Genomic DNA, 56,598 nt, shown 5'->3' on the forward strand with positions numbered 1-56,598 from the left:
GGAGGGACGAACCCCGGAGGGACAAGCCCCGGATGCCCGGACGGACAGGCCCCCGGTCCTCGGACGGACAGGCCCCCGGTCCTCGGCCGGACAGGCCCACCGCCGGTTCCGCCATTGGTCGAGTCCCATGTTGGTCGGACGCGGCATGGCCGGGGTGCTGGCAGGATCCGCCCGGCTGCGTTCATAGTTGGCGCACACCCGCTCCATCCGGCGGACGTACACCATCCGGCCGGCCGTGCTTTGGTCCTGTCCCGACTCCGACACCTGGGGGTCTTCCACCCATGAGCAGAGCCGAACTGCCGTCCCGCAGATCCCTCCTGGCCGCCGCGGTCGTCGCCGCCGTCGCCGGGAGCGCGGGCCCGGCGTCCGCCGGCACCCTGACGGCCGGCACCCCGACCGGACGCGCCGCCGACACCGTCGGCCGGACCGCCGCCCGCCCCGTCGACAACCGGGCCTGGACCTCGTACACCGACTGGCGCGGTGGCACCGCCGACGGGACCCGCGCCGTCGCCGGTGCCCGCCCCGGCCTCGTGATCGCGAGGCCCGCCGGCACCACGGACTACACCGACCCGCACACCGGCCGTACGGCCGCCTGGGAGTACGCGACCTGGACCTCGCCCGTGCACCGTCCCAGGGTTCCGGCGACGGAGGCGATCGCCTCCTGGAACGCGCACACCCCCGAGGGCACCTGGCTCCGGATCGAGCTGAAGGGCACGTACTCCGACGGCACGGACACCCCCTGGTACGTCATGGGCCGCTGGGCCGCCGGCGACCAGGACATCCGGCGCACCTCGGTGGACGAGCAGAGCGACGGGAAGAGCACCGTCTGGACGGACACGCTCTCCGTGGACGACGCGGCCTCGGGCCTGCGCGTCGTCTCGTACCGGCTGCGACTGACCCTTTACCGCCGCCCCGGCACCCGGCTCACCCCGACCGTGTGGCGGCTCGGCGCGATGGGCTCCGACGTCCCCGACCGGTTCACCGTCCCAGCCTCGGAGCCCGGCCCGGCCAAGGAGCTGATCGTCCCGCGCTACTCGCAGGAGATCCACAAGGGCCAGTACCCGGAGTACGACAACGGCGGCGAGGCCTGGTGCAGCCCCACCTCCTCACAGATGATCATCGAGTACTGGGGCGGGCGGCTCACCCGGGAGCAGCTGTCCTGGGTCGACCCGTCCTACGCCGACCCGCAGATCTGCCACGCGGCCCGGTACACGTTCGACCACCAGTACGCCGGCTGCGGCAACTGGCCCTTCAACGCCGCCTACGCGGCCACCTTCGAGGGCCTCCAGGGCGTGGTCACCCGCCTCGGTTCCCTCACCGACCTGGAGACGCTGGTCGCCGCGGGCATCCCGGCCATCACGTCGCAGTCGTTCCTGAAGGAGGAGCTGACCGGGGCGGGGTACGGCACCTCCGGGCACCTGATGACGGTGATCGGCTTCACCGCCGACGGCGACGTGATCGCCAACGACCCCGCCTCGGACGACAACGACGCCGTGCGCCGTGTCTACCGGCGGCGCGAGTGGGAGAACATCTGGCTGCGGACCAAGCGGTACAACGCCTCCGGGAAGGTGGCGTCCGGCACCGGAGGGGTCTGCTACCTCTACTTCCCGGCCCGGCCGACCCCGCGGCAGCGCAAGGCGCTCGCGGCGGTGGGCGTGCGCTGAGCCGGCCCGGCCGGCGGGTCCCGGGCCACCGGGGCCCGCCGGCGCGTGTGACCGACCTCTCGGCCGCAGAAGCCGCTCACGGTGGCAAGGTGGATGTCGTCGCAGGGGGAGTCCACCGCACCGCAGAGACCAGCGAGAAGCCATGACCACGAACGCAGCCACCGTCACCCGCGCCCGCACCGGCGGCCCCCGGGAGGACGGCCCGAAGATCTTCGAACACGCCATGGGATGGACCCTCGTCGTGGTCCTCGCGATGTTCGTGACCCAGCTGGGACTGCTGTAACCCGAGGTCACGGAGCTACCGGCCCGGGCCCTCCGGACGACCTGACATACTGCGGGCGGGATGTCCCACCGCCCGCAGGAAGACCTGGGTCGAAATTGAGCATCAGCCGGCAGTCCGCCGTACGCCCCGCGGCGCGAGGTACCGAGCGTTCGTCCGCGCGTCGCGCCGAACTCATCGCCATCGGGCGGAGGTTGTTCGCGGACACGTCCTACGACGCGCTCTCGATGGACGACATCGCACGCCAGGCGCAGGTCGCCAAGGGGCTGATCTACTACTACTTCCACTCCAAGCGCGGTTACTACCTGGCGATCATCGAGGACTCGGTGGCCGGCCTGGTCACCTTCGCCGCGGACGGGGCCGGGCTGCCGTCCGTGGAGCGGGTGCACCGCACCATCGACAGCTATCTGCGGTACGCCGAGCACAACCAGGCCGCCTACCGCGCGATCGTCAGCGGCGGCGTCGGCTTCGACACCGAGGTGCACGCGATCCGGGACGGGGTGCGCGAGGCCATCGTCGCGACCATCGCCGAGGGCGCCTACGGCCGTACGGACATCGCACCGGTGGCGCGGATGGGGCTGCTGGCCTGGGTGTGCAGCGTGGAGGGCGCCGCGCTCGCGTGGATCGACCGCGGTGAACTCTCCCGCGAGACCATGAGCGAGCTGCTGGTGAAGACGCTCGGCGGGGCCATGCGCGCCATCGAGGAGCTGGATCCCGCCCATCCGGCCCCGGCGCCCGCCCGCCGCGACGCCTGAGACGGGTCCGACGGCGGCAGGGGGCGGGAGTCCCCCCGTGGCACCCCCGCCCCCGCGGGCCTACCGGATCGCCTTGATCAGCTCTCCGTTCGCGGTGTCACCGCTCAGTTCCCAGAAGAACGTGCCGCCCAGACCCTGCTGGTCCTTGTAGGTCGTCTTGGTCGCGACGGTGGCCGGGGTGTCATAGCTCCACCACTCGTTGCCGCACTTGGCGTAGGCGGTGCCGCCGACCGTGCCGGTCGCCGGGCACTTGGTCCTCAGTACCCTGTAGTCGTCGGTGCCCGGCCCGTAGGTGCCTGCCGCCGGTCCCGTCGCGGTGCCGCCGGGTGCCGACTGCGCGACGCCGGTCCAGCCGCGGCCGTAGAAGCCGATGCCGAGCAGCAGCTTGGACGCGGGGATGCCGAGACCCTTGAGTTTCGCGATGGTCGCCGAGCTGTGGAAGTCCGCCTTCGGGATGCCGTCGTACGAGGCGAGCGCCGAGTGCGGAGCGGTGGGCCCGGCCGCGTCCCGCTTGGCATGAACGCGGTGACTCGGTGTGGGGCGAAACACTAGGAGGACTAGACCAGTTGGCCAATGGTGCGGACCAATCCCGGCAAGGGAAGGTTTCCTGGAGTAAGCGGTCGTTAACAAGTGACTTGCTGCAGCCGATCGGGCATACTCGCAGCGCACAGCCGCTGGTCAGCAGCTTCCGAGACCCGGGAGTGCGAGCATCGGCCAGGCACCGATACGACCCCGGCGGAGCCGCCCCCACCCAAGGCGCACGCCGATGTGCCCGAACAGGGAGGAGAGCGTCGCCATGCCCGACCGCGCCCCGCAGCCGGTGGACCGGCAATTGCCCACGGACGAGGCCCGGGACCTGATCTCGCTCGTCCGCGACATCGCGCAGCGCGAGGTCGTCCCGCAGGCGGCCGAGGAGGAGGACACGGGACGCTTCCCCCGCGAACTGTTCACCCTGCTCTCCGAGTCCGGCCTGCTCGGCCTGCCCTACGACTCCGAGCACGGCGGCGGCGACCAGCCGTACGAGGTCTACCTCCAGGTCCTCGAAGAGCTCGCCGCGGCCCGCCTCACCGTCGGCCTCGGTGTCAGCGTGCACACCCTGGCCTCCTACGCGCTCGCCGCCTACGGCGCCAAGGAGCAGCAGGCCGAGCATCTGCCCGCGATGCTCGGCGGCGGCCTGCTCGGCGCCTATTGCCTCTCCGAGCCCGCCTCGGGCTCCGACGCGGCCTCCCTGCGCACCAAGGCGGTGCGCGACGGGGACGACTGGGTGATCAACGGCACCAAGGCATGGATCACCCACGGTGGCATCGCCGACTTCTACACCGTCATGGCGCGTACCGGCGAGGAGGGCCCGCGCGGCATCACCGCGTTCCTGGTGTCCGGTGACGCCGAGGGGCTGAGCGCCGCCGTGCCGGAGAAGAAGATGGGGATGAAGGGCTCGCCGACCGCCCAGGTCCATCTCGACGGCGTCCGGGTCCCCGACGCGCGACGGGTCGGCGAGGAGGGGCAGGGCTTCGCGATCGCCCTGTCGGCGCTGGACGGCGGCCGGCTCGGCATCGCCGCCTGCGCGATCGGCCTGGCCCAGGCGGCGCTGGACGAGGCGCTCGGCTACGCGACCGAGCGGCGACAGTTCGGCAAGCCGATCGCCGACTTCCAGGGACTGCGCTTCATGCTCGCCGACATGGCCACGCAGATCGAGGCGGGGCGCGCGCTGTATCTGGCGGCGGCCCGGCTGCGCGACGCGGGACGGCCGTTCGCCAAGCAGGCCGCCATGGCCAAGCTGCACTGCACCGACACGGCGATGCGGGTCACCACCGACGCCGTGCAGATCCTCGGCGGCTACGGCTACACCGCGGACTTCCCCGCCGAGCGCTACATGCGCGAGGCGAAGGTCCTGCAGATCGTCGAGGGCACCAATCAGATCCAGCGCATGGTCATCGCCCGCCACCTCGCGGGGCCGGAGACCCGCTGAACCGGTCGGGCTCCCGTCACCGCGCGGCGGACGGGAGTTCGACGACGGGAACCAGCCCCGCCAGGGCGCGGTGAGCCGGGTCCACTCCGGGTTCTGCCGCCCGGGCAGTGTGCGGCCCCGGTCGGCCCAGGTGCGCATCGGATCGCGGCGGATCCGGGAGCCGGGGCGGCGCGGGTGAGACCGCCTCGGCGGGCGGCGGCACGAAGGCGCGGCGTTGACGCCCGGTCGTCGAGTACGTGGGGGCCGTCATGCCCGGGTGACGCGGGAGCGGCCGGACGGGTCACCGAGCCCGGAACAGGACGTGCGTTCGCGGCCGTCCCGCGTGGACGGGGGCGGCGGACCGCGCCGCCCCCTTACCGGTGGGTGCTCAGGCGGCGTGGTCCCGCATCGCCGGGATCCGGATCGGACGCGAGCCCGGACCGCCGACGTGCGAGAAGGGCTGGGTGCGCCAGTCGAGTCCCTGGGGGAGCGTCAACAGCAGGGCGGTGTCCTGCTCCTGGGGAGTGACGGACTCGTCCGCCGGCCGTGCCTCGGCGGCCCGGCGGCCGGTGCCGGCGCAGACCGTGAGCCCGAACGGGTTCCACGGCGAGGCGCACAGCGCGTGCTCCGGCAGGACGTCCTCGTCCGCGAGCAGGGCGATGGGCTGCGCGCAGTCCGGGCAGACGACCCGGTACATCTCGAAGGTGTCGTAGGCGTCGAGTTCCTCGTCCGGGGCGTCGGGTTCGACGTACTCCGGATCGAGCTCGACGACCGGCTGCTGCCGCTTGGACGTGGTACGACCAAGGCGCTTAAGACTCTGCATTGGGTTCTCCCCCTCGGGCTGGGCCGTGAAGGCACTGCGGCCTCGACCACAGCAAGCACTTCCCGCCCCCCCTCCGGGGTAATCACGGGAACATCACGGAGACGGCTCGAAGGGTGTGGCGTTCGTCACATGCCACGTGCGGGTGCCCCGTGCGAGGGCTTTGTCCCCCCGGACCGCGCGCGTCGGCCCCCGGAACATCACGAACCGGGCATGAGCCGGGCGGCTCAGGTATCCGAGGAGATCAAGCGCACTGTAGGTTCTTGCGCCATGGAGGAGCTGGACCGACAGATCGTGCAGCTGCTCGTCAAGGACGGGCGGATGAGCTACACAGACCTGGGCAAGGCCACGGGCCTGTCCACGTCGGCCGTGCACCAGCGGGTGCGCCGGCTGGAACAGCGTGGCGTCATCCGCGGCTATGCCGCGGTGGTCGATCCGGAGGCCGTCGGCCTGCCCATGACCGCCTTCATCTCGGTCAAACCCTTCGACCCCAGCGCCCCCGACGACATCGCGGACCGTCTCGCCGGAGCCCCCGAGATCGAGGCCTGCCACAGCGTCGCCGGCGAGGAGAACTACATCCTCAAGGTACGCGTGTCCACACCGCACGAACTGGAGGAACTGCTCGCCCGCGTGCGCTCCCTGGCGGGTGTCTCCACCCGCACGACGGTGGTCCTCTCCACGCCGTACGAAGCCCGCCCGCCGCGTATCTGAACCCCGCGTACCGCGGGCCGCCGGATTCGGCCCGTCCGGCGTTCGAGGAGCGAGGGTCCGCGGGCAGCGCCCCGGGGAAGGGCGGTGGAACCCCGTGGGGTCAGCGGCCCCGCCGGGGGCGACGGCCGAGCCGCGACCCGGACGGGACGGCGCGCGGGCGGCAGGCGGACGCCGGCGTGGGCCCCGGAGACGGGGCGGCTCGGTCGCGGTGGGACGGACCTGCGTGCGGGGCGGACCGGGCGACGCGCGAAACTGTGGGGCATGAGTGAACGCACCGTCCCGTCCCGCACCGTCCTGCTTCGCCGTGGGGAGGTCCACAGCCCCGCCGACCCCTTCGCGACCGCGATGGTCGTCGAGCGCGGTCAGGTCGCCTGGGTCGGCTCCGAGGGTGCCGCCGACGCCTTCGAGGACGGGGTCGACGAGGTGATCGACCTCGACGGCGCGCTGGTCACCCCCGCGTTCACCGACGCGCACGTCCACACCACGGCCACCGGCCTCGCCCTCACCGGCCTCGACCTGTCCACCGCCCCGTCGCTCGAGGCCGCGCTGGCCCGCGTACGGGAGTTCGCCGCCGCCCGCCCGGACGACCGGGTCCTCCTCGGCCACGGCTGGGACGCCGCCCGCTGGCCCGGCGGCCGTCCCCCGGCCCGCGCCGAGCTCGACGAGGCCACCGGCGGCCGTCCCCTCTACCTGAGCCGGATCGACGTCCACTCCGCGGTCGTCACCACGGCGCTCCTCGGCCTCGTCCCGGACGCGGTCACCCGCGAGGATCGCCCGCTCACCGGGGACGCCCACCACGCGGTGCGCGCCGCCGCCCTGGCCGCCGTCACACCGGCCCAGCGCACCGAGGCCCAGCGCGCCGCCCTCGCCCACGCCGCCTCCCTCGGCATCGGCACGGTCCACGAGTGCGGAGGCCCGGAGATCTCCTCCGAGGACGACTTCACCGGACTGCTGCGGCTCGCCGCCGAGGAGAGCGGCCCGCGCGTCGTCGGCTACTGGGCCGAACAGGATGTCACCAAGGCGAAGGAGCTGGGCGCGATCGGCGCCGCGGGCGACCTGTTCGCCGACGGCGCCCTCGGCTCGCACACCGCGTGTCTGCACGAGCCGTACGCCGACGCCGGCCACACCGGCACCGAACACCTGGACGCGGCTGCCGTCGCGGCCCACGTCGTCGCCTGCACCGAGGCCGGTCTCCAGGCCGGCTTCCACGCCATCGGCGACGCCGCCGTGAGCACCGTCGTCGACGGCGTGCGGGCCGCCGCCGAGAAGATCGGTCTCGCCCGCGTCCGGTCCGCCCGGCACCGCGTCGAGCATGCCGAGATGCTCACCCCCGAGACCGTCGCCGCCTTCGCCGAACTCGGTCTGACCGCCTCCGTCCAGCCCGCCTTCGACGCCCTGTGGGGCGGCGAGGACGGCATGTACGCCCGGCGCCTGGGACCGGAGCGGGCCCGCTCCCTGAACCCCTTCGCGGCGCTGCTGCGCGCCGGTGTCCCGCTCGCCTTCGGCTCCGACAGCCCGGTCACCCCCCTCGACCCCTGGGGCACGGTCCGGGCCGCCGCCTTCCATCACACACCGGAACACCGCGTCTCCGTGCGCGCCGCGTTCACCGCGCACACGCGCGGCGGCTGGCGGGCGGTCGGACGCGACGACGCGGGCGTCCTGGTGCCCGGCGCACCCGCCGACTACGCCCTCTGGCGCACCGGTGAACTCGTCGTCCAGGCGCCCGACGACCGGGTGGCGCGCTGGTCCACCGACCCCCGCTCCGGCACTCCCGGCCTGCCCGATCTCACCCCCGGCCGTGACCTGCCGGTCTGCCTGCGGACCGTGGTCGGCGGGCGCACGGTGTTCGTACGGCCGGGCGAGTGATCTACGAGGGCGGCGCGGTGACGATCATGTGCCGCGCCCCCGTCTCGCGACCTGCGTATCCTCGCCGCTGACCTGGCATGTGAACCACATTACGCAGGTCGAACGACTGTTGACAGGCGGCCGCGGGGGGCCGGTAGGTTCGCTCGGGTCCACCACCGGACGCCCGACCGGAGAACGTCCGGCCACTCGTGTCAGCACCGCTGGGTCAGGGACGGTGTGCCGCACCGGGGCACCGTCACTGGGAGCCAGGCCCAGCGTCGGCACGGTGCCGAGGGACGTTCCGGCCGGCCGGGGAGGTGCGACCCCGGGTGGGGCCCGGGTGCTCAGTAGACAACGGCTCCAGGTCGATCCGCAGCCGGCGGGTCCCGGGCCGGCCCGAAGGGCGCCGGGCCCCATCCGTTTCCCTTCTTCGCACGCCCCAAAAGCGTGTTCCTACCCGATCTTCGGTAAACGACACCACCATATGAACGTCCGGTCACGTCGGCGCAGGCCGTGCCCACTATGGTGGGACCCTGCGCACAGGACATGAAGGGGCAGCAGTGAACGACGGCGACGGGACCCTCGCGGCAGGATCCCAGGGGAGGAACTTCGGCCCGCTCGGCACGGCTTTGGTGATCATCCCGACCTACAACGAGGCGGAGAACATCAAGGCGATCGTCGGCCGGGTGCGCGAGGCCGTTCCCGAGGCGCACGTTCTGGTGGCCGACGACAACAGCCCCGACGGCACGGGCAAGCTCGCCGACGAACTGGCCGCCGGGGACGACCACGTCCAGGTGCTGCACCGCAAGGGCAAGGAGGGCCTGGGCGCGGCCTACCTCGCGGGCTTCCACTGGGGCATGGAGCACGGCTACGGCGTACTGATCGAGATGGACGCCGACGGCTCCCACCAGCCCGAGGAACTGCCCCGTCTGCTGACCGCCCTCAAGGGCGCCGATCTGGTGCTCGGTTCGCGCTGGGTGCCCGGCGGCCGGGTGGTGAACTGGCCGAAGTCCCGTGAGTTCATCTCGCGCGGGGGCAGCCTCTACTCGCGCATGGCGCTCGATCTGCCGCTGCGCGACATCACCGGTGGCTTCCGCGCCTTCCGCCGCGAGACGCTGGAGGGCCTCGGCCTCGAGGAAGTGGCTTCCCAGGGGTACTGCTTCCAGGTCGACCTGGCCCGCCGCGCGGTGAGGGCCGGCTATCACGTCGTGGAGGTTCCCATCACCTTCGTCGAGCGTGAACTCGGCGACTCCAAGATGAGCCGTGACATCCTCGTCGAGGCGCTGTGGCGGGTCACGGCGTGGGGTGTGGGGGAGCGGGTCGGCAAGGTCCTCGGGCGCGGCGACGACAAGCGGCGGTCCGAGCCGGACGTCAAGCAGCCCGAGCCGGACGTCGAGCGGTCCCAGCCGTAGGCGTACGACCGCCTGTTCGTCCCGGCGATCCCGCTTATCCCGTGCTGAGCCGGGCCCAGGCACACTGGGAGCATGACGACTGGCGCTCAGACCCCGTATCCCGCCCGGCCCCGGCGCTCCCGGCTGCGCACCTTCCTGCCGCTGGGCGTCGCCGCATGGCTCGTGCTGGAGATCTGGCTGCTCACCATGGTCGCCGGGGCGTCGAACGGACTGGTGGTCTTCCTGATCCTGGTGGCCGGCCTCGTCCTCGGCTCGGTCGTCATCAAGCGGGCCGGCCGGCGGGCCTTCAAGGACCTGACCGAGACGCTGCAACAGCAGCAGAGCGGGGTGCCGGCCGAGGCCCGGCCGAACAGCGAGGGCAACGGCCTGACGATGCTGGGCGGCCTGCTGCTGATCATCCCCGGCGTGATCTCGGACGCGGTGGGGCTGCTCCTGCTGGTGCCGCCGGTGCAGAAGACCGTGAGCCGTTACGCCGAGCGCACCTTCGACCGCAAGCTCCGCGAGGCCACGGGGGGCTCCCTCGGGGACGCCTTCCAGCAGGCCCGTATGCGCCGGCCCGACGGCAAGGTCGTTCAGGGAGAGGTCGTCCGGGACGAACCCGGAAGCGCTCCGGAGGACACCCCACAGGGACCGCGCCCGCCCCTCACCCGCTGAGGGCGGCCGGGCCGCCACACGGACACAGGACCGCGGGCGCCGTACGTCATGTACGGCGCCCGCGGTCCTGTACCGCTGTGCGTTTGTGGCTTCGCCCGGGTCCCCGGCGGGATCAAGCCGACTTTCGGCTGTCCCTGGGGTGAACCGCGATGTTCATCGCACCGGAGCGCAGAACGGCGAGACGCTCCTCGAGGACCTCTTCGAGTTCCTCTCGGGTGCGCCGCTCCATCAGCATGTCCCAATGCGTACGCGCGGGCTTGGCCTTCTTCTCCTCGGGGCCGTTGCCGTCCACCAGGAGTGCCTGGGCACCGCAGACCTTGCACTCCCACTCCGGCGGGATCTCCGCCTCGACCGAGAAGGGCATCTCGAAGCGATGCCCCTTCTCGCATGCGTACTCCACGGCCTGGCGCGGGGCCAGGTCGATGCCGCGGTCCGTCTCGTAGCTGGTCACCACGAGGCGCGTGCCGCGAAGAGCTCGCTCACTCATGAATCGTGCCTCCCGGGCTTGTCGCCCACAGGACAGGTGTCGCTGTCGTCGTCATCCGGTCAACGTCCGGGCGGCGGTAAAGATTCCCGTCCGGAGTCCCGATCCGGGCCGTGCGTCGCCGTCGTAGCCGCAGCCTTGTCAACCAGTGCAGTACCCCCCGGCGTCCGGTTTGTCACATCCGCAAGGAGACATGACTCAGCGTTCGGCATCTTTGACGCGCAGTAACGGTACGCCTGGCAGGCCAAACGCGTACACTACAGCCCTTTCGTGCCCAGCGCTAAATCCGTTCGGGGACCGGATTGCCCGCTTCGGTGATCGCCCGCCGCACCGGCACCCGCGCGAGCAGCACGAATCCCAGGACGAAGAAGCCCACCAGGGAGATGATCGCGTCCCGGTAACTGCCCGTCAGCTGGTAGGTGAGACCGAACAGCAGCGGCCCGAGCCAGCTCATCCCGCGGTCGCTCACCTCGTACGCCGAGAAGTACTCGGCCTCCTTGCCGGGCGGGACGAGGTGGGAGAAGAGCGAGCGGGACAGCGCCTGGCTGCCGCCGAGGACCAGGCCGATTCCGGCCGCCAGCACGAAGAACCACATCGGCGCCCCGGCGGGCAGGAAGTAACCCGCGGCCAGGGTCAGGGTCCACGCGACCAGGGAGCCGAGGATCGCGCGCTTCGCGCCGTACCGCCGGGCCAGCCGGCCCAGCGCCAGCGCGCCCGCCACCGCCAGAACCTGGACCAGCAGCACGGCCACGATGAGCGTCGACTGTTCAAGGCCCAGTTCCTTCGATCCGTACACGGAGGCCTGGGAGATCACTGTCTGGATGCCGTCGTTGTAGACGAGGTAGGCCAGCAGGAACGCCAGCGTCAGCGGGTGCCGGCGCATGTCGCGGACGGTCGCCGCCAGTTGCCGGAAGCCCGGCAGGGCCGCCTCCCGCGCGGGAGCGCGGCGGTCGCGCAGCCGGCGCAGCGGCACCAGCGCGAAGGCGCCCCACCACAGACCGGCCGACGCCAGGCAGATGCGCACCGCCATGCCCTCGGAGAGACCGAAGCTGTCGTGGCCGGTGTAGAGGACGAGGTTCGCGACGAGGACCAGGGACCCGGCCGCGTATCCGAAGGCCCACCCGCGCGAGGAGACCGCGTCGCGCTCCTCGGGCGGGGCGATCTGCGGGAGGTAGGAGTTGTAGAGCATCATCGCGACGGACTGCGCCGCGTTCGCCACCACCAGCAGCGCGCCGCCGAGCAGATAGCGCTCACCGTCCAGGAAGAACATGCCCGCGGTGGCCGCGGCGCCGGTGTAGGCGGCGGCCGCGAGCAGCGGCTTCTTGCGGCCGGTGCGGTCGGCGGCGGCGCCCACCAGTGGCATCACCAGCACGGCCACGATCACCGACAGGGAGACCGCGTAGGCGAAGAAGGAGCCCGCGCGCACCGGTATGCCCAGCGGGTGGACGAACCCGTCCGGGTCCGCCGCCGACTCGGCGACCGACGTCAGATAGGGGCCGAGGAACACGGTGAGCACGCTCGTGGAGTACACGGAGCACGCCCAGTCGTAGAAGTACCAGCCGCGCTGCTCGCGCCGCCGGCCGGCGGCCTCGTCCGGCGCCGGTGACCGCACGGTGTCGGTGTCCACCCGTGCCCTCGCTTCCCCGTGAACGCGCGGAGGCGGTCGGGCACGGGTTCAGACCCAGATGCCGTGGTCCTCCATGACCTTGCGCAGCGTGTCGATGTGATCGGTCATGATGCCATCCACGCCGAGGTCCAGGAGCCGGTGCATCCGCTCGGCCTCGTTGACCGTCCACACGTGTACCTGCAGGCCGTGCGCGTGGGCGGCCCGCACGAATCGGTGGTCGACCACCTGGATGCCCGACTGCCGTTCGGGGACCTGGGCGGCGACGGCCGACCGGCGCACCGCGGCCGGCAGTCCCCAGGACCGCAGCCGCAGGTTCAGCACGCCCCGGGTGCCGTACGAGGTGGCCAGCTTCGGGCCGGCCAGCCGCTGGGCGCGCACCACCCGGGCCTCCGAGAACGACCCGAGGCAGATCCGGTCCCAGGAGTCGGTGCGCCCGATCAGGTCCAGGAACGGCAGGAGGGCCGGTTCGGCCTTCACGTCGACGTTCCAGCGCACCTCGGGGAAGGTCTCCAGGAGCTCCTCGAAGAGGGGAACCGGTTCCCCTCCCGCCACGCGCGCGTGCGCCACGTCCTGCCACGGCAGATCGGCGATCCGGCCCGCGCCGTCCGTCACCCGGTCGAGGGTCGCGTCGTGGAAGGCGACGAGCCGGCCGTCGCGCGTGGCGTGGACGTCGGTCTCGATGTACCGGTAGCCCGTCTCGACGGCGCACCGGAACTGCCGGACGGTGTTCTCCAGGCCGTCCGCCGCCCCGCCCCGGTGGGCGAAGGCGATCGGGGCGGGATGGTCGAGGTAGGGGTGGCGTATCCGCGGGGTCACGGACGCAGTATCGCGCGCCGTGGCTGACCGGCGGCAACGATCGTGCCGCCGTCGGATGCCGAGGGGACGGTGAAGACCCGCAGGAACAGCTGGGCGAGCGGACCGATCGTCACCGCGTACAACAAGGTGCCGACGCCCACCGTGCCGCCGAGGACGAAGCCGGTGACGACGACCGTGATCTCGATGGCCGTGCGGACCAGACGGACCGACACCCCGGTGCGCCGGTTCAGTCCCGTCATCAGTCCGTCGCGCGGGCCCGGCCCGAAGCGCGCCGCGATGTACAGGCCGGTCGCCGCGCCGTTGAGCACGATGCCCGCCGTCATCAGCGGCACGCGTACGGCCATGGCGTGCGCGTCGGGGATCACGGCCAGGGCCGCGTCCATCGCCGCGCCGATCACCAGCACGTTGGAGACGGTGCCCAGGCCCGGCCGCTGACGCAGCGGGATCCACAGCAGCAGCACCGCCGCGCCGACGAGGGTCAGCACCACGCCCATCGACAGCCCCGTCCGCTCGGACAGGCCCTGGTGCAGCACGTTCCACGGTTCGAGGCCGAGCCCCGACCGCACCAGCAGCGCCGAGCTCGCGCCGTACAGCGCCAGACCCGCGTACAGCTGGAACAGTCGCCGTGCGAGATGCTCGTGCTGTGACGAGTACCTGGCCAAAATGTGCCCCCTGTGGTGGAAGTGGACCGACACATGACACCATGTGGCTTGGTCGATGATGTCATCCATGGCCAATCCCGGGAAGGTGGACTGATTATCGTGGTGCAGTGGACCTCCGCAGTGGGTGCGGCGCAGCTCGCCCGGCTGCTCAACTCCCAGCAGGACCGCCCGGCGGGTCCCGGGACCCGCCGCCCGCCCGCCTACCGCGCGCTCGCCGACGGCATCCGCCTGCTGGTGCTGGAAGGGCGCGTGCCGGTGGCCGCGCGGCTGCCCGCCGAGCGGGAGCTGGCCCTCGCCCTCTCCGTCAGCCGTACCACCGTCGCCGCCGCCTACGAGGCGCTGCGCACCGAGGGGTTCCTGGAGTCACGGCGCGGCGCGGGCAGCTGGACCGCGGTCCCGGCCGGCAATCCGGTGCCCGCGCGGGGACTCGAACCGCTGCCGCCCGAGGCCCTCGGCTCGGTGATCGACCTCGGCTGTGCGGCGCTGCCCGCGCCCGAGCCGTGGCTCACCCGGGCGGTCCAGGGCGCGCTGGAGGAGCTTCCGCCGTACGCGCACACCCATGGCGACTATCCCGCCGGGCTGCCCGCGCTGCGCTCGATGATCGCGGACCGCTACACCGCGCGGGGCATCCCGACCATGCCCGAGCAGATCATGGTGACGACCGGCGCGATGGGTGCCATCGACGCCATCTGTCACCTCTTCGGGGGACGCGGCGAACGCATCGCCGTCGAGTCGCCGTCCTACGCCAACATCCTCCAGCTGATGCGGGAGGCCGGCGCCCGGCTCGTTCCCGTCGCGATGGCCGAGGGGCTGACCGGCTGGGACATGGACCGCTGGCGCCAGGTGCTGCGCGAGGCGGCGCCCCGGATCGCGTATGTCGTCGCCGACTTCCACAACCCGACCGGCGCACTCGCCGACGAGGACCAGCGGCGCCGCCTGGTGGACGCGGCACGTTCCGCGGGGACGGTGCTGGTCGCCGACGAGACGATGAGCGAGCTGTGGCTCGACCCGGATGTCGAGATGCCGCGCGCGGTGTGCGCCTTCGATCCGGCCGGGTCCACGGTGATCACGGTCGGCTCGGCGAGCAAGGCCTTCTGGGCCGGCATGCGCATCGGCTGGGTACGTGCGGCACCCGACGTCATCCGCAGTCTCGTCGCCGCACGCGCGTACGCCGATCTGGGTACGCCCGTGTTGGAACAGCTGGCCGTGAACTGGTTGTTCGGCACGGGTGGCTGGGAACAGGCGGTGGAGGTACGGCGTGCCCAGGCCCGGCAGAACCGGGACGAACTGGTGACCGCGGTGCGGCGGGAGCTGCCCGACTGGGAGTTCGAGGTGCCGCGCGGCGGCCTCACCCTGTGGGTGCGCACCGGCGGCCTCTCCGGCTCACGGCTCGCCGAGGCGGGCGAACGGGTCGGCGTACGGGTGCCGTCCGGGCCCCGCTTCGGCGTCGACGGAGCGTTCGAGGGCTACGTACGGCTGCCCTTCACGGTGGGCGGCGCGGTCGCCGAGGAAGCGGCGGCACGCCTCTCGGCGGCGGCCCGCATCGTCGAAACGGGCGGCACCACCGGCACGGAGACACCCCGCACATTCGTGGCGTGACCACGGGGTGCCGACTTGACTGCGCGCAGTCGTCCAGGTGGGCGCCGGCGCCTCTGCGACTGAGGGCGATCGTGCCGCTCCGGCGGCAGGGCGGGTGGGTGCCGACGGCCGGCTAGGAAGAAGGTTCCGTCACCGCCGTCTCGGCGGGAACCGCCTCCTCGGATGTGACAGCCGCCGCCGCGGACAGTTTCTCCACCGTCACCTTGTCCAGCCGCACGGACCCCACCGCGACCGCCCTCGCCTCCAGCCGCTCCGGCTCCTCGTCCGCGGGTGTCGTCCGAGGCGGCAACAGCTCGAGCACCGCCTGCCGCTCCGTGTCGCTGGTCGCGTCGTCGTACGGGTCCGGCGTCGCCGGGACCTGAAGACGGTGGACCGGCCCCGAGCCCAGCCGGGCGTAGCCGCGCCCCGGCGGCACCTGGTCGACGGGCGTGGTGTGCGGCGGCGCCCCCAGAACGGCCCCCAGCTGCTCCGCCGTCGCGGGCCCGAGGACGACACGCGCGCGCGTGTGCTGCCGTACCGGATCGCTGAGGCCCTCCAGGGTGTCGAGCTGCTCGGCGACCACCACGGTGACGTTCGCCGGGCGGCCGTGCCGCAGCGGGACCTGGAGCAGCGACTGGGGATCCTCGCGACCGTCCGCGGCGGCCAGGTGAGTGAACGCGCTCGGCCGGTCCAGCAGCAGCCACAGGGGACGCCTGGTGTCCTCGGGCGGTGGGTCTCCCGCCTGGTGTGCGCGATTGGCCGCGACCAGCCGGCGCTCCGTCTCGTGCGCGGCCCACTCCAGGCTCGTCAGCGCCCCCGTCAGCCCGCACTCCACGGCGAGCACGCCGTCCCGGCCGGTCAGGCAGGCGTACTCGCCGGTGCCGCCCCCGTCGACGATCACCACGTCGCCGTGGTGCAGGGCCTGCAGGGCGATGGAGCGCAGCAGCGTCGAGGTGCCGCTGCCCGGCTGGCCGGTCACGAGCAGATGGGGCTCGGTGGAGCGGATGCCGGTGCGCCAGACGACGGGCGGGACATCGCGCCGCTCCTCGCCGTGGGCACCGTGGGTGAGCGGCAGTGTCCGCTGCACCTTGGTGGGGTCGGTGAAGCCGAGGACCGTCTCGCCGGGGGCCGTGACGAAGGGCTGGGCGGCGATGTCGGTGGGCAGGGGTGCGAGGACGCGGACCGTGAGCTGGTTGGCCTCCTCGTCCCACGCGAAGTGGTACTCCCGGCCGCGTCCCGATTTCGCGCCGAGCAGATGCTCGATCCGCGCCCGGGACTCCGGCTCGCCGTCGGTGAAGTAGGCGGGGTAACCGATCACCAGGTGCGCGATCCGGCCCGTGGAGTCGAACTCGTACTCGGAGAAGACCTTTCCCCAGTCGCCGCCGTGGGCGTAGAGCGGTTCGGGGTCCTCGGCGGCGGAGAAGTACGGCACCAGGGCCTCGTAGAGCGACTTCAGGCGCTGGGCCTGTGACGCGTCGGGACCGGCGGGCGCCGACGGGGCGCGGTCCCGGCCCTGCCAGGCCGCCGCCGCCATCAGGGTGATGACGGCGAGCAGCGGGCCGTACGGCGCGAGCGCCACGACCAGCAGGACCGACGCCGTCAGGAAGAGCAGCGCGCCGCGCCGGTCCTTGGGCGTGCCGGCCCACCTGCGCCGCCCGGCCGAGGCCAGCCGGCGCAGACCGCGCGTGATGGTGATCAGCGGGTGGAGGACGTCCGTGGCGCTGTCGGCCGCCGTCCTGGCCAGTTCCCGGCTCCGGGCGAGCTGTGCGCCGCCGTTGCTCAGAATGCGGGGGAGTGGGCGCCGGGCCACTGCTGTCTCCAGAGGGTGCGTACGGGCGGGCGGTGTCTGGTCGGGCGGATCAGAACTTGAATCCGCCCAGGAGGCCGGCCAGGCTTTCGCCGCCCGCCTTGATGCTGGGTGCGATGGCCGTACTGGCCAGATAGAAGCCGAAGAGCATCGCCACCAGGGCGTGCGACGCCTTCAGTCCGTCCTTGCGGAAGAAGATGAAGACGACGACGCCTAGCAGCACCACGCATGAGATCGAGATGATCATGTGAGTTCTCCTGGTTCGCGGGGACAGTCACCATGGGTACGTCCAGGCTCACAGAATGTATCTATACGATAAAAGGTGCAACTGGGTCGATTCTCGGCGTTTCCCCCGGATGGGTCTGCCGTGATCATTGCCTCGGGCGCGACAGGTCATGTGCCCGGTGAGCCAGTACCCTGGCGATTCACCCGTACGGCTCTGCACCGCTCGCAGACGTACGTCCTGTCCCCGATGCGTGAAGCACGTGCAGTGAGAGGCGGTCCGGCGATGACTGAAGCCCCCGACCCCGAGGTCGTGGAGCTGGCGACCAAGATCTTCGATCTGGCCCGGCGCGGCCGGACCGAGGAGCTCGTGGCCTACGTCGACGCGGGCGTGCCGGCGGACCTCACCAACGACCGGGGCGACTCCCTCGTGATGCTCTCCGCGTACCACGGTCACGCCGGGGCGGTGCGCGCGCTGCTGGAGCGCGGCGCCGACGCCGACCGCGTCAACGACCGGGGTCAGACGCCACTCGCAGGAGCGGTCTTCAAGGGTGAGTCCGAGGTGATCCAGGCCCTTCTGAGGGGTGGCGCGGACCCGTCCGCGGGCACCCCCTCGGCCGTCGACACGGCCCGGATGTTCGGCCGTACGGAACTGCTCGACCTTTTCGGCGAGCACTGAGCGACACGCTCTGACCAGCGACGACACAGAAAACGGGGGAGGCGGTACAGGGCCGCCGAAATTTCGGTCGCGGTAGATGTGACCGCCGGGTCATCATGACGACGTGATTCACGGACGCGATGGCTGGGCAGGTGTTGCCGCACCGCGCGGGCCGTGATGCGGTCCGCATGGGCCACCGACGAGAGGCAGAGAGAGATGGTCTACAGCAAGCAGGAAACGGCGGGCGCCCCGACGTGTCGTCACGCGGCCAGGTAATGCACGTCCCCGGTTGCGTCGACGCTTGATATGAGGCTGTTTCCCATGTTCGATCCGGTCATAGCGCCCAGCGGTACGCTGCTCGGCCTGCTCCAGCGGGGCCGTGGCGACGGCACGCTGCACGCGCTCACCGCCCCGCGATCCGAAGCGCTCGCGGCGCTGAACCACTGTGTGCTGCGCGACCCGCGCCACGACTGGCAGGTGGAGAACCGCTCCCTCTACTACGCCCGCCTCTACCTTGATCTGCACGGCGAACTGGACGCGGTCGAGGCCCACCTCTTCGACCCCGAGGACGTCCTCGACACCGACGAGTCCCGCACCGGACTGGCCCTCGCGGTCCTCGGGCACCTCGCCTCCTACGGCAGGCGGGACGCCCTCGGCCTGTTGCGCAGGTATGCCGCCCACGGCACCAACTGGGCCTGGGCCCTGGACGAGCTGGCCCTCCGGGACGACGACGCGGGCCTGCGCGCCCTGGCCGCCCCGGTCCTGGCGCGGTTCGCCGCCGACGCCGAGGGCGAGGCGGAGCTCGCCGCCACGGTCCGTGACGCCTTCGAACCACGGCCCTGGCGCCTGTGGGCCGACGACCCCCGCGAGTCCGTCGCCACGCGCGTGCGCGCCGCACAGGAGGCCGGGTCCTTCGACCGCTGGCAGCGGCAGATGCGCTCCACCGGGCCCCGTCCCGGCTGGAGTGTGCGCGCGGTGTTCGAGTGGGCACAGCAAGGCGTCGAGCGCGGCACCGCGCTCCATGTCCCGGCCGCCCGCTGCCTCACCGCCGTGGCGGGCCCCGAGGACCGGCCCGAGATCGTCCGGGCCGCCCAGGACGGCGCCGAGGGAGCCCGGTGCACCGCCCTGCGCTACCTCGCCGACAGCAACGACCCCGACGCCCTCGTCCTGATCGAGGGCGCCCTGGCCACCGGCTCGACGGCCGTCGTGGAGGCCGCCGTCGACGCCTTCGAACGCATGCGCAGCCTCGCCGCCGTCGACCGGGCGCGCGGCTGGGCCCGCCGGCCCGACCCGCTCGGCGCCGCCGCCGGCCGTGTCCTCGCCTGCCGGGGCGGAATCCAGGACCGTGACCTGGTCCTCGCGGCGCTGAGGGAGGCGGTACGGGGTGAGGGCCCCGACGCGCCCACCCTGTGGACCCTCGTCGACGGCGCCGGACGCCTCGGCATCGCCTGCGCCGCCCCCGTGCTCCGCCACATCTACCGCGAGACCGCCTCGTCCCACCTGCGGGGCCGCGCCGCCCGTGCCCTCGCCGCGACCGACCCCTCCTACGGCACCGGCTTCGCCGTCGAGTGCCTGTGGGACTGCGAGGAGTCCACCCGCGAGATCGCCGCCCGGCACGCCGAGACCGGGGACACCCGGGTCGTCGAACGCCTGCGCAGGCTCGCCGCGGACCCGGCCGAGGAGGCCGAGGTGCAGACCGCCGTACGCAGCCGGATCGGTCCGGAGGGGACCGCCGTGTGACCCGTCGGCGCACGCGCGGCGTGAACGCCGGGCGGCCCGCGGGTCAGGTGTGCGTGGATGTCGCCTGACCTGCGTGGATGAGGGAGACAACGCTCACGGCGCGTTCCCCGCCGGGAAAGATCCACGTTGACGTGACGACGTCCGGCGCGGCGACGGCACCGGTATGCGAGTCGTCATCGTGACCGAGTCCCCCCCCGATGTGAGCGGCGTGGCCCACCGCGCGTTCCGGACCGCCCGGCACTTCGTCGACCGCGGCCGCCTCCCCCTCGTCATCGCCTCCCGCCGTCGCGGGCGACGATCCCGACGACGCGCCCTGCTCCACGGTTATCCGGGCTTCCCAGGGTGTTAGCGCAGGTCAACGACCTGTAGCTGTGTGAGGGACGTTAGGCACGGTGCTCGCTGAGGATCGTGCCGCCGGGCCGCGTCGTGGCCCAGCGATCTCGGCAGCAAGAGCAGTAATCCTCCCACTTGGCCTTCGTGACAAGATCTGGGTGTGACGACGTTGTTCCTGACGGTTGGTCTGCCCGGGGCCGGAAAGATCACGAGAGCTCGGCAGCCGGCCAAGGAGCACAGCGCTCTGCGGCTGACGCCGGATGAGTGGATGCTCCCGCTGTTCGGGGATCCGCAGCCGGAGGGGAAGCGCGATGTGCTGGAAGGACGGCTGCTCTGGCTTGGTCTGGAGGCGCTCAGGTTGGAAACCGACGTGGTCCTGGATTTCGGATGCTGGTCTCGTGACGAGAGAACCGCGATCCGCTGGTCGGTGATGTCTGTGGGCGCGTCCTTTCAGCTTGTGTATGCGCCGGTGGACCATGAGACTCAACGGGCTCGGATCGCGCATCGCCAGTCGACCACCCCTGATCAGACCTTCGCGATGAGCGAGACGGACCTCATGCACTGGAGGACGCTGTTCGAGGAGCCCGATGTCGCGGAACTCGAGGGCCATAAGGTTGGAAGTCCGCCTCCCGGGTGGTCAGACTGGCTGGAGTGGGCTACCGATCGGTGGCCGTCACTCGCGTGATCGTCCGGCTAACCTTGGTGCCAGTACTGGGGGCGGGAGCCTGAGGTCAGCCGTGGGCGCACGTGGACAGTTCGACGACCTGGCCGTGCCAGGGGCGCCGGGGCGTGGTCTGCCGGCCCGCGACGAGTAGGCTGATCGTTCGTCATCGGAAGGGGGAGGCCGGCGTGGACTATGGCGACAAGCTCTTCTGGCTCTCGGTTGTGATTCAACGCAAGTACGCGCAGGTCTGCGCCGAGTTCGACCTGACCCCCTCGCAGGCCACGCTGCTCTGCGCAGTCAGGAACGAGCCGCGGCAGATGGCTGACCTCGCCGCGTCGTTGGGTATGACCAAGAACGCATTGAGCCAGCTGGTCGATCGCACCGCGCGGCGCGAGTTGGTCGGCCGGGCAAGCTCGGCGCAGGACCGACGGGTCGTCATGCTCAGTGCGACGCCCACGGGGAAGGTGCTCGCGGAGGCCGTTTACGCCGAGGTCGCCAAGCGCCTGCCCGAGATCGCGAGGAACCTCGACGCCGACGACCAGCGCGACTTCGAGCGCGTGGCCACCGCCATCGTGGACACCTCGGACCTCTCTTCGCCCACCTCGAACCAACCCATCACACCATGAGGTCCCGCTACACCCGCACCTTGACGACGTTCATGCCGTGAACTAGTTTCGTTCACGCCATGAACTAGTGAAGGTGGAAGCGATGAGCACACAGACGACCGGCGCGATCGCGGTCTTCGGCGCGACGGGGCAACAGGGCGGGGCGGTGGTCGACGCGCTGCTGGACCACAAGGCGCGGGTGCGGGCTTTGGTCCGCAACCCGCAGTCCGACCGGGCTCAGGCGCTGGCCGCCCGCGGCGTCGAGCTGGCGGCCATCCGGGCCGACGACCCGGTGTCGCTGGCCGCCGCGCTGGCGACGGTCGAGGGATTCTACTTCATGACCCCGGAGGCGAACAGCCTCGAAGAGGTCGAGGCGGAGATCCGCATCGGTACCGCGCTCGTCGACGCGGCGGTCGAGGCGGGCGTCCCGCACGTCGTGTTCAACTCGGTCTTCGGAGCGGACCGGGAGTCGGGTGTGCCGCACCACGACTCGAAGCACTGGATCGAGGAGCACCTGAGGAAGTCCGGCCTGAGGGCCGCGATGGTTCGCGCGACCGCCTTCATGGAGAACTTCACGAGCGTGATGGCACCGAGCCTGGAGCATGGGGAGATCGTGCTGAGGCTGCCGCTGCCGGAGGATGTCGCCCTGAAGATGATCTCGGTCAGGGACATCGGCCGGGTCGTCGCCGCGCTCCTGCTCGACACCGCGGAGGCGCCCGGCGGAGCCGTCGAGCTCGTCGGCGACGAGCTGACGGGCCCCCAGATCGCCGCGGCGTTCGGCGCGCGCGCCGGGCTCCCGGCACGGTACGAGGCCCTCCCGTTGAGCGTGCTTCCCAGCGACCTCGACAAGGCGATGTTCCGCCAGTTCGCGGAGGCGGCGGAATACCCTTCGGACCTCGCGGTGGTGCGCTCGATCGAGCCGGCCACCCTGGACCTGGTCGAGTGGATCCGAGCTACCGGCTGGACCGCGCCCACAAACGTGGCTGGTTCCTGAGCCTACGGCCGCGATGAACGCCCCGCGATCGTGCCCACGGTCTCGGCGCTCCGGGCACGGCAACGCATCCGCCGACGGTTGAAGTAGTCACGAAGCTCCCGGGCGTGCCCGAGGCCGACACCGGCACACTGGTTGTCGAGAGGCCGCCGGCCGATGGCGAGGTAAAGATCCACGTCCAGGAGGCCCCGGGCCGCCAACCAAAAGACCTCACCGACTACGCCCGCGAGGCCGCCGCGCCGCGGCGTCTGGACCCGTATAGCGGATGGCCGGAACAGGCTTGACCGTGCCGGCCATCCGCAACGGTGCTCGGCGCGTCTCTGACCGCCGCTGAGGCGTTGTTTCCGTCTGCCCAGAGGCGGATCAACTTCATTGACATATGGTCGGCTACCTCATGTCTCACCGAATCTGATCCACCGCAGTTCAGCGCCGCTCAGCATGGATCAGATTCGGTGAGAGCTCACACCGACCGTACGACCCTGCGCTGGACCGGCCGATGGGCCCGGCGGGTCCGCGTCCCGGCGGTCGTGGTCTCCCACGGGACCGCCGACGGGGTGCTGCGCACCCGGGGAGTGCCGGAGCGGGCCGCCCGGCGCACCGCGGACGCGCGTCCTCACCCCACGTCCGGGCGTCATCCGCCGGACAGGCGTCGGCGGCGTACGGCGACGAAGCGGACCGGGGTGCCGGGAGGTGTCTGCGCGGCGGCTGGGAGGTCGGCGGGGTGGACGACCGCGATCACCGGGTAGCCCCCGGTGGTCGGATGGTCGGCCAGGAAGACCACCGGCGTGCCGTCGGGTGGCACCTGGACCGCGCCCAGCACCATGCCCTCGCTGGGGAGTTCGTCCCGCCGGGCCCGTTCCAGGGCCGGCCCGGTCGTGCGCAGCCCGATGCGGTTGCTCGCCGGCGACACATGGTACGTGCGGGACGTGAAGAGCCGTACGGCGGCCGGGGTGAACCAGTCGTCGCGCGGGCCCGGCGTCACCCGCAGCACGAGCTCGTCCGGGGGCGCCGGCTGCGGGGCGACGTCCACGCGCGCGTGGCCCTCCCGCGGAGTGCCGAGCGGGAGCACGGCACCGTCCGTGAGGGGGGCCGGGCCGAGACCGGAGAGCAGGTCCGTGGAACGGCTGCCGAGCACCGGTTCGACGGCGATCCCCCCGGAGACGGCCACATAGGCGCGTACGCCGGAGACCGCCGCCCCGACGTCCAGCACGGACCCCGCGCGCACGCGTACCGGCGCGCCCCAGGCGACCGGGCGGCCGTCCACGGTGACCGGGCAGGGAGCCCCGGTGACCGCCACGGTGGCCGTCGAACGGGGCCGCAGGGAACAACCGTTGAGGGTCGTCTCCAGGACGGCCGCGTCCGGCCGGTTGCCGGTCAGCCGGTTGGCGAGCGCCGCCGCGGGCCCGTCCAGTGCCCCGGAACGGGGCACCCCGAGGTGGGCGTGCCCCGGGCGGCCCCGGTCCTGCACGGTGGTGAGGGCTCCCGCGCGTACGACGGCGAGCGCACGGTCCGTCATACCGCGGGCCCCGTCCCGGCCACCGGGACGAAGCGCACACGCGTGCCGGGGGAGAGCAACGCCGCGGGCACGCGCGCGTGGTCCCACAGCACGAGGTCGGTCGTACCGATCAGCTGCCAGCCGCCGGGCGAGGACCGCGGGTACACGCCCGTGTAGGGACCCGCAAGCGCCACCGAGCCGGCCGGGACAGCGGTGCGCGGGGTGGCCCGGCGGGGCACGTCGTAGCGCGCCGGCAGACCGGTGAGGTAGCCGAAGCCGGGCGCGAATCCGCAGAAGGCGACGCGGAATTCGGTGCCCGCGTGGACACGGGCCACATCCCGCGCGCGGACACCCCAGTGCGCGGCGACGTCCGCGAGGTCCGGGCCGTCGTAGCGCACCGGGATCTCGACCGTCTCCCGCGCGTGCGGGGGCACGGGCGACAGCTCGCGGGAGGTCAGCTCGGCGGCCAGCCGGGCCGGATCGGACAGGCCGTCGAGCAGTACCGTGCGCGCCGCCGGGACGATCTCCCCGACCGGCAACGAACCCTCCGCGCGGCGCCGCAGCAGCTCCGCGTGGAGCGCCTGGGCCTCGTCGCCCGAGGAGACCTCGACGAGCAGGGCGTCCTCGCCGACGGGCAGCACCCTCATACGAAGGCCTCCACCCGGACCCCGGACGCCTCCAGCGCGTCACGCACCCGTCGCGCCAGATCCACCGCGCCGGGCGTGTCACCGTGCAGGCACAGGGAACGCGCCCGCACCTCGATACGCCGCCCCGAGTGCGCGTCGACCTCCCCGTGGCGGGCCAGGTCCACCGAGCGGGCCACCACCGACTCCGGGTCGGTGACCACGGCGCCCTCCTGGCGGCGTGGCACCAGCGTGCCCCCGTCGGTGTACGCCCGGTCGGCGAACGCCTCCGTGACCACCGGCAGACCCGCCTTCCGGGCCAGTTCCAGCAGCCGGGAGCCGGGCAGGCCGAGCACGGGCAGCGTGGCGTCCGCCAGGAGGACCCCGTCGACGACCGCGCCGGCCTGCTCCTCGTCACGCACCACCCGGTTGTACAGCGCCCCGTGCGGTTTGACGTACGCCACGCGGGCGCCCGCCGCGCGGGCGAACACCTCCAGGGCGCCGATCTGGTAGGCGACCTCGGCCGCCAGTTCGGCGGGCGGCACGTCCATCGCGCGCCGCCCGAACCCCGCCAGGTCCCGGTAGGAGACCTGGGCGCCGATCCGCACCCCGCGCCCGGCCGCGAGCTCGCACACCCGGCGCATGGTGGACGCGTCCCCGGCGTGGAAACCGCACGCCACGTTGGCACTGGTCACCACGGACAGCAGCCGCTCGTCGTCGGTGAGCCGCCAGCGGCCGAACCCCTCACCGAGGTCGGCGTTCAGATCGATCGACGTCATGGGTCCTTCGTTTCTCCTGCCTCGTGCCGCACAGGTCGGTCAGGCCACGCGGAACTGCTCGTCGCGGGCGTCGCTGAGGAACATCTGTCCCGGTGCGTGCGTGATGGCGAACGGCGGACGGGAGGCCATGACCGCGGCCTGCGGGGTCACCCCGCAGGCCCAGAACACCGGGATGTCGTCCGGCTCGAGGTCCACCGGGTCGCCGAAGTCCGGCCGGCCGAGGTCGTCGATGCCCAGCCCGAACGGGTCGCCGCAGTGCACGGGCCCGCCGTGCACCGCCGGCAGCAGACTGCTCTCCCGGATCGCCGCCGAGAGGTGCCGCGGCGGCACCGGCCGCATGGACACCACCATCGGCCCGCGCAGCCGCCCCGCCGGACGGCACTGCCAACTCGTCACGTACATGGGAACGTTGCGGCCCTGCTCGACGTGCCGGACCGGAACGCCCGCCGCCGTCAGCGCCCACTCGAACGTGAAGCTGCAGCCGATCAGGAACGACACCAGATCAGCGCGCCAGTGCGCCCGCACGTCCGTCGGCTCGTCCACCAGCTCGCCGTGCTCCCACACGCGGTAGCGCGGCAGATCGGTGCGCAGGTCCGCGTCCGCGGCGAGAACGGTGGTCGTGGACCCGGCGTCGGTGACGTCCAGGACCGGACAGGGCTTGGGGTTGCGCTGGCAGAACAGCAGCATGTCGTACGCCCAGTCGGCGGGCACCGAGATCAGATTGGCCTGCGTGTGCCCCGCGGCCACGCCGGCCGTGGGGCCCGCCAGCCCCTCCCGGAAACGGACGCGCGCCGTACGCGGGCTCCACGCGCGCGCGTGCGCGTCCACGAGCGTCACGGGGCGGTCGTCCACCACGGCCGGCGTGCGGTCGTCGGTGTGGTTCACTCCAGTTCCTTCCCGCGCGTCTCCGGCAGCCCCAGCAGCGCGAGCGCCGCGATGCCGTAGCCGATCGCACCGAAGACCAGCGCCCCGCCCACGCCCCAGCTGTCGGCCAGGAAGCCGACCGTCGTGGGGAAGACGGCGCCCACGGCACGTCCGGTGTTGTACGTGAAGCCCTGCCCCGTACCGCGCACCGCCGTCGGGTACAGCTCGCTCAGGTAGGAGCCGAAGCCGCTGAAGATCGCCGACATGCAGAATCCGAGCGGGAAACCGAGCACGAGGACCACGGTGTCGGCGCCGCTCGGGATGTTCGTGTACGCCATGACGCAGATCGCGGACAGCAGCGCGAACAGCCAGATGTTGCGCCGGCGGCCCAGCCGGTCGGTGAGGTAGCCGCCGGTCAGATAGCCGATGAAGGCACCCGAGATCAGGAACGTCAGATAGCCGCCGGTGCCGACGACCGACAGGTCGCGCTCCGTCTTCAGATAGGTCGGCACCCAGGTGGCGAGGGTGTAGTAGCCGCCCTGGACGCCGGTGGAGAGCAGCACGGCGAAGAGCGTGGTGCGCAGCAGACCCGGCGATCCCGGCCGGCTCCGCCGGAAGATCGCCGCGAACGATCCCTTCTGCGCGCTCTTCTCCCGCGCGGCGGCCGCCTCGGGCGCGTCCCGCACACTGCGCCGCACCCACACCACGAGCAGCGCCGGAAGCGCACCGGTCCAGAACATCACGCGCCAGGCCAGGTCGTCGCCGACCAACGAGAAGACCATCGTGTACACGATCACGGCCAGTGCCCAGCCGACGGCCCAGGAACTCTGGACCGCGCCGAGGGTGCGCCCCCGGTGCTTGGCGCTCGCGTACTCGGCGACCAGGATCGCGCCGACCGCCCACTCGCCGCCGAAGCCGAGACCCTGCAGCGCGCGGAACACCAGCAGCGTCTCGTAGTCGGGCGCGAAGCCGCAGGCCACGGTGAACACCGCGTACGTGATCACCGTCAGCAGCAGCGCCTTGACCCGGCCGATGCGGTCCGCCAGCACGCCGGCGAGGGCGCCGCCGACCGCGGAGACCACCAGGGTGACGGTCGTGAGCAGGCCGGTCTGGCCGCTGTTCAGACCGAAGTACGCGGACAGCGCGACCATCGTCAGCGGCAGCGTGAAGTAGTCGTACGAGTCCAGGGCATAGCCGCCGAACGCGCCTCCGAAGGCGCGTCGGCCGCGCGGTCCCAATGCGTGCAGCCAGCCGAACGCCCCGTCGTCGGGGGCGTGTTCGTGCGGTGCGGGGTGTGGGGTGTCGGTCAGGGCCCGCGATGGAGGGGTCGTGCTCATGGGCACCTCGCAGAAGGAGGACGGAGGGTGCGGGAAGGAGTGAGCCGTGCCACTGCCCAGCAAGGTAGAGGATCGTTGAACGATCCTTCAATACCCATGTTGTCTCGTTCTTCCGCGTGCGATTGAATTCCGGCATGGCAGAGCAGCTGAGCGGACTGGCCGACGACCGTGCCCTGTTGGGCCGTACCAGCACCGCAGAGCGGGTCGCGGACATTCTCAGAAGCCGCATCGCCGAGGGCTACTTCCCGCCCGGAACGCGGCTGTCGGAGGACAGCATCGGCGGCGCGCTCGGCGTCTCCCGCAACACGTTGCGTGAGGCGTTCCGGCTGCTCACGCACGAACGGCTGCTCGTCCACGAGCTGAACCGGGGAGTGTTCGTCCGGGTGCTGACCGTCGAGGACGTCGAGGACATCTACCGCACCCGCCGGCTCGTCGAGTGTGCCGTCGTACGCGGGCTCGGTGACCCGCCCTACGCGCTCGACGCGCTCGCCGGGGTGGTGGAACAGGGGCGCGCGGCGGCGCGCGAAGGTGACTGGAAAGGCGTGGGTACGGCCAACATCCACTTCCACCGGGAGCTGGTGGCCCTCGCCGCCAGTGAGCGCACGGACGAGTTGATGCGCAGCGTCTTCGCCGAACTGCGGCTCGCCTTCCACGTGGTGGACGAGCCCCGGCAGCTGCACGAACCGTACATCGCCCGTAATGTCGGGATTCTCCAGGCTTTGCGGGACGGGGACCGCGACAAGGCCGAGACGCTGCTGGCGGCCTACCTCGAGGTCTCTCTGGAACGGGTCGTCGAGGTGTACCGGCGGCGCGTCGGCGAGGACGGCCAGGACGGCCGGCCGGCGGTGTGACGATCGTCGCGCCGGGGCGCAACCCGGTCGTTTGGGTCGTTGTCAGACCGAGGACCTAGTCTGTGCACCGTGACTTCGCCTGCATCGACGGACAGCGTTCCGCCCCAGCTCAGCGCGGGGCCGCGGCCCGCGCAGGGCCCGGCCGCCGACGAAGGGCTGGCGCGGCGGCTGCGCGCGCTCGCATGCACCGCGCCGCTGCACGACCTCGACGCGCGCAAGGCCAACCTCGCCGGTGAGTACTCGGTGTACGGCATGGCGGAGATCGCCCTCGCGGGCATCGACCTCGTCACCCTGAACATGGACTTCGACACGGGCGCGGACCACGACCAGATAGTCGCCCGGCTCGTCCCGCGCATCGCCGCCCAGGCCCCGCGCCGCCCCGCCGCCGAACACGAGCGGGTGGCCCGCTGGGTCCTGGAGAACCTGATCAACGTCGGCAGCGTCGACCGCGGCTTCCGCGCGGTGTACGGCGTGTTCGGCGCGGACGGCACCTATGTCCGCCGCGACTACGACTTCAAATTGATCGAGGAGGTCCCCGGCCCTGGCGGCACGGTGTACCTGCGGACCACCGACGAGGCGGTCAACGTCCTGGTCGGCGCCCTGGACACCGATGTCACCAGCGCGCAGATCGCCGCCGAGGTCAAACTGGAGGTGCTGATCAGCCGGGGCAGGCTCGCCGACGCCCAGCTCGCCGCCGAGCAGGCCCGCTACCGGACCGTGCAGTACTCCGAGACCCTGCGCCGCGCCCTGGACGCCACCCGCCGCAACGTCCGCGCGGTGGACTGGCTGAGCGCCGTACCCGACATGATCGCCGAGGCCCTCGACCACGTGGCGGACCGCTACCGCCACGAGAACGCGATCCTCACCAACATCCGCAAGGCCCGCGACGAGTCCGAGGACCCCGAGCACAAGCGCCGGGCCGCCGAGCTGGTGGACATCGTCAAGGACTGCATCCGGCGCCACACCCAGCTGCAGTCCCGGCTGCTGGAGGCCGGCCCGCTGTTCCGCGCCGAACAGGACCGGCAGGCCTTCGCCACCCCCACGTCGGCCTCGGGCACCGACCTCTACGGCCACCTCCTCGCGCCCCTGCTGCCGCTGCCTGTGGAGCGGGCGGTCCGGGCCACCGACGCCTTCTTCACCCACGGCACCGGACTGCGCACCCCGGTGTCCGTCCGGGTCGCCGACCTCGTCGAGATCCTGCTGACACCGCCCGTGGAGCGGGAACACCTCGGCGCCGAGATGCCCGAGCCCGAGCTGATCGCCACGCCCGACGACAGCCGCTTCAGCGAGGAACAGCTGGCGGCCGCCACGGAGCTGCTGGACCTGCCGGCCGACGCACCGCGCCGGCTCTCCGGACTGCTTGCCGAGGCCCGCCGTCAGGACCCCGAACTGCCCTACCTGGTCGCCCTGCTGGCCATCCACGCAGCCAGCCCCCCGGTCGGCACCGCCTACCGCCAGGGCGAGCGGAAGCTGCTGTTCGCCGTGGACGACGGAACCGCCCTCGACGACCCCGAGTTCGGCGGCGCCGACCTCGTCGTCGGCACGGCCCTGCTGGACGCGGCGGGGATGGCCGCGGACCGGTCGGAGGCGGCATGACGGAGGAAGCAGTCCGCACCGAGGTGTCCCAGAGCGAGGAGTCCCGACCGTGACCGAGCACGCCGAGTGGAGTGAGCCGGAGGCCGTGGCCGCACCGGCGAGCGCCACCGTCACACCCGCCGACGCCGCCGACGCGGCGCGGCTCGTCGCCTTCGGCCTCCAGCCCAAGCTCCAGCCCGCCCGCGACCAGGAGTACGCGGACCTGCTGCGCCGCTACCGCGAGGACCCGCCGTTCGCACGGCTCGCCGACGCCGTGGCCACCGGCCTCGGACTGATCGTGCTGGAGGTGTCCCCGCGCGCGGGCATGGCCGTCACCGCCGCCGAGGACTCCGTCTTCGCCGTCCGCATGGGCGACTACGCGCGCCGCACCTCCGCCGACGGCGGCGACAGGTTCCTGCACGGGCTCGCCCACCTCGCCGTCGCGGCCATGGCCTTCCCACGCCCCGAGGACCTCGCCGACGACGGTTACATCGGGCGCGTCACCGTCAACGGCGTCGACGCCTTCGTCCGCCAGGCCTGCCACCGGCTGGAGGAGCGAGCCGCGGAGCAGGGCGAGAACACCGACCCGGCCAGCGACGCCCCCGGCCTGGAGGCCGCGTGGCGGATCTGGGCCAGACGCAGCTCGACCGGCGCCACCAAGGACGCACGCCGGCTCGCGGGATCGACCACCGGCATCGTCGCCAAGGCCGTCGGCTTCCTCACCGACTCCGGCTTCCTGCAGCGCACCGGCGACGACAACGGCGGCACGTACCGCACCACGGCCCGCTACCAGCTCCAGGTCCGCGACATGGCGGGCGCCGCCGCCATGGCCGAGCTGCTGGAGCTGGGCGTCGTCCCGGTCACCGACGGGACGCCCACCCTGCTGCCGCCCGAGGACGGCGACGACCTGGAGCTGGTCGCCGACGCCGGCCTGCCGTTCCACTCCGCCTGAGTCCCCGTCTCACGAAGCCACACGAGAGTCCGCCATGTACGAGCTGTCCCGGGTCCGCCTCTACTCCATCGGGCCGGCCGGTGCGCGCTACGCCGACACCGTGCTCGACCTGCGCGGTGTCGGCGGGGCCGTGCCCGACCCCGCGCCGACGCAGGCGGAGTTCTTCCAGGAGGAGCCCGTCGGCCCGCCGCGTCGGCCGGCGCCCGCCGGGGTGCTCTTCCTGGAGAACGGCGGCGGCAAGTCGGTCCTGCTGAAGCTGATCTTCTCCGTGATGCTCCCGGGCCACCGCAACACCCTCGGCGGCGCCAGCTCAGGTGTGCTGCGCAAGTTCCTGCTCGCCGACGACTGCGGCCATGTGGCGCTGGAGTGGCAGCACGTGCAGACCGGCGAGTGCGTCGTCGTCGGCAAGGTCAGCGAGTGGCGGGGCCGCCAGGTCTCCAACGACCCGAGGAAGTTCGCCGAGGCCTGGTACTCCTTCCGGCCCGGCCCCGGTCTCAGCCTGGACAACCTCCCCGTCGCGGAGTCCACGGCCGTACGGCCGCCCGTCGAGGGCCAGTCGGGCGCGCGGGGACGGCGCCGCACCATGAAGGGCTTCCGGGACGCCCTCACGGAGGCCGGCAAGAACTACCCGCACCTGGAGGCGCACTGGGAGGAGACCCACGAGCGCTGGACCGAACACCTCGGCGACCTGGGACTCGACCCCGAACTCTTCCGCTACCAGCGGGAAATGAACGCCGACGAGGGTGAGGCCGCCGGCCTCTTCGCGGTCAAGAAGGACTCCGACTTCACCGACCTGCTGCTCCGTGCCGTCACCGACACCCGGGACACCGACGGACTCGCCGACCTGGTCGGCGGCTTCGGCAACAAGCTGGGCCGGCGCGCCGAACTGATCGCCGAACGCGATTTCACCGCCGGGTCCGTCGATCTGCTGGGCCGGATCGTCGAGGCCACCGGGACCCGCACCCGCGCGCGGGAGATCCACACCGCCGCCGAGCGCCGCACCCGCACCCTGGCCCGCAGGCTCTCCGCGCGCGGCGCCCAGGAACGCGTCCGCTCGGCCGACCTGGCGCAACGGGTCACCGCCGCCGCGTACTCCGTCACCCATGCCGAGTCGGCACGCGAGCACAGCGCGCTGATCTCCGCCGAACTCGCCTACCGGCACGCCTCCCTGGCGCTCGCCGCCACCGAGAAGTCCGCCGCCGCCCAGAAACGCGAACTCGCCGACGCGCGCACCCTGTACTCGGCCTGGCAGGCCGCCGAGGTCGTGCTGCGGCACCGCGCCGCCGCCGACCGCGTCGCCCGTGTGTCCGCCGCGATCCAGGAGGCCGAGCGGGACGCGGCCCCCGCGCTGGCCGCGCGCGCCAAGGCCGCCGTCGACCTGGTACGCGCCCTGCACGCGGCGGCGCAGAACGCCGAGAACCTCGCCAACGAGGAGGAGGAGCGGTCCGCCGCCCTCCAGGAGGTCGGCGACGGTGCCCACCGCGACTCCACCGCCGCCGCCACCGAGGCACAGCGGGCCCGCAGCGAGGTCGGGCACCTGCGACAGCGGCTCACCGAGGTCGAGCAGGAGACCGCCGAGGCCGTGCGGGCCGGCTGGCTCGACGACAGCGCCCCCGACGCCGACCCCGCAAGGGCCGCCCTCGCGGCCAGCGACGCCGAGAAGACGGCGGTCGCCGCCTGGGACACCGCTCGTGAGGTGGCCCGTCGGGCCACCGAGCACGCGCGGGAGGCGGCCGCCGCCGAGAGCCGCGCGGAACTCACCGCGGCTCGCGCGGCGGACGCGGCCATGGCGGCCGAGCGCGCCCACGAGGGCGAGCGCCGCACGGCCGAGGCCCTCGCCGCCGAGCAGCGGCTGGCGGAACTGCTGAGCCTGCCGGGGGTTGCCGGCAGGCGGCGGGCGAATGTGCCGGGCCGGCGCACGGACGCGGACCGCGTGGTGGGTGATGCCGACGCCGGGTCCTCCCTCGACGAGGGCGCCCTGACCGCCGAGGAACTCGACCGCTTCGCCGACGAGCTGCGCGAACTGCTCGACGACGCCGTCTCCTCCGCCGAGCGGCAGCTGTTCGACCTGCGGACCGCCGCCGCGGACGACGCCCGTATCCTCGGCGCCCTCGGCGACGGCGGGCTGCTGCCGCCCGGCCCGGACGTGCTGGCGACGGTCGAGTTCCTCGGCGAGCACGGCATCCCGGCACTCCCGGGGTGGCGCTACCTCGCGCAGGCCGTCGACCCGGCCGACCACGCGCGCGTGCTGGCCGCCCGCCCCGAGCTGGTCGACGGCGTCGTCATCACCGACCCGGACTCCCACCTCCGTGCCCGCGAGGCACTGAGCGACGCCGCCCTGCTGCCCCGGTCGGCCGTCGCCGTCGGCACCGCCGCCGCCCTGCTCGCCCCCACCCCCGCGCCGGCCACGGACACCGGGGACGTCTTCCTCGTACCGCCGAACCCGGCCATGCACGACGAGCACGCCGCCGACGAGGAACGGCGGACACTGCGCACGCGGGCGACGGAGCGGGACGAGGAGATCCGCGCTCTCGCCGCCCGGCTCGGCAAGGACCGGGAGCTGGCCGCGCGGCTCGCCTCCTGGCGCACCGGCTGCCCCGCCGGGCGGCTCACGGAGCTGGCCGGTACGGCCCACGAGGCGCGGGCGTTCGCCGAGGAGTCCGAGGCCGAGCTGGCCGAGGCGCGCACCGTGCGGGTGGAGGCCGAGGAGGCCGCCGCCGAGGCCGTCAGCGTCCGTGACGAGCGGCAGGAAGCCGCGCAGAAGGCCCGGCGCGCGGCCGACGCCCTCGCCGGACTCGCGTTCCGGCTGCGCGAACGGGCCGGCTGGCAGGTCAAACTGCGCGAACTGGCCGACGACGCGACCGAGGCGGAGGCCCGCGCCCAGACCTGCCTGGAACGGGCGCGCGCCGCCGACGAGGACCGGCGCGGCGCCCAGCGAGCCGCCGACGACGCCCGGCGCACCGCACGTGCGCTGCGCGCCGAGCGCTCCGAGATCGCGGGCGCCCCCGACGACGTGCCCGAGGACGGCACCGGAGCGCCGCAGGCGTCCCTGCCCGCCCTGCGCGAGGCCTACCGCGCCGCGTCCCAGGTGTACGAGAAAGTCGGCGTCGGCGCCGATCTGCGCGCCGAACAGGCCCGCGCGGAGAGCGACGAGAGCGCCGCCCGAGCCGAACTGGACCGGCTCAGCAACAAGGTCCGCACCCGCGCGGAGCAGCTGCTCCAGTCGCCCGACGGCTCCGACGGACCCAGCCGGCAGTCCGCCGCCGCCCGCGCCGAGGAGCTGGTGCAGCTCCTGGAGACCCGCATGTCCAGCGCGAGCGAGCAGCTCGGACGGCTGCGCGGCGAGGCCGAACGGCTCGCGCCCGAGGACGGCGAGGCACACACCGAACTCCCCGAGGAGCTGGTGCCGCGCGACGCCGAGCACGCACAGGCCCTCCTGCGCACCGCCACCACCGAACTCGCCTCCCGCAGCGAGGCCTTGAGCCAGACCCGGGAAGCCCACGCCGAATTGCTCGACGCGCACCGCGCCGCCGAGGACGCGGCCGGCGGCTTCGACGAGATCGCCGCCATGCTCCGCGAACACGCTCCCGAGGAGGAGCAGGAGCAGCCCGAGCCCTACCCGGGCGGCCTGGACGAGGCCCGGCAGTCCGCCGTCGAGTCCCGCCGTTCGCTGCGCGGCTGCGCCGCCGACCTGTCCGCCGCCGAGTCCGCCGTGCGCGAGGCGAGCGACATCCTCGTCCGGCACGCCAACTCCACGCGCTACGAGCAGGTCCGCACCCCCGCGCGGCAGCAGATCCGCGAGCTGCCCGCTTCCGCGCTGCCCGAGCACGCCCAGAAGTGGGCGGACGCCTTCGCCCCCCGGCTGCGGGTCCTCACCGACGAGCTGGAGCAGCTGGAGCGCAACCGCGACTCGATCGTGGACCGGCTGCGAGGCCTGGTCGAGTCCGCCCTCGCCACCCTCCGCTCCGCCCAGCGGCTGTCCCGGCTGCCGGAAGGCCTCGGGGAGTGGTCCGGTCAGGAGTTCCTGCGCATCCGCTTCGAGGAACCCGACCAGGCCACCCTCACCGAGCGGCTCGGCGAGGTCGTCGACGAGGCGACCCGGGCGGCCGTCAAGAAGAACTCCGACCTGCGGCGCGACGGCATGTCCCTGCTGCTGCGCGGGGTCGCCGCCGCCCTCCAGCCGAAGGGCATCGCCGTCGAGATCCTCAAGCCCGACGCGGTACTGCGCGCCGAACGCGTACCCGTCGGTCAGATGGGTGACGTGTTCTCCGGCGGCCAGCTGCTCACCGCGGCCATCGCTTTGTACTGCACGATGGCCGCGCTGCGCTCCAACGACCGGGGCCGGGACAAGCACCGCCACGCCGGCACGCTGTTCCTGGACAATCCCATCGGCCGCGCCAACGCCACCTACCTCCTGGAGCTCCAGCGCGCGGTCGCCGACGCGCTGGGCGTCCAGCTGCTGTACACCACCGGTCTGTTCGACACGACGGCGCTCGCGGAGTTCCCGCTGGTCATCCGGCTGCGGAACGACGCCGACCTGCGGGCCGGCCTGAAGTACATCAGTGTGGAGGAACATCTCCGGCCGGGGCTTCCCCAGCAGGCCCCGGCCGAGGAGGCGCACAGCGAGATCACGGCGACCCGTATGTTCAAGCGGCCCGCGGCGGAGAGCGGCTGATCAGGCGTCACCCTGGCGCGGCTCAGAAGCCGTAGCCCATGCGCCGGGACAGCTCGGCCGCCGCCGTCGCCGTCCGGCTGCCCAACTCGGGCAGCAGGTCCGCACGCAGTCGGTACACCGGCCCCGAGACGCTGATCGCCGCGATCACCGTGCCGTCGTGCGAGCGGACCGGCGCCGCGACGGCCGCGAGACCCAGCTCCAGTTCCTCGAGCGTGGCGGCGTACCCGCGCTCGATCACCGTCTCCAGCTCACCGCGCAACTGCGGCGCCGTGGTGACCGTCCGCTCCGTGAACCGGCGCAGCGGGCGCGTGAGGTGGCCCTCACGGACGGCGGGTGCCAGGTGGGCCAGGAACACCTTGCCGCCGGCGGTGGCGTGCAGCGGGGTGCGCCTGCCGAGCCAGTTCTGCGCGGTGACCGACGCCGTGCCCCGGGCCTGCATGATGTTGACGGCGGCGGCGTCGTCCAGCACCGCTATGTTCACCGTCTCGCCCAGCTCGTCGGCGAGCTCCCGGCACACCGGGACACCCTCCTGAGAGATGTCCAGCCGCACGGCAGCCGCGCCCGCGAGGCGCAGCACACCGGCACCCAGCTGGTACTTGCCGCGGTCCTTCGTCTGGGTCACAAGACCGCGGTTCTCCAGGACACCGAGCAGCCGGAAGGCCGTGGACCTGTGCACGCCCAGTTCGCCGGCGATCTCCGTGACACCCGCTTCGCCGTGCCGCGCCAGGATTTCCAGCACGCTCACCGCACGGTCCACCGACTGCACGGCACTCGTCGTGCCTCTCCCGTTCCCCCCGGGCTGTTTCCGCTCGCCGGTCATGGCTCGGCTCTCACCATCTGTCGGCCCGGTGCGGACCGACGCCGGTCACCCTCGCTGCGCCGGTCACCCGTCCGGGAATTGTTGCGCGCCACGTCTGCAGGCGCGGCATACGCAACAACAGCCTACCCAGAGCCCGTGTTCCGATGAGCGCGCCGTCAGGGGTGCGACAGTTGCCCGGCTCCACCCCTCCGGCGTATTCGCGCCTGCGTCCGCTGGGCGGCCCGCTGCTGACGGCGGGCACGGCGCCGCTCGCGCCGCAGGGCCCGCGCGGTGCTGCTGGGCGCGGACACCACGCCATTGCGCTGATTCCAGACCTGGCGGGTCACCCAGACGTCCAGGGCTCCCCAGGTCGCCAGGATCGTACTGACGACACTGCTGATGACCATGGGGAACGCCAGCCAGGACCCGGCCAGCGTGCACAGGAAGGCCACCATGGCCTGAATCAGCGTCACCGCGATGATGAGCACCGCCCGCACGGCCGCCGTCCGTACCGGATCCGGCAACCGGCGCCGCCGGGCCGGCTCCTCGACCCACAGCGGCCGGTAGGAGCCCTTCCCGCTGAAGCCGCCGTACTCGCCGGTGCTCCCTCTGGTCTCCCGCACCGCGGCGCCGTCGCGGCCCTCGCGCGCCGCCCCACGCCCGGACGCGGCTGCACCGGGTCCGGGCGCCCCGGCACCCGACCGCGTTCTCACCTGCGCCGCCGCGCCCTCCTCGGGTGCCTCGCGCCGCTCCGCCGTGCCCATCAACGTGTCACTCCCCACCGCCAGCAGACCGCTCACTCGTGTCCGAAGACCCGGTTCTCCAGTGGCTGCCCGGCTTGCGCTGTTCTACGCCGCCCAGGTGCGGGACACGGCTCTTGTGGCCGATTCCGCCCCCATTTCCCACAGAGAAGGACGAACGGCACGTCGCGAAGATTCCCGACGAGGAAAGAAATCGGCCAACCATCCCCGCGCTTCCGGGAGATCGGCTCGAGGGACGCACCCCCGATTCCGGGAGGCAATCTCCCGCAATGCCCGGACAACTCGCCATCTCACGCCCTCGGTGCGGAACTACAGCTTCCGGACGGCTCTTCGAGTTCACCCCGGCGCGGTAGTAGGCTCGCGCCGTTTGTTGACGCACATGTGTACCCCCGGCCGGTCGGGGGCGAGCTGGGGGAGGCCATGCGCTTTCGCGGGAAGTCCATCCGCCGGAAGATCGTGGCGCTGCTTCTCGTGCCGCTGTTGTCCCTGACGACGATCTGGGCCTTCACCACGGTGCTCACGGGCCGCGAGGCAAGCCATCTGTTCGACGTGTCGTCGGTGATGGAGGAGGTCGGCTACCCCGTCGAGGACACCGTCCGCGTCCTCCAGCAGGAGCGCAGGCAGACCCTCGTCTATCTCGCCGACCCCCGCGCCTCCGACGGCCTCGCCGCACTCCGGCGCAGTCGCTCCGCCACCGACGACGCAGTCGCCGGCGTCCGCAGGAGCGCGGCGAACGCCGATGTGCGCGAGGCCATGCACGGGGACTCCGGCGAGCTGAGTGCGGTAATGGACTCCTTCGAGGGCATCGAGTCCCTGCGCCGCAGCGTCGAGGACGGCACCGTCAACCGCTCCCAGGCCCTCGACCTCTATAACCGGCTGGTCGACCCGTGCTACATCCTGCTGGCCAATCTGCATGTGGTCGACGACGTCGAGCTTGACAAGCAGTACCGCGCCCTTGTCAATCTCGCCCGCGCCCGCGAACTGCTCTCCCGCGAGGACGCCCTGCTCGGCTCCGCACTGATCGTCGGCAAACTCTCCCGTGCCGAAGTACGGGACATCTCCGACCTCGTGGCCCAGCGCACCCTGATGTACGACGCCGGTCTGCCGCAGCTGCCCGCGTCCGAGCGCGACCGCTACGAGGCCTTCTGGAAGAACGCCGCGTCCGCCCCGCTGCGCGTGGGCGAGGAGGCCGCCGTCTCCTCGGGCACCGGGACCCCCCGCGGGATCACGGCCAAGGGCTGGGACATCGCCGCCGGCAATGTGCTCTCCGAACTCGGCGCCCTCAACGACCAGGCCGCCGACCGCTACCAGGACCGCGTCCGACCCGTCGCCGTGGACGTCATCGCCCAGGCCGTCATCGCCGGGGTCCTCGGACTGATCGCCCTCCTGGTCTCCCTCGTCCTCTCCGTGCGCGTGGGCCGCGGACTCATCCGGGACCTCCGGCAGCTGCGCCTGGAGGCCCACGAGGCGTCGGGCGTGCGGCTGCCCAGCGTGATGCGCCGTCTCTCGGCGGGTGAACAGGTCGACGTCGAGACCGAGGTCCCGCGCCTGGAGTACGACAAGAACGAGATGGGAGAAGTCGGCCAGGCCCTCAACACCCTCCAGCGTGCCGCCGTGGAGGCTGCCGTCAAACAGGCCGAACTGCGCGCCGGTGTCTCCGAGGTGTTCGTCAACCTCGCCCGCCGCAGCCAGGTCCTGCTGCACAAGCAGCTCACCCTGCTGGACACCATGGAACGCCGAACCGAGGACACCGAGGAACTCGCCGACCTGTTCCGGCTGGACCACCTCACCACCCGCATGCGCCGGCACGCCGAGGGCCTGGTGATCCTCTCCGGCGCCGCGCCCTCCCGGCAGTGGCGCAAGCCCGTCCAGCTCATGGACGTCGTACGCGCCTCCGTCGCCGAGGTCGAGGACTACGAACGCATCGAGGTCCGCCGACTGCCGAGGGTCGCCGTCACCGGTCCGGCCGTCGCCGACCTCACCCACCTCGTGGCCGAACTGCTGGAGAACGCCACGGTGTTCTCCCCGCCGCACACCGCCGTCCAGGTCCTCGGTGAGCGTGTGGCCAACGGGTTCACCCTGGAGATCCACGACCGCGGGCTCGGTATGGCGGCCGACGCCCTTCTGGACGCCAACCTCAGACTCGCCGAGACCCCCGAGTTCGAGCTCTCCGACACCGACCGGCTCGGACTGTTCGTGGTCAGCCGCCTCGCCCAGCGTCAGAACGTCCGCGTCTCCCTGCAGCCCTCCCCGTACGGCGGCACCACAGCGGTCGTCTTCATCCCCGACGCATTGCTGACGGACGACGTTCCGGACACCAACGGCGTCGGCTTCCGCCTCGACCGCCCCCGGCGCTCCACGGACCGCGAACCGGAGGAGAGCCGCCGCGCCGCGCTCTCCCAGGTGCCCGTGCAGCTGCCCCGGCTCCCCGCCTCACTGCTGGACGGACCGGTCGAACTGGAAGCCCCCGTCGGCCTGGACGCACTCGACGACTTCCCCGGCGCCCCGGGCGACGGGGACAGCCGGCGCGGCGGCCTCTTCCGCCCCCGCCGCTCTCCCACCGGCACCCAGGAGGAGCGGCCCGGCCGCGAGCGCCATCAGCAGACCCCCGGCACGCCCGAGGGCGCGGACCAGGGCGGGGACGACCGGAGCGCCCCGGTCCCGCTGGCCCGCAGGAGAGCACCCAAACTGGTCAGCTCCCACGGTCGCCCGGTCCGCGACACGCGCACCCGTGCGGAGCGCACGGACGAGGAGGGCGCGCCCGCAGCGTCCACCCGGCCCGAGCTGGAAGCAGCGTCTCCGCTGCCCGCCCGCCGCGGGGAGGACTCTTCGGGACGCCGGGGCTCCGGCCGCCCGGGTGCGGAGACACTGTCCCCGCTCCCGGCGCGCCGTCGCACCGAACGGCTCTCCTTCGACGCCGAGCGTGAGCAACCGGACGCGGAGCCACTGCCTCCGCTGCCCGCCCGCCGACGGGGCCCCGACCCCTCCCGCCCCATGACCGGAGACGGGGACCAGGGGGAGGCTCCGGCGCCCTCCGGCCCCGTGCGCGACGACCGGCCGGAGCCCTCTGCCGGTCTTCCCCGGCGCACCCGCCGCACCGCCCCCGCGGCGAGCGGCCCTGACGACTCCTCGCCGGCCGCGGGCGGCACGGACACCGACGCCGCACAACCCGGCGGGTCGCTGCCCCGGCGCGTACGGCAGGCCAGCCTCGCCCCGCAGCTCAAGCGCAGTGCCGAACCGCGGAACGAGGACAGGGCCCGGCCCGTTGAACGGGATGCCGACGAAGTCCGCAGCCGCATGGCCTCGCTCCAGCGGGGCTGGCAGCGCGGACGCGAGGAGAACGCCGCCGGCGACGAAGCCGACAGCGGCACAGCACCACGACGAACGACAGAGGGGGACGGTCGATGACCGCACCGAGGGCCACCGGCCACACCACGACCGACAAGGGGGAGCTGAACTGGCTCCTCGACGACCTGGTCGACCGCGTCGCCAGCATCCGCAAGGCGATCGTGCTCTCCGGCGACGGCCTGCCCACGGGCGCGTCGAAGGACCTCACCCGGGAGGACAGCGAGCATCTGGCCGCCGTCGCCTCCGGCTTCCACAGCCTCGCCAAGGGCGTGGGCCGCCACTTCGAGGCCGGTGACGTCCGTCAGACCGTCGTCGAACTCGACGAGGCGTTCCTCTTCGTCACCGCCGCCGGCGACGGCAGCTGCCTCGCGGTCCTCGCGGACGCCGACTCGGACGTCGGACAGGTCGCCTACGAGATGACGCTTCTCGTGAAGCGGGTCGGTGTGCATCTGGGCGCCGCCGCGCGTACCGATCTGCCCTCGGGCGGGTAGTGGGATGACATGAGCGCTGACGGTCAGGGTAGAAGCCACTGGTTCGACGACGAGGCCGGACCGGTCGTCCGTCCGTACGCCATGACGCGGGGCCGCACCACCAGTGCGGCCCAGCACCGCCTCGACCTGATCGCGGTGGTCGTCACGGAGCCGCACGCGGACGATCCGGAGGCCGATCCCACGCTCTCCCCGGAGCATGTGGACATCGTCGAACTGTGCCGCGACACCTCGCAGACGGTCGCCGAACTCTCCGCCGAACTCGATCTGCCGATCGGAGTGGTCCGGGTCCTCGTCGGAGATCTCGTGGAATCGGAATTGGTCCATGTGAACCGGCCAGTACCCCCGGCCGAGCTGCCGGACGAGGGTATTCTGCGCGACGTGATCAACGGCCTCCGGGCGCTGTGACCGGCGCGGAAGCGGGATACTGACGTGACAGGCTGGCAGTTCTGGGTCGACCGAGGCGGCACCTTCACCGACATCGTCGCGAGGCGCCCCGACGGACGGCTGCTGACGCGCAAGGTGCTGTCCGACAACCCGGCTCCGGAGCACACCCGCCACCGCGAGGGCCGGGGGACACGCGGCACCGACGCGGCGGTCGTGGGCGTCCGCGAACTGCTGGCCGGATCCGACGACCCCGTCGACGCCGTGCGCATGGGGACCACCGTCGCCACCAACGCCCTTCTCGAGCGCAAGGGCGAACGGACCCTGCTGGTCGTCACCCGCGGCTTCCGCGACGCGCTGCGCATCGCCTACCAGAACCGCCCGCACATTTTTGCCCGCCGTATCGACCTGCCCGAGCTGTTGCACGAACGGGTCGTCGAGGTGGACGAACGCATCGCCGCCGACGGCACCGTCCTGCGCGCCCCCGACCTGGGCGCCCTCGCCGGACCGCTGCGACAGGCGTACGACGACGGCATCCGGGCCGTCGCCGTGGTCTGCGTGCACAGCCATCTCCACCCCGCCCACGAACAAGCGGTCGGGGAACTCGCCGCCCGCATCGGCTTCCCGCAGATCTCGCTGTCCAGCGAGGTCAGTCCCCTGATGAAGCTCGTCCCACGCGGCGACACCGCCGTCGTCGACGCCTACCTCTCGCCCGTGCTGCGCCGCTACGTCCGCCATGTCGCCGACGAGCTCGACGGCGTACGGCTGATGTTCATGCAGTCCAACGGCGGCCTCACCGAAGCCGGCCGGTTCCGCGGCAAGGACGCCGTCCTGTCCGGGCCGGCCGGCGGCATCGTCGGCATGGCCCGCATGTCGCAACTCGCCGGCTTCGACCGCGTCATCGGCTTCGACATGGGCGGCACCTCCACCGACGTCTCGCACTTCGCGGGCGAGTACGAACGCGTCTTCACCACACAGATCGCCGGAGTCCGGCTGCGCGCGCCCATGCTGGACATCCACACCGTCGCCGCAGGCGGCGGCTCGGTCCTCCACTTCGACGGCTCCCGCTACCGCGTGGGGCCGGACTCGGCGGGCGCCGACCCGGGCCCCGCCTGCTACCGGCGCGGCGGGCCGCTCACGGTCACCGACGCCAACGTCATGCTCGGCCGTATCCAGCCCGCCCACTTCCCCACGGTGTTCGGCCCGGACGGCGGCCGGCCCCTGGACGACGCACTCGTCCGCGACCGCTTCACCGTCCTCGCCGGCGAGATCCGCGAGCAGACCGGCGACGACCGCACCCCCGAGCGGGTCGCCGAGGGTTACCTGCGGATCGCCGTCGCCAACATCGCCGGCGCGGTGAAACGGATCTCCGTTCAAAAAGGCCATGACATCACCCGGTACGCCCTCACCACCTTCGGTGGAGCGGGCGGACAGCACGCGTGCATGGTCGCCGACTCCCTCGGCATCCGCACCGTCCTCGTCCCGCCCATGGCCGGTGTCCTGTCCGCGCTCGGCATCGGCCTCGCCGACACCACGGCCATGCGGGAACGCTCCGTCGAGGCCCTCCTGGAACCGTCCTCCATGCCCGGTGTCCACAAGACCGCCGGCGACCTCGAAGCGGCGGCCCGCGCGGAACTCCTCGCCGAGGACGTCCCCGAGGAGCGCATCGAGGTCATCCGCCGCGCCCAACTCCGCTACGACGGCACCGACACCACCCTCACGGTCGAACTGACCGAGCCCGGCACGATGCGGCACGTTTTCGAAGAACGTCATCGCGCCACGTACTCCTTCACGCTCGACCGCCCGATCGTCGTCGAAGCCCTCTCCGTCGAAGCCACCGGCATCACCGAACCCCCCGATCTCTCCGCCCTCGCTCCCCACGAAGACACCCCGCGACAGCGCACCGAGGCCCCACGGACCGTCCGCCTCCACACCGGCGGCACCTGGCGCGACGTACCCCTCCACCGCCGCGAGGACCTTCCCCCCGGCGAAACCGTCACCGGCCCCGCGATCATCACCGAGTCCGGAGCGACGACCGTCGTCGACGACGGCTGGCGGGCCGAGGCGACCGACGACGGGCATCTGGTCATGGAACGCGTCGCGGTTACGCAGAGTTCCCGAACCGGCACGGAAGTCGACCCCGTGCTGCTCGAGGTCTTCAACAACCTCTTCATGTCCATCGCCGAACAGATGGGCGCCCGCCTCGAGTCCACCGCCCAGTCGGTCAACATCAAGGAACGTCTGGACTTCTCCTGCGCCCTCTTCGACCCCGACGGAAACCTGGTGGCCAACGCCCCGCACATCCCCGTCCACCTGGGCTCGATGGGCACGAGCGTCAAGGAGGTCATCCGGCGGCGCGGCCCGGCCATGCGCCCCGGGGACACCTACGCCGTCAACGACCCGTACCACGGCGGCACCCATCTGCCCGACGTCACCGTCATCACCCCGGTCTTCGGCGCCGAGTTCGCCGACGGCACGGAGAGTGACCGGAAGGTCCTCTTCTACGTCGCCTCACGCGGCCACCACGCCGAGATCGGCGGCATCGCCCCGGGCTCCATGCCGGCCGACAGCCGCACCATGGACGAGGAGGGCGTCCTCTTCGACGACTGGCTGCTCACCGAGAACGGCCGCTTCCGTGAGGAGGAGACCCTCCGCCTCCTCACCGAGGCCCCCCACCCCTCCCGCAACCCGAAGACCAACCTCGCCGACCTGCGCGCCCAGATCGCCGCCAACCACAAGGGCGTCGACGAGGTCGGCCGCATGATCGAGAACTTCGGCCTCGACGTCGTCCAGGCCTACATGAAGCACGTCCAGGACAACGCCGAAGAAGCGGTGCGCCGCGTCATCGACGCCCTCGACGACGGCGCGTACGCCTACGAGACCGACTCGGGCGCCGTCATCCGCGTACGCGTCCGCGTGGACCGCGAGAACCGCTGCGCGACCATCGACTTCACCGGCACCTCCGCCCAGTTGCCCACCAACTTCAACGCCCCCTTCTCCGTCGTCAACGCGGCCGTCCTGTACGTCTTCCGCACCCTGGTCACCGACGACATCCCGCTCAACGACGGCTGTCTGCGCCCGCTGGACATCATCGTGCCGCCGGGCTCCATGCTGGCTCCCGAGCCGCCGGCCGCCGTCGTCGCGGGCAATGTGGAGACCTCCCAGGCCATCACCGGTGCCCTGTACGCGGCCCTCGGCGTCCAGGCGGAGGGCTCCGGCACCATGAACAACGTCACCTTCGGCAACGCCCGCCACCAGTACTACGAAACCGTCGCCTCCGGCTCGGGCGCCGGAGACGGCTTCCCCGGCGCATCCGTCGTACAGACCCACATGACCAACTCCCGGCTCACCGACCCCGAGATCCTGGAGTGGCGGCTTCCCGTCCGCCTCGAGGAGTTCGCGGTGCGCCACGGCAGCGGCGGCGCCGGACGCTGGCGCGGCGGGGACGGAGCCGTGCGCCGCATCCGCTTCCTGGAGTCCATGACGGTCTCCACGCTGTCCCAGCACCGCAGGGTCCCCCCGTACGGCATGGCCGGAGGTGAACCCGGCACACCGGGCGCCCACCGGATCGAACGAGCGGACGGCACGGTCACCCGGCTCGCCGGAAGCGACTCGGCGGACGTCGGACCCGGCGACGTGCTCGTCGTCGAAACCCCCGGCGGCGGGGGATACGGCCCGCCGCCCGAACCCCATCAAGCAGGAGAAGAGATCGATGATCTTCGGGCGTTCTGAGCGCGGCAAGCCCCCGGTCGAGCCCGTCACGCTCAAGATCCTGGTGGCCGGCGGCTTCGGCGTGGGCAAGACCACGCTCGTCGGCGCGGTCAGCGAGATCCGGCCGCTGCGCACCGAGGAACTCCTCACCGAGGCGGGGCGCCCGGTCGACGACACCTCCGGCGTGGAAGCCAAGAACACCACCACCGTGGCCATGGACTTCGGCCGCATCACGCTCCGCGAGGACCTGGTGCTGTACCTCTTCGGCACGCCCGGTCAGGAGCGGTTCTGGTTCATGTGGGACGAGCTGTCCGAGGGCGCACTCGGAGCCGTCGTCCTCGCCGACACCCGGCGCCTGGAGGACTGTTTCGCGGCCATCGACTACTTCGAGCGGCGCGCCATCCCGTTCCTCGTCGGTGTCAACTGCTTCGAGGGAGCGGCGCGCTACCCGGACGAGGACGTCCGCCGCGCCCTCGACCTCGACGACCACGTACCGCTGCTGATGTGCGACGCGCGGGACCGCGAGTCGGTCAAGGAGACCCTCATCGGCGTCGTCCAGCACGCCATGGCCCGGGCCGCACAGCGACGCCAGACAGTCGGCACCTGAGACGGCGGCAGGTCCACGGCCGTACTCCCGCCGACCGGAGCACAGGCCGCGGACCCGGAGAACGACGCACCACGCGCGTGTGGTCAGCCGTCGCCCTCCCCCGTCGTTCGTGCGGAGGTTCGTTCAGAAGGCTGCGTTGAAGACCAGCCCGGACAGCGCCCCGCCGATGAGCGGTCCCACGATCGGAACCCACGCGTAGCCCCAGTCCGAGGTGCCCTTGTTGGGAATCGGGAGCAGCGCGTGCACGACGCGCGGCCCGAGGTCGCGGGCCGGGTTGATGGCGTACCCCGTGGGGCCGCCGAGCGACAGGCCGATGCCGACCACCAGGAACGAGACGATCAGGATCGCCGTGCCCGACTCGCCGAGCCCCTCGGTGAGCCCGAACGCCAGGATCGGCAGCACCAGGCCCATGGTCGCGATGATCTCGGTGACGAGGTTCGCGACGGGGTTGCGGATGGTGGGGGCCGTGGAGAAGATCCCGAGCGTCGGCTGGGCCATGTCCTCCTCGGCGTTGGCCTGGAACTGCGCGTAGTAGACCAGCCAGCACAGCACGGCGCCCAGCATCGCGCCGGCCATCTGCCCGGCGACGTAGACGTGGACGTGGTCCCACTCCCCGGTGTCGATGGCGATCCCGAGGGTGACCGCCGGGTTGAGATGCCCACCCGACAGCGGGGCGGCGGTGTACGCCCCGGCCATCACGCCGAAACCCCAGCCCAGCGCGATGACGACCCAGCCGGCGTCCTTCGCCTTCGAGTAGTTGAGTACGACGGCGGCGACCACACCGGCGCCGAACAGGATCAGGATCGCGGTGCCGATGATCTCCCCGACGAATATGTCTCCGTTGCTCATGGCGGCTCCTAGGCCCCGGCCCGGGACGATCCGCCCCGGACCTCGCGTGCAGGGTGCGTTTCCCATGGCGACTTCAGCCGGAGGCAGGGAGGATCCGCGCCCCGCCCGGCGTCCGTGACGAGCGTGCCGTCGCAGCCGAATCGCCCGTGGGGGAGTGGTCCGTGCCGCAGGAATACCTCAGCGGTGACGTGCCGGAATGCGCCGAGATGTACGGCGATGTCGACTGACACCGGGAAGTGTTCACCGGCACTCGGGGGGCGTCAAGGTCGCCGACCGCAACGGTTATCGGCCACCCGGCCGGAAACGCCACCTCCGCGGCGGCGCGGGCGCTCGACGGTCCGGGGAAGGGTCCTTCCCCGGAGGGGCCGACTCCTGATAGACGCAGGAGACATGACACGACTCTCCCTCGCGGTACGCGGTCTGGTCACCGTCGTCGCCGCCCTGCTCGCCGCGACCGCCGCCTCCGCCACCGCCTCCGCCACCGCCCGGGCGAAGCCCGAACCCCAGGCGCCCCGCGACTTCGTGGCACTGAACAGCGTGGACCCGACGATCATCCAGGAGATCCGTTACTTCACTCCGCACAACTTCGTCGGCGAGCCCATCGCCGGCTACCGGCAACCGCTGTGCATCCTCACCCGCCCCGCCGCCGACGCCCTCCACACGGCGCAGCGGAAGCTGCTGCGTCAGGGCTACTCCCTGAAGGTGTACGACTGTTACCGGCCACAGCGCGCGGTGGACCACTTCGTACGCTGGGCCAAGGACCTCGACGACCAGAGGATGAAGACCGAGTTCTACCCGAACGTCGACAAGACCCGGTTGTTCGCCGACGGCTACATCGCGGAGAAATCCGGCCACAGCCGTGGCTCGACCGTGGACCTCACCATCGTGAAGCTCCCCACGAAGCCGGCAAGGCCTTACCATCCCGGACAGCCCCTCGCCCCCTGCTTCGCCCCCGAGGACGAGCGGTTCCCCGACACCTCCGTCGACATGGGCACCGGCTACGACTGCTTCGACACCCTCAGCCACACCCTCGACCCGCGTGTCCAGGGCGAACAACACGCCAACCGGCTGCTCCTCAAGAACACCCTGGAAGACCTCGGCTTCGTGAACCTCGCCGAGGAGTGGTGGCACTACACCTTCAAGCCGGAGAGCCACCCGGACACCTACTTCGACTTCCCGGTGTCCCGGAGGTCACTCACCGGCCACAACTGACCGGCCCCCGGAGACGCCCCCACCGTGATCGGATACAGTCCGCGCGTGTCCGAAACTCATGCCATGGCTCCCGACTCCGCGCCGGACTCCCACTGTTCGAGCTGCGGCACGGCCTTCGGAGAGGGCGTCTCCGGCCGGCCCCGCACCTGCCCGTCCTGCGGCACCGTCGCCTACCGCAACCCGCTGCCGGTCGCGGTCGCCCTCCAGCCCGTGTACGACACGCAGGGCACCGGTCTCGTCGTCATCACCCGCACCATCGCGCCCGCGCGCGGGCGTACCGCCCTGCCCGGCGGTTATATAGACGACCGCGAGGACTGGCGCCAGGCCGTCGTCCGTGAACTCGGGGAAGAGACCGGCATCGTCGCGGCGAGCCGCGACGTACGGCTCGCCGACGCCATGAGCTCACCCGACGGACACCTGCTGCTGTTCGGGCTCCTCCCGGAACGCCCCGTGGAAGACCTGCCGCCCTTCACCGGCACCGACGAGACCGAGGACCGCCACCTGCTGCGCCGCCCGGAGGAACTCGCGTTCCCCCTGCACACCCTGGCCGCACGGGCCTGGTTCGAGGGCCGCTACATCTGACCCTCACCCGTGCCCAGCCCGCGGACGCGCACCGGACAGGGCGGCTCCACGCCACCGTCCTCGCCCTCCCGCTCGACGACGATCCGCGGACCCGACCACCGCACCGTGTAACGCTCGATCTCCGGCTCCTCCCAGCCCTCGCCGGCATCCGGCACCACCAGCCCGCCCCCGGTCCGCCCCCGGGCCGGTGCCCACACCTCCAGCTCCGGACCGCCGTCCTCCCCCAGCACCGGAAGAACGGCACCCCCGCGCGCGAACACCGGTATCCGACCCAGCGGCGCGTCGACCCACACCCGGGCCGGCCCGTCGTACGCCCGTCCCGTCGCCGTGTCGTACCACCGCCCGCGCGGCAGCTGGACCGCCCGCCGCTCCACACCCGGCGCGAGCACCGGCGCCACCAGCAGACAGTCACCCAGCAGAAAGGCGTCCTCGCAGTCGCGCAACGCGCGCTCCTCGGGCGCCGACCACCACAACGGCCGCACATACGGCGCTCCGGTACGCCGGGCCAGATGCGCCAGCGTCATGAAGTACGGCAGCAGCCGCCGGCGTTCGACGAGCGCCACGCGCGCGTGCTCGAGAACGTCCGCGCCGAGCTCCCACGGCTCACCCCGGTCCGCACGCGCACCGGCATGGGTGCGGAAGAACGGAAGATAGGCCCCCAACTGGAGCCCACGCAGATACAGCTCGGGTGACGCCTCCCCGCCGGAACCGCCGACGTCCGGGCCCGCGTAGGGAACACCGCACAGGCCCAGCCCCAGCACCAGCGACAACGCCGCCCGTATCCCGGGCCACCCCGTCATCACCTCGCCCGACCACGCCCCGCCGTGACGCTGCATACCGGCCCACCCGGAACGCGACAACACGAACGGCCGCTCCCGGGGAGCCTGCTCCCGCAGCCCCTCGTACGCCGCCCGGGCCATGCACAGCCCGTACACGTTGTGCGCCTCGCGATGGTCACCTCCGTGCCCGTCCAGCGCGTGGCGCGCCGACCGCGGCAGCGTCGGCTCGCCGAAGGCCGTGAAGGACGTCGGCTCGTCCATGCTGTGCCAGAAGCCAGCGAACCCCTGCGCCAGCCGCTCCGTGTACAAACCGCCCCACCACGCACGCACGCGCGCGTGCGTGAAGTCCGGGAAGACCACCTCTCCGGCCCGTCCGACCCCTTCCACGACCTTCTCGGCGGCGTCCCGCACGAACGCGTCCCGCTCCACCCCCTCGTCGTACACGGTGGTGCCGGGTGCCGCGCCGACCGCCGGACCGACGGCCGACACCAGCCTGATCCCCTCGCGCCGCAGTTCGTCCGCGAGAACCGGCAGTTTGGGGAACCGCTCCTGGTCCACGGTGAACACCTGACGGACATCGAAGTGCTCGATGCCGAGGTGCACGGCGTCGAGCGGCAGCCCGTGCTCCCGGTGCCCCGCGACGATCCGCCGCACCTCCTCCTCGCTGCCGAAAACCCCTCGCGCGTGATGGTGACCGAGCGCCCACGCGGGCGGCAGCGCCGGCGCACCGGTGAGCGAGGCCCAGGCGAGCAGCACCCGCGCGGGAGCACCCACCATCACCCAGCAGCGCAGCGGGCCCCCGTCCATGCGCAGCTCGCTCGTCCCGGTCCGGTCGTGTCCGGAACCGGCACCCTCCTCACCCTCCCGCAGCGTCACGGTGCCGTCCCACGAGCTGTCGTGGAACACCAGATGCGTGCCCGCGTCGGCCACCACCATCTGTACCGGCATCGTGACGGACAGAGGATCGTCGCCGGGGCCGACAGCACGACCGGGCGCGGCGTTCCACAACCGGTACGTGCCGTCCCGCAGCCGGGGACCCGACGCACGCCCCCCGAGCCCGAAGAAACGCGCGTCGGCCGGCACCTCGGACCGCTGCATCCAGCGCGCGGCACCACCGCCCACCGGCTCCCACCACCGTGGCGGCAGATCGCGCCGCAGCATCACACCCCCCGGGGTGAGCACCTCCACCGCGCCGTGCCGCGAGACCACCACCGTCACCCGCTCGGCCACCACCCGCCAGCCACCGTCCTTGTCCGGCTCCAGCGCGGCCCGCGGATCCGGATCGGGACAGCGGCCGGCCAGCGCGTACGACGGCTCCGGAGCAGCCCCGTCCCAGCCCCAGAAAACCGCCCCGTTCACCGCCACGAAGATCCGCAACTCCGAGCGGCCGAACCTGACCAGCCCACCGCCGAGCCCCGGCTCCACCTCCCGCACGGTTCCGGGCACCCGCGCACGCACCGGCCCCCGCGGCGGCAGCCCGGTGGCGTCGGCCCGCCGCCTGCGCCACGCTGCTCGTACGGTACGCAACCCCTGAGCCGCCCCCACCGAACCGACCGATTTCACCGAACGCACCAGGTCACGACCGTCCATGCTGCTCACCCTGCCATTGACCGCGCCCACCACGCGGGTCGTTCAACTGCCGTTCACCCGTGATCGGACCACATCTTCACGACACGGACTATGTGGGGGACGCCCTGGTGCGGAAGTCGATCACATGGCATCGTCCCTGTCAGCCGCGTCACGCGCACACCCCAGCCCGTGCGCGGAGGACGCACACGACGCGCACAGTCCGGGAGCCGCCCCATGTCGACCGTGAACCCCCAGCCACTCTGGCAGCCGAGCCGGGAACAGATCGCCCAGGCACGGATCACTGCATTCCGGACGTGGGCCGCCGAACGCCACGGGGCCCCCGCCGAGGGCGGTTACACGGCGCTCCACCGCTGGTCCGTGGACGAACTGGACACCTTCTGGAAAGCGGTCACGGAGTGGTTCGACGTCCGCTTCTCGACCCCCTACGTGCGCGTCCTGGGCGACCGTTCGATGCCCGGCGCCCAGTGGTTCCCCGGAGCCACGCTGAACTACGCCGAACACGCGCTGCGCGCCACCGCCTCCCGCGCGGAGGAAGCGGCCCTGCTGTACGTCGACGAAACCCATGACCCGCGCCCCGTTACCTGGGCCGAGCTGCGCCGCCAGGTCGGCTCCCTGGCGGCCGAGCTGCGCTCCCTGGGCGTGCGCCCAGGAGACCGAGTCAGCGGATACCTCCCGAACATCCCCCAGGCCGTCGTCGCCCTCCTCGCCACGGCGGCCGTGGGCGGCGTATGGACCTCCTGCGCACCCGACTTCGGCGCACGCAGCGTCCTCGACCGCTTCCAGCAGGTCGAACCCGTCGTCCTGTTCACCGTCGACGGCTACCGCTACGGCGGCAAGGAACACGACCGACGCGACGTCGTCGCCGAACTGCGCCGCGAACTGCCCACCCTGCGCGCCGTCGTGCACATCCCCCTGCTCGGCACCGAGGCCCCCGACGGGGCACTGGACTGGTCCGCCCTCACCGCAGCGGACACCGAACCGGTCTTCGAGCAGGTGCCCTTCGACCACCCGCTGTGGGTGCTCTACTCCTCCGGCACCACCGGACTGCCCAAGGCGATCGTCCAGTCCCAGGGCGGCATCCTCGTCGAACACCTCAAGCAACTCGGTCTCCACTGCGACCTGGGCCCCGATGACCGCTTCTTCTGGTACACCTCCACCGGCTGGATGATGTGGAACTTCCTCGTCTCCGGCCTCCTGACCGGAACGACGATCGTCCTGTACGACGGCAGCCCCGGCTACCCGGACACGGGCGCCCAGTGGCGCATCGCCGAACGCACCGGCGCCACCCTCTACGGCACCTCCGCCGCCTACGTCATGGCATGCCGCAAGGCCGGCGTGCACCCCTCGCGCGACTTCGACCTCTCCGCGGTGAGGTGCGTCGCGACCACCGGATCCCCCCTGCCCCCCGACGGCTTCCGCTGGCTGCACGACGAGGTCCGCGACGACTTGTGGATCGCCTCCGTCAGCGGCGGGACGGACGTGTGCTCCTGCTTCGCCGGAGCCGTACCCACCCTTCCCGTCCACATCGGCGAACTCCAGGCCCCCGGCCTGGGCACGGATCTGCAGTCCTGGGACCCCGGCGGCAAGCCCCTGACCGACGAGGTCGGCGAACTCGTGGTCACCAACCCGATGCCCTCCATGCCGATCCACTTCTGGAACGACCCCGACGGCACCCGCTACCACGACAGCTACTTCGACACCTACCCCGGCGTCTGGCGGCACGGCGACTGGATCACCCTCACCTCCCGGGGCTCCGTCGTCATCCACGGCCGCTCCGACTCCACGCTCAACCGCCAGGGCGTCCGCATGGGATCGGCCGACATCTACGAAGCCGTGGAACGCCTCCCCGAGATCAGGGAATCCCTCGTCATCGGCATCGAACAGCCCGACGGCGGCTACTGGATGCCCCTGTTCGTCCACCTGGCACCCGGCGCCACCCTCGACGAGGACCTGCGCGGCCGCATCAAGAAGACCATCCGCGGACAACTGTCACCGCGCCACGTCCCCGACGAGATCATCGAGGTACCCGGCGTCCCGCACACCCTCACCGGCAAACGCATCGAGGTCCCGGTCAAGCGCCTCCTGCAGGGCACTCCGCTGGAAAAGGCGGTCAACCCGGGATCCATCGACAACCTCGGCCTGCTCGCCTTCTACGAGGAACTCGCCCGCAAGCGCGCCTGACCCGCCACGCTGAGAAGACCGGCTCCCCCTCCGGCCGGGCGCCGTTGTCAGTGCCGACGATTACTGTGAGTGAGCATTGATCGACTGTGCACAGGGGGAGACATGGCGTACACCGACCACCGGACCTTGCGACGCGTCCTGCACCGCGAAGTCGCGGGCACCATCGGCCTGCTGGCCGACGAGCACGACTTCCGCGCCATGCGGCGCTACGACAGCTTCGTCTTCGACGACCACACCACCTACCTCAAACACATGGAAGCCGTCCTCAGGACGCGCGCGCTGCAGGGCGGCCACACCACGGTGGCCCTTTTCGACCCCGAGGACTACGCCGAGTACTGCGCGGAAACGGGCCTCGACCCCGACAGCCACACCAGCCGCACAAAGTTCACGGCCGCACTCGCGTCCACCGGCTCCACGGTCCCCTACGACGGCCGCCCGCTGGCCGACCTCCTGCCCACCCTCGTCGACGAGGCCGTCCGCCGCGCCACCTGGGAGTACGCGGCCGCGCTCCTCGCCCGCCTCGGCGCCTGCGCCTCGTGTGGTGAGGACCTGGGCCGCGCCGCCTTCACGCGCGCCTCACACCTCCTCGTCCGCATTCTCGACACGGCACCCCCCGGCGAGCGGCACCTCGTGTGCAGCGTCTCCGGACCACCCGAAACGCTCGTCGCAGTCCTGCGCGCCGAGGACATCTCCGGCCGGATGGAACTCGACGAGTCCGAAGCCCTCGAATTCACCACCGTCCTGGCCGTCGGCCTCGCCACCGAGAGCCCCGGCGGACTGGTCATGCGGACCAGCAAACCCGGCAGCCCCGACCGGATCCACGGCTGGCGACTGCGCGCCCACGGTCTCGAACCCCTCACCGCCGGCGAGGTCTTCGACGCCTACTGCACCGACGCCGAGTCCGGAGACCTCATCTCTCCGGAGTCCAACGTCGACTACTGCGAGCCGCCCGACCTCGGCGAGGGACCGGGCACGGCCCACCGCCACTGAGCCGGAAACGCCCGGGGGCGGCCCCCCCCCCCCGGGGGGGGCCCCCCGGGGCCCCCCCCCCCCCCCCCCCCCGGCGGGGGCCCCCCCCCCCCCCCCCCCCCCGCCGGCGCCCCCCCCCCCCCCGCCCGGGGGCCCCCCCCCCCCCCCGCCGCCCCCCCCCCCCCCCGGGGGGGGGCCGGGGCCCCCCCCCCCCCCCCGGCCCCCCCCCCCCCGGGGGGCCCCCCCCCCCGGGGGGGGCCCCCCCCCGGGGACACCGATCGCCGACCGGCCCGGTCCGGCTACTCGCCCGACAGCACCGCCTGAGCGGCGTCACGGGCATCCGCGGCATTGTCCGCCGCCCGGGCCGCCGCCGCGGCCCGCTCACACTGCGCCAGCGTGAACTTCGCCAGCGACGCCCGTACATACGGGATGGACGCCGCCCCCATGGAGAGAGAGGTGACCCCCAGACCGGTCAGCACACACGCGAGCAGCGGGTCGGAAGCGGCCTCACCGCAGACACCACAGCTCTTGCCCTCGGCCTTCGCCGCCTCGGCGGAAAGCGCCACCAGGTCGAGCAGCGCGGGCTGCCACGGATCCTGCAGCCGGGAGACCGCACCCACCTGACGGTCCGCGGCGAACGTGTACTGCGCCAGGTCGTTCGTGCCCAGCGACAGGAACTCCACCTCCTGCAGCACCGAGCGCGCCCGCAGCGCGGCGGACGGAATCTCGACCATCGCGCCGAACTTCGCCCGCAGCCCCGCTTCCCGGCAGGCGTCCGCGAAGGCCTTGGCATCGGCCCGGTCGGCCACCATCGGGGCCATGACCTCGAGGTGGACGGGCAGTCCCTCGGCGGCCTTGGCCAGCGCCGTCAGCTGCGTACGCAGCACCCCGGGGTGATCGAGCAGCGTCCGCAGACCACGCACGCCCAGCGCCGGGTTCGGCTCGTCCGCCGGAGTGAGGAAGTCCAGCGGCTTGTCCGCGCCCGCGTCCAGCACCCGCACCACGACACGGCCCTCGGGGAACGCCTTGAGCACCTGACGGTAGGCCGTGACCTGCTTCTCCTCGGAAGGAGCCTTCTTGTCGTCGTCGAGGAACAGGAACTCGGTACGGAAGAGACCGACGCCCTCCGCACCCGCCTCCACGGCGGCCGCCACATCCGCCGGGCCACCGATGTTGGCCAGCAGCGGCACCTTGTGACCGTCGGCGGTCGCACCGGGCCCGGTCGACGCAGCCAGCGCCGCCTTGCGCTCGGCCGCCGCCTCCTCGAGCTGAGCCTTCTTCTCGTCGTTCGGGTTCACGAAGATCTCGCCGCTGCTGCCGTCGACCGCTATCAGCGTGCCCTCGGCGAGTTCACCGGCACCCGGCAGGGCGACCACGGCAGGGACACCGAGGGCGCGGGCCAGGATCGCGCTGTGGCTGGTGGGGCCGCCCTCCTCGGTCACGAAGCCGAGCACCAGCGTCGGGTCGAGCAGAGCCGTGTCCGCCGGCGCGAGATCGCGGGCCACGAGGACGTACGGCTCGTCGCTGTCCGGTACACCCGGCATCGGCACTCCGAGCAGCCGCGCGACGATACGGTTCCGCACGTCGTCGAGGTCGGCCACGCGGCCCGCCAGGTATTCACCGGCATTCGCGAGCAACTCGCGGTACGCGGCGAACGCGTCGTACACCGCACGCTCAGCGGTGCTGCCGACGGCGATGCGCCGCTCCACGTCGGCCATCAGCTCGGGGTCCTGAGCCATCATGGCCTGCGCCTCGAGCACCGCCTGGGCCTCGCCCCCGGCGAGGTTGCCGCGCGCCGTCAGATCGGCCGCGACCGCCTCCACGGCCTTGCGGGCGCGCCCTTGCTCACGCTCCGCCTCCTCCGCCGGGATCTGCTTGGCCGGCGGCTCGAGCACCGCCGTACCCATGTGCCGTACCTCGCCGATCGCCACACCGTGGCTGACACCGACGCCTCGCAGCGTTGTCTCCATCTCACCCGTCTCCGGTAGAGCGGCGGGCTCCGCCGCCGCGTTGGTTGTCCTGGTGGCCGTCACGGGACGGCGCCGCGTCACTTCCAGAGGAAGAGGGTGTCGCCGGCCTTCACGTCGCCGTCGTCACGAAGCTCGGAGAGAGCGTCCGCCGTTGCCTCCAGGGCCACGACCGGGCACACCGGGGACTTGCCGGCGGCTTCGACGGCGGCCGGGTTCCAGCGCACGATGCCCTGGCCGCGCGTCACGGTGTCACCCTTGTTGACGAGCAGCTCGAAGCCCTCGCCGTTGAGCTGCACGGTGTCGATACCGAGATGGGTGAGCACGCCGTGCCCGCTCTCGTCGACGACGACGAACGCGTGCGGGTGCAGAGAGACGATCACACCGTCGACGGGGGAGACGGCCTCGGAGGGCTCCCGCGCGGGGTCGATCGCCATACCCGGGCCGACCATGGCCCCGGAGAAGACCGGGTCGGGCACGGACACCAGTCCGATGGCCCGTCCTGCGAGCGGGGACGTCACGGTGGTCATGGGAAGCCTCCCAGGCATGGAGATCTGTACGTACGCCGCCGTCACTGCCTGCCTCCGGCGCGCTGTTCAGCAGCGTATGTCATGTGACGTACCGGTTCCGGGGGACAGGTCCGGATCAGTGGTCTAGACGAGAGGTCTAGACCACGCACTCTAATCGATTTGCACATGGTCCGCGACCCCGTGTAGAGTCGTACTCCTGCTCGGGGATGAGCGGCGCGAACAGACGCCCCTCTCTCGACAGCAATCCAACTCGTCAGATCCTATCTTTGGATCACTTCTTGCGTGTCTGCGAGACGGTGGTCAGAGGGTCGGAAAAAGACTGATAGAGTCGGAAACGCAAGACCGAAGGGAAGCGCCCGGAGGAAAGCCCGAGAGGGTGAGTACAAAGGAAGCGTCCGTTCCTTGAGAACTCAA

46 protein-coding genes and 3 pseudogenes are annotated in these 56,598 nt (G+C 72.2%); 30 read left to right on the forward strand and 19 right to left on the reverse strand.

Annotated elements, in window-relative coordinates; translation table 11 throughout:
• The first annotated feature begins 281 nt into the window (after window positions 1–281).
• From ACH4VX_RS22620 to ACH4VX_RS22630, 3 genes are all read left to right on the forward strand, one after another.
• On the forward strand, window positions 282–1,664 hold the full coding sequence (locus tag ACH4VX_RS22620) for a peptidase C39 family protein (protein WP_398369503.1): 1,383 nt from the start codon (window positions 282–284) through the stop codon (window positions 1,662–1,664).
• A gap of 142 nt (window positions 1,665–1,806) precedes the next feature.
• Complete coding sequence (locus ACH4VX_RS22625; RefSeq protein ID WP_398369505.1) at window positions 1,807–1,947, forward strand: SCO1431 family membrane protein; 141 nt, start codon at window positions 1,807–1,809, stop codon at window positions 1,945–1,947.
• Between the two features lie 95 nt (window positions 1,948–2,042).
• Window positions 2,043–2,699: a TetR/AcrR family transcriptional regulator gene (locus tag ACH4VX_RS22630; RefSeq protein ID WP_398369507.1), complete on the forward strand. Its 657-nt coding sequence runs from the start codon at window positions 2,043–2,045 to the stop codon at window positions 2,697–2,699.
• A 60-nt stretch (window positions 2,700–2,759) separates the two neighbouring features.
• Here ACH4VX_RS22630 and ACH4VX_RS22635 read toward each other — a convergent pair.
• A pseudogene (locus ACH4VX_RS22635) lies at window positions 2,760–3,206 on the reverse strand (glycosyl hydrolase family 18 protein); the annotation flags it as partial.
• Between the two features lie 289 nt (window positions 3,207–3,495).
• Here ACH4VX_RS22635 and ACH4VX_RS22640 point away from each other — a divergent pair.
• Window positions 3,496–4,668, forward strand: coding sequence for an acyl-CoA dehydrogenase family protein (locus ACH4VX_RS22640; protein ID WP_398369508.1), 1,173 nt, complete (start codon window positions 3,496–3,498; stop codon window positions 4,666–4,668).
• A gap of 367 nt (window positions 4,669–5,035) precedes the next feature.
• On the opposite strand, the gene ACH4VX_RS22645 is transcribed toward ACH4VX_RS22640, so the two are convergent.
• Window positions 5,036–5,470, reverse strand: a complete 435-nt coding sequence (locus ACH4VX_RS22645) for a hypothetical protein (protein WP_398369510.1) — start codon at window positions 5,468–5,470, stop codon at window positions 5,036–5,038.
• A gap of 267 nt (window positions 5,471–5,737) precedes the next feature.
• Between ACH4VX_RS22645 and ACH4VX_RS22650 the strand changes: the two genes are divergently transcribed.
• The 4 genes from ACH4VX_RS22650 (at window position 5,738) to fxsA (ending at window position 10,089) form a co-directional block, all read left to right on the forward strand.
• On the forward strand, window positions 5,738–6,178 hold the full coding sequence (locus ACH4VX_RS22650; protein WP_398369512.1) for an Lrp/AsnC family transcriptional regulator: 441 nt from the start codon (window positions 5,738–5,740) through the stop codon (window positions 6,176–6,178).
• Between the two features lie 261 nt (window positions 6,179–6,439).
• Window positions 6,440–8,044 (forward strand): amidohydrolase, encoded by a 1,605-nt coding sequence (locus tag ACH4VX_RS22655; RefSeq protein WP_398369514.1) that lies wholly within the window; start codon window positions 6,440–6,442, stop codon window positions 8,042–8,044.
• Window positions 8,045–8,583: 539 nt separating this feature from the next.
• Window positions 8,584–9,435, forward strand: coding sequence for a polyprenol monophosphomannose synthase (locus ACH4VX_RS22660; RefSeq protein ID WP_398369516.1), 852 nt, complete (start codon window positions 8,584–8,586; stop codon window positions 9,433–9,435).
• A gap of 72 nt (window positions 9,436–9,507) precedes the next feature.
• Window positions 9,508–10,089: an FxsA family membrane protein gene (gene fxsA, locus ACH4VX_RS22665; protein WP_398369518.1), complete on the forward strand. Its 582-nt coding sequence runs from the start codon at window positions 9,508–9,510 to the stop codon at window positions 10,087–10,089.
• A 112-nt stretch (window positions 10,090–10,201) separates the two neighbouring features.
• Here fxsA and ACH4VX_RS22670 read toward each other — a convergent pair whose 3' ends face one another.
• From ACH4VX_RS22670 to ACH4VX_RS22685, 4 genes are all read right to left on the reverse strand, one after another.
• On the reverse strand, window positions 10,202–10,576 hold the full coding sequence (locus tag ACH4VX_RS22670; RefSeq protein ID WP_042173984.1) for an RNA polymerase-binding protein RbpA: 375 nt from the start codon (window positions 10,574–10,576) through the stop codon (window positions 10,202–10,204).
• Window positions 10,577–10,853: 277 nt separating this feature from the next.
• Window positions 10,854–12,200 (reverse strand): MFS transporter, encoded by a 1,347-nt coding sequence (locus tag ACH4VX_RS22675; RefSeq protein ID WP_398369520.1) that lies wholly within the window; start codon window positions 12,198–12,200, stop codon window positions 10,854–10,856.
• 48 nt (window positions 12,201–12,248) lie between these two features.
• Window positions 12,249–13,016: a glycerophosphodiester phosphodiesterase gene (locus ACH4VX_RS22680; protein ID WP_398369522.1), complete on the reverse strand. Its 768-nt coding sequence runs from the start codon at window positions 13,014–13,016 to the stop codon at window positions 12,249–12,251.
• Window positions 13,013–13,747 carry a YitT family protein gene (locus ACH4VX_RS22685; protein WP_398369523.1) on the reverse strand — a complete coding sequence of 245 codons (735 nt, stop codon included), beginning with the start codon at window positions 13,745–13,747 and terminating at the stop codon, window positions 13,013–13,015. Before ACH4VX_RS22685 ends, ACH4VX_RS22680 begins: the two co-directional genes overlap by 4 nt.
• Before the next feature lie 30 nt (window positions 13,748–13,777).
• Here ACH4VX_RS22685 and ACH4VX_RS22690 point away from each other — a divergent pair, with 30 nt between their 5' ends.
• Window positions 13,778–15,277, forward strand: coding sequence for a PLP-dependent aminotransferase family protein (locus ACH4VX_RS22690; protein WP_398369525.1), 1,500 nt, complete (start codon window positions 13,778–13,780; stop codon window positions 15,275–15,277).
• Between the two features lie 112 nt (window positions 15,278–15,389).
• Here the strand turns inward: ACH4VX_RS22690 and ACH4VX_RS22695 are convergent, their stop codons facing one another.
• Window positions 15,390–17,066 (reverse strand): hypothetical protein, encoded by a 1,677-nt coding sequence (locus ACH4VX_RS22695; RefSeq protein WP_398369527.1) that lies wholly within the window; start codon window positions 17,064–17,066, stop codon window positions 15,390–15,392.
• Between the two features lie 49 nt (window positions 17,067–17,115).
• Complete coding sequence (locus ACH4VX_RS22700) at window positions 17,116–17,310, reverse strand: hypothetical protein (protein WP_030832645.1); 195 nt, start codon at window positions 17,308–17,310, stop codon at window positions 17,116–17,118.
• A gap of 261 nt (window positions 17,311–17,571) precedes the next feature.
• On the opposite strand from ACH4VX_RS22700, the gene ACH4VX_RS22705 reads away from it, so the two are divergent.
• The 8 genes and pseudogenes from ACH4VX_RS22705 to ACH4VX_RS22740 all read left to right on the forward strand — a co-directional run.
• The gene (locus ACH4VX_RS22705; RefSeq protein ID WP_398369529.1) at window positions 17,572–17,964 is read left to right on the forward strand and encodes an ankyrin repeat domain-containing protein; all 393 of its coding nucleotides are present in this window, start codon (window positions 17,572–17,574) and stop codon (window positions 17,962–17,964) included.
• Between the two features lie 300 nt (window positions 17,965–18,264).
• Entirely contained in the window at window positions 18,265–19,683 is a 1,419-nt protein-coding gene (locus ACH4VX_RS22710; protein ID WP_398369531.1) for a HEAT repeat domain-containing protein, read from the forward strand.
• Window positions 19,684–19,846: 163 nt separating this feature from the next.
• Window positions 19,847–20,009 (forward strand): annotated as a pseudogene (locus tag ACH4VX_RS22715) (glycosyltransferase family 1 protein); the annotation flags it as partial.
• Between the two features lie 167 nt (window positions 20,010–20,176).
• A complete protein-coding gene (locus tag ACH4VX_RS22720) occupies window positions 20,177–20,701 on the forward strand; it encodes an AAA family ATPase (RefSeq protein ID WP_398369532.1) in 525 nt (174 codons plus the stop codon).
• Between the two features lie 164 nt (window positions 20,702–20,865).
• Window positions 20,866–21,306: a MarR family winged helix-turn-helix transcriptional regulator gene (locus ACH4VX_RS22725; protein WP_398369534.1), complete on the forward strand. Its 441-nt coding sequence runs from the start codon at window positions 20,866–20,868 to the stop codon at window positions 21,304–21,306.
• A gap of 82 nt (window positions 21,307–21,388) precedes the next feature.
• Window positions 21,389–22,279, forward strand: a complete 891-nt coding sequence (locus tag ACH4VX_RS22730; RefSeq protein ID WP_398369536.1) for an NmrA family NAD(P)-binding protein — start codon at window positions 21,389–21,391, stop codon at window positions 22,277–22,279.
• A gap of 104 nt (window positions 22,280–22,383) precedes the next feature.
• Entirely contained in the window at window positions 22,384–22,560 is a 177-nt protein-coding gene (locus ACH4VX_RS22735) for a hypothetical protein (protein ID WP_398369538.1), read from the forward strand.
• Between the two features lie 168 nt (window positions 22,561–22,728).
• Window positions 22,729–22,884 (forward strand): annotated as a pseudogene (locus ACH4VX_RS22740) (glycosyltransferase family 1 protein); the annotation flags it as partial.
• A gap of 23 nt (window positions 22,885–22,907) precedes the next feature.
• Here ACH4VX_RS22740 and ACH4VX_RS22745 read toward each other — a convergent pair.
• Genes ACH4VX_RS22745 through ACH4VX_RS22765 form a run of 5 tightly spaced genes read right to left on the reverse strand, consistent with a single transcriptional unit; the run spans window position 22,908 to window position 27,374 of the window.
• The gene (locus tag ACH4VX_RS22745) at window positions 22,908–23,792 is read right to left on the reverse strand and encodes a biotin-dependent carboxyltransferase family protein (protein WP_398369540.1); all 885 of its coding nucleotides are present in this window, start codon (window positions 23,790–23,792) and stop codon (window positions 22,908–22,910) included.
• Window positions 23,789–24,418, reverse strand: a complete 630-nt coding sequence (locus tag ACH4VX_RS22750; protein WP_398369542.1) for an allophanate hydrolase subunit 1 — start codon at window positions 24,416–24,418, stop codon at window positions 23,789–23,791. Before ACH4VX_RS22750 ends, ACH4VX_RS22745 begins: the two co-directional genes overlap by 4 nt.
• Window positions 24,415–25,173, reverse strand: a complete 759-nt coding sequence (locus tag ACH4VX_RS22755; protein ID WP_217129928.1) for a LamB/YcsF family protein — start codon at window positions 25,171–25,173, stop codon at window positions 24,415–24,417. Before ACH4VX_RS22755 ends, ACH4VX_RS22750 begins: the two co-directional genes overlap by 4 nt.
• A 39-nt stretch (window positions 25,174–25,212) precedes the next feature.
• Window positions 25,213–26,058, reverse strand: a complete 846-nt coding sequence (locus tag ACH4VX_RS22760) for a putative hydro-lyase (protein WP_398369544.1) — start codon at window positions 26,056–26,058, stop codon at window positions 25,213–25,215.
• Window positions 26,055–27,374: an MFS transporter gene (locus tag ACH4VX_RS22765; protein WP_398369546.1), complete on the reverse strand. Its 1,320-nt coding sequence runs from the start codon at window positions 27,372–27,374 to the stop codon at window positions 26,055–26,057. Before ACH4VX_RS22765 ends, ACH4VX_RS22760 begins: the two co-directional genes overlap by 4 nt.
• A gap of 134 nt (window positions 27,375–27,508) precedes the next feature.
• Between ACH4VX_RS22765 and ACH4VX_RS22770 the strand changes: the two genes are divergently transcribed.
• The 4 genes from ACH4VX_RS22770 to ACH4VX_RS22785 all read left to right on the forward strand — a co-directional run bounded on the left by ACH4VX_RS22770 (window position 27,509) and on the right by ACH4VX_RS22785 (window position 35,427).
• Window positions 27,509–28,225 carry a GntR family transcriptional regulator gene (locus tag ACH4VX_RS22770; RefSeq protein WP_398369548.1) on the forward strand — a complete coding sequence of 239 codons (717 nt, stop codon included), beginning with the start codon at window positions 27,509–27,511 and terminating at the stop codon, window positions 28,223–28,225.
• Between the two features lie 69 nt (window positions 28,226–28,294).
• Complete coding sequence (locus ACH4VX_RS22775; protein ID WP_398369549.1) at window positions 28,295–29,821, forward strand: hypothetical protein; 1,527 nt, start codon at window positions 28,295–28,297, stop codon at window positions 29,819–29,821.
• A gap of 49 nt (window positions 29,822–29,870) precedes the next feature.
• The gene (locus ACH4VX_RS22780; RefSeq protein ID WP_398369551.1) at window positions 29,871–30,752 is read left to right on the forward strand and encodes a hypothetical protein; all 882 of its coding nucleotides are present in this window, start codon (window positions 29,871–29,873) and stop codon (window positions 30,750–30,752) included.
• 34 nt (window positions 30,753–30,786) lie between these two features.
• On the forward strand, window positions 30,787–35,427 hold the full coding sequence (locus tag ACH4VX_RS22785) for a hypothetical protein (RefSeq protein WP_398369552.1): 4,641 nt from the start codon (window positions 30,787–30,789) through the stop codon (window positions 35,425–35,427).
• Between the two features lie 22 nt (window positions 35,428–35,449).
• Here the strand turns inward: ACH4VX_RS22785 and ACH4VX_RS22790 are convergent, their stop codons facing one another.
• Both ACH4VX_RS22790 and ACH4VX_RS22795 read right to left on the reverse strand, forming a co-directional pair.
• Entirely contained in the window at window positions 35,450–36,247 is a 798-nt protein-coding gene (locus ACH4VX_RS22790; protein ID WP_398369553.1) for an IclR family transcriptional regulator, read from the reverse strand.
• Between the two features lie 155 nt (window positions 36,248–36,402).
• Window positions 36,403–36,990, reverse strand: coding sequence for a hypothetical protein (locus tag ACH4VX_RS22795; RefSeq protein WP_398369555.1), 588 nt, complete (start codon window positions 36,988–36,990; stop codon window positions 36,403–36,405).
• 417 nt (window positions 36,991–37,407) lie between these two features.
• Between ACH4VX_RS22795 and ACH4VX_RS22800 the strand changes: the two genes are divergently transcribed.
• The 5 genes from ACH4VX_RS22800 to ACH4VX_RS22820 are packed head-to-tail and all read left to right on the forward strand — an operon-like array spanning window position 37,408 to window position 45,525.
• Window positions 37,408–40,395: a nitrate- and nitrite sensing domain-containing protein gene (locus tag ACH4VX_RS22800; protein WP_398369557.1), complete on the forward strand. Its 2,988-nt coding sequence runs from the start codon at window positions 37,408–37,410 to the stop codon at window positions 40,393–40,395.
• Window positions 40,392–40,826 (forward strand): roadblock/LC7 domain-containing protein, encoded by a 435-nt coding sequence (locus tag ACH4VX_RS22805; protein WP_398369559.1) that lies wholly within the window; start codon window positions 40,392–40,394, stop codon window positions 40,824–40,826. Before ACH4VX_RS22800 ends, ACH4VX_RS22805 begins: the two co-directional genes overlap by 4 nt.
• A 9-nt stretch (window positions 40,827–40,835) precedes the next feature.
• Window positions 40,836–41,231 (forward strand): DUF742 domain-containing protein, encoded by a 396-nt coding sequence (locus tag ACH4VX_RS22810; protein WP_398369561.1) that lies wholly within the window; start codon window positions 40,836–40,838, stop codon window positions 41,229–41,231.
• Window positions 41,232–41,255: 24 nt separating this feature from the next.
• Window positions 41,256–44,939, forward strand: coding sequence for a hydantoinase B/oxoprolinase family protein (locus ACH4VX_RS22815; RefSeq protein ID WP_398369562.1), 3,684 nt, complete (start codon window positions 41,256–41,258; stop codon window positions 44,937–44,939).
• Window positions 44,920–45,525: a GTP-binding protein gene (locus ACH4VX_RS22820; RefSeq protein ID WP_398369564.1), complete on the forward strand. Its 606-nt coding sequence runs from the start codon at window positions 44,920–44,922 to the stop codon at window positions 45,523–45,525. Before ACH4VX_RS22815 ends, ACH4VX_RS22820 begins: the two co-directional genes overlap by 20 nt.
• A gap of 123 nt (window positions 45,526–45,648) precedes the next feature.
• Here ACH4VX_RS22820 and ACH4VX_RS22825 read toward each other — a convergent pair whose 3' ends face one another.
• Window positions 45,649–46,374: an MIP/aquaporin family protein gene (locus tag ACH4VX_RS22825; RefSeq protein WP_398369566.1), complete on the reverse strand. Its 726-nt coding sequence runs from the start codon at window positions 46,372–46,374 to the stop codon at window positions 45,649–45,651.
• A 390-nt stretch (window positions 46,375–46,764) separates the two neighbouring features.
• Here ACH4VX_RS22825 and ACH4VX_RS22830 point away from each other — a divergent pair, with 390 nt between their 5' ends.
• On the forward strand, window positions 46,765–47,586 hold the full coding sequence (locus ACH4VX_RS22830) for a M15 family metallopeptidase (protein ID WP_398369568.1): 822 nt from the start codon (window positions 46,765–46,767) through the stop codon (window positions 47,584–47,586).
• A gap of 63 nt (window positions 47,587–47,649) precedes the next feature.
• Window positions 47,650–48,168, forward strand: a complete 519-nt coding sequence (locus tag ACH4VX_RS22835) for an NUDIX domain-containing protein (RefSeq protein WP_398369591.1) — start codon at window positions 47,650–47,652, stop codon at window positions 48,166–48,168.
• Here the strand turns inward: ACH4VX_RS22835 and ACH4VX_RS22840 are convergent.
• On the reverse strand, window positions 48,159–50,537 hold the full coding sequence (locus ACH4VX_RS22840; RefSeq protein WP_398369569.1) for a glycoside hydrolase family 31 protein: 2,379 nt from the start codon (window positions 50,535–50,537) through the stop codon (window positions 48,159–48,161). The two genes, ACH4VX_RS22835 and ACH4VX_RS22840, sit on opposite strands and share 10 nt — an antisense overlap.
• 213 nt (window positions 50,538–50,750) lie before the next feature.
• On the opposite strand from ACH4VX_RS22840, the gene ACH4VX_RS22845 reads away from it, so the two are divergent.
• Window positions 50,751–52,718 carry an acetoacetate--CoA ligase gene (locus ACH4VX_RS22845; protein ID WP_398369571.1) on the forward strand — a complete coding sequence of 656 codons (1,968 nt, stop codon included), beginning with the start codon at window positions 50,751–50,753 and terminating at the stop codon, window positions 52,716–52,718.
• Between the two features lie 102 nt (window positions 52,719–52,820).
• Window positions 52,821–53,708 carry a hypothetical protein gene (locus ACH4VX_RS22850; protein WP_398369573.1) on the forward strand — a complete coding sequence of 296 codons (888 nt, stop codon included), beginning with the start codon at window positions 52,821–52,823 and terminating at the stop codon, window positions 53,706–53,708.
• Window positions 53,709–53,986: 278 nt separating this feature from the next.
• Here ACH4VX_RS22850 and ptsP read toward each other — a convergent pair whose 3' ends face one another.
• Both ptsP and ACH4VX_RS22860 read right to left on the reverse strand, forming a co-directional pair.
• A complete protein-coding gene (ptsP, locus tag ACH4VX_RS22855; protein ID WP_398369575.1) occupies window positions 53,987–55,657 on the reverse strand; it encodes a phosphoenolpyruvate--protein phosphotransferase in 1,671 nt (556 codons plus the stop codon).
• 77 nt (window positions 55,658–55,734) lie between these two features.
• Complete coding sequence (locus ACH4VX_RS22860) at window positions 55,735–56,184, reverse strand: PTS glucose transporter subunit IIA (RefSeq protein WP_398369577.1); 450 nt, start codon at window positions 56,182–56,184, stop codon at window positions 55,735–55,737.
• Window positions 56,185–56,598: the final 414 nt, after the last annotated feature.

This window comes from Streptomyces sp. NPDC020731, from assembly GCF_044334705.1.
Taxonomy (GTDB): Bacteria; Actinomycetota; Actinomycetes; order Streptomycetales; family Streptomycetaceae; genus Streptomyces.

Coding starts and splice junctions, on each gene's coding strand:
- ACH4VX_RS22620 (WP_398369503.1), top strand. CDS start 282: ATGAGCAGAGCCGAACTGCCGTCCCGCAGATCCCTCCTGGCCGCCGCG.
- ACH4VX_RS22625 (WP_398369505.1), top strand. CDS start 1,807: ATGACCACGAACGCAGCCACCGTCACCCGCGCCCGCACCGGCGGCCCC.
- ACH4VX_RS22640 (WP_398369508.1), top strand. CDS start 3,496: ATGCCCGACCGCGCCCCGCAGCCGGTGGACCGGCAATTGCCCACGGAC.
- ACH4VX_RS22645 (WP_398369510.1), bottom strand. CDS start 5,470: ATGCAGAGTCTTAAGCGCCTTGGTCGTACCACGTCCAAGCGGCAGCAG.
- ACH4VX_RS22650 (WP_398369512.1), top strand. CDS start 5,738: ATGGAGGAGCTGGACCGACAGATCGTGCAGCTGCTCGTCAAGGACGGG.
- ACH4VX_RS22655 (WP_398369514.1), top strand. CDS start 6,440: ATGAGTGAACGCACCGTCCCGTCCCGCACCGTCCTGCTTCGCCGTGGG.
- fxsA (WP_398369518.1), top strand. CDS start 9,508: ATGACGACTGGCGCTCAGACCCCGTATCCCGCCCGGCCCCGGCGCTCC.
- ACH4VX_RS22670 (WP_042173984.1), bottom strand. CDS start 10,576: ATGAGTGAGCGAGCTCTTCGCGGCACGCGCCTCGTGGTGACCAGCTAC.
- ACH4VX_RS22685 (WP_398369523.1), bottom strand. CDS start 13,747: ATGGATGACATCATCGACCAAGCCACATGGTGTCATGTGTCGGTCCAC.
- ACH4VX_RS22700 (WP_030832645.1), bottom strand. CDS start 17,310: ATGATCATCTCGATCTCATGCGTGGTGCTGCTAGGCGTCGTCGTCTTC.
- ACH4VX_RS22705 (WP_398369529.1), top strand. CDS start 17,572: ATGACTGAAGCCCCCGACCCCGAGGTCGTGGAGCTGGCGACCAAGATC.
- ACH4VX_RS22710 (WP_398369531.1), top strand. CDS start 18,265: ATGTTCGATCCGGTCATAGCGCCCAGCGGTACGCTGCTCGGCCTGCTC.
- ACH4VX_RS22730 (WP_398369536.1), top strand. CDS start 21,389: ATGAGCACACAGACGACCGGCGCGATCGCGGTCTTCGGCGCGACGGGG.
- ACH4VX_RS22745 (WP_398369540.1), bottom strand. CDS start 23,792: ATGACGGACCGTGCGCTCGCCGTCGTACGCGCGGGAGCCCTCACCACC.
- ACH4VX_RS22750 (WP_398369542.1), bottom strand. CDS start 24,418: ATGAGGGTGCTGCCCGTCGGCGAGGACGCCCTGCTCGTCGAGGTCTCC.
- ACH4VX_RS22755 (WP_217129928.1), bottom strand. CDS start 25,173: ATGACGTCGATCGATCTGAACGCCGACCTCGGTGAGGGGTTCGGCCGC.
- ACH4VX_RS22765 (WP_398369546.1), bottom strand. CDS start 27,374: ATGAGCACGACCCCTCCATCGCGGGCCCTGACCGACACCCCACACCCC.
- ACH4VX_RS22770 (WP_398369548.1), top strand. CDS start 27,509: ATGGCAGAGCAGCTGAGCGGACTGGCCGACGACCGTGCCCTGTTGGGC.
- ACH4VX_RS22785 (WP_398369552.1), top strand. CDS start 30,787: ATGTACGAGCTGTCCCGGGTCCGCCTCTACTCCATCGGGCCGGCCGGT.
- ACH4VX_RS22790 (WP_398369553.1), bottom strand. CDS start 36,247: ATGACCGGCGAGCGGAAACAGCCCGGGGGGAACGGGAGAGGCACGACG.
- ACH4VX_RS22795 (WP_398369555.1), bottom strand. CDS start 36,990: ATGGGCACGGCGGAGCGGCGCGAGGCACCCGAGGAGGGCGCGGCGGCG.
- ACH4VX_RS22800 (WP_398369557.1), top strand. CDS start 37,408: ATGCGCTTTCGCGGGAAGTCCATCCGCCGGAAGATCGTGGCGCTGCTT.
- ACH4VX_RS22805 (WP_398369559.1), top strand. CDS start 40,392: ATGACCGCACCGAGGGCCACCGGCCACACCACGACCGACAAGGGGGAG.
- ACH4VX_RS22810 (WP_398369561.1), top strand. CDS start 40,836: ATGAGCGCTGACGGTCAGGGTAGAAGCCACTGGTTCGACGACGAGGCC.
- ACH4VX_RS22820 (WP_398369564.1), top strand. CDS start 44,920: ATGATCTTCGGGCGTTCTGAGCGCGGCAAGCCCCCGGTCGAGCCCGTC.
- ACH4VX_RS22825 (WP_398369566.1), bottom strand. CDS start 46,374: ATGAGCAACGGAGACATATTCGTCGGGGAGATCATCGGCACCGCGATC.
- ACH4VX_RS22830 (WP_398369568.1), top strand. CDS start 46,765: ATGACACGACTCTCCCTCGCGGTACGCGGTCTGGTCACCGTCGTCGCC.
- ACH4VX_RS22835 (WP_398369591.1), top strand. CDS start 47,650: ATGGCTCCCGACTCCGCGCCGGACTCCCACTGTTCGAGCTGCGGCACG.
- ACH4VX_RS22840 (WP_398369569.1), bottom strand. CDS start 50,537: ATGGACGGTCGTGACCTGGTGCGTTCGGTGAAATCGGTCGGTTCGGTG.
- ACH4VX_RS22845 (WP_398369571.1), top strand. CDS start 50,751: ATGTCGACCGTGAACCCCCAGCCACTCTGGCAGCCGAGCCGGGAACAG.
- ACH4VX_RS22850 (WP_398369573.1), top strand. CDS start 52,821: ATGGCGTACACCGACCACCGGACCTTGCGACGCGTCCTGCACCGCGAA.
- ptsP (WP_398369575.1), bottom strand. CDS start 55,657: ATGGAGACAACGCTGCGAGGCGTCGGTGTCAGCCACGGTGTGGCGATC.
- ACH4VX_RS22860 (WP_398369577.1), bottom strand. CDS start 56,184: ATGACCACCGTGACGTCCCCGCTCGCAGGACGGGCCATCGGACTGGTG.